Annotated in this window: 52 protein-coding genes (2 of these 52 only partly in view); 24 read left to right on the top strand and 28 right to left on the bottom strand. The window is 67.0% G+C overall.

What is annotated here, in order from left to right; translation table 11 throughout:
- The 4 genes from MJ607_RS14690 to MJ607_RS14675 form a co-directional block, all read right to left on the bottom strand.
- Positions 1-1,062, bottom strand: the 5' portion of a protein-coding gene (locus MJ607_RS14690; protein ID WP_243076356.1) for an ABC transporter substrate-binding protein. The gene continues 363 nt to the left of window position 1, outside the view; the window shows 1,062 of its 1,425 coding nt (coding positions 1-1,062); the start codon lies at positions 1,060-1,062; its stop codon lies off the left edge, out of view.
- 229 nt (positions 1,063-1,291) lie between these two features.
- Positions 1,292-2,197 (bottom strand): ABC transporter permease, encoded by a 906-nt coding sequence (locus MJ607_RS14685; RefSeq protein WP_243076355.1) that lies wholly within the window; start codon positions 2,195-2,197, stop codon positions 1,292-1,294.
- The gene (locus MJ607_RS14680) at positions 2,194-3,189 is read right to left on the bottom strand and encodes an ABC transporter permease (RefSeq protein ID WP_243076354.1); all 996 of its coding nucleotides are present in this window, start codon (positions 3,187-3,189) and stop codon (positions 2,194-2,196) included. The genes MJ607_RS14685 and MJ607_RS14680 overlap by 4 nt, the downstream gene beginning before the upstream one ends.
- 237 nt (positions 3,190-3,426) lie before the next feature.
- The gene (locus MJ607_RS14675; RefSeq protein ID WP_243076353.1) at positions 3,427-4,854 is read right to left on the bottom strand and encodes an MFS transporter; all 1,428 of its coding nucleotides are present in this window, start codon (positions 4,852-4,854) and stop codon (positions 3,427-3,429) included.
- A 506-nt stretch (positions 4,855-5,360) separates the two neighbouring features.
- Here MJ607_RS14675 and MJ607_RS14670 point away from each other — a divergent pair.
- On the top strand, positions 5,361-5,570 hold the full coding sequence (locus MJ607_RS14670; protein ID WP_243076352.1) for a hypothetical protein: 210 nt from the start codon (positions 5,361-5,363) through the stop codon (positions 5,568-5,570).
- Between the two features lies 1 nt (position 5,571).
- On the opposite strand, the gene MJ607_RS14665 is transcribed toward MJ607_RS14670, so the two are convergent.
- Both MJ607_RS14665 and MJ607_RS14660 read right to left on the bottom strand, forming a co-directional pair.
- Positions 5,572-5,877, bottom strand: a complete 306-nt coding sequence (locus tag MJ607_RS14665; RefSeq protein WP_243076351.1) for a DUF4286 family protein — start codon at positions 5,875-5,877, stop codon at positions 5,572-5,574.
- Positions 5,877-7,511 carry an NAD(P)/FAD-dependent oxidoreductase gene (locus MJ607_RS14660; protein WP_243076350.1) on the bottom strand — a complete coding sequence of 545 codons (1,635 nt, stop codon included), beginning with the start codon at positions 7,509-7,511 and terminating at the stop codon, positions 5,877-5,879. Before MJ607_RS14660 ends, MJ607_RS14665 begins: the two co-directional genes overlap by 1 nt.
- Before the next feature lie 171 nt (positions 7,512-7,682).
- Here MJ607_RS14660 and MJ607_RS14655 point away from each other — a divergent pair, with 171 nt between their 5' ends.
- The gene (locus tag MJ607_RS14655) at positions 7,683-8,618 is read left to right on the top strand and encodes an SDR family NAD(P)-dependent oxidoreductase (RefSeq protein WP_243076349.1); all 936 of its coding nucleotides are present in this window, start codon (positions 7,683-7,685) and stop codon (positions 8,616-8,618) included.
- Positions 8,619-8,643: 25 nt separating this feature from the next.
- On the opposite strand, the gene MJ607_RS14650 is transcribed toward MJ607_RS14655, so the two are convergent.
- From MJ607_RS14650 to MJ607_RS14635, 4 genes are read right to left on the bottom strand one after another with little or no spacing between them, the layout of a single operon-like run.
- A complete protein-coding gene (locus tag MJ607_RS14650; protein WP_243076348.1) occupies positions 8,644-9,354 on the bottom strand; it encodes a TetR/AcrR family transcriptional regulator in 711 nt (236 codons plus the stop codon).
- A 10-nt stretch (positions 9,355-9,364) separates the two neighbouring features.
- The gene (locus MJ607_RS14645; protein ID WP_243076347.1) at positions 9,365-9,838 is read right to left on the bottom strand and encodes an HtaA domain-containing protein; all 474 of its coding nucleotides are present in this window, start codon (positions 9,836-9,838) and stop codon (positions 9,365-9,367) included.
- Between the two features lie 2 nt (positions 9,839-9,840).
- Positions 9,841-10,464: a carboxymuconolactone decarboxylase family protein gene (locus tag MJ607_RS14640; protein WP_243076346.1), complete on the bottom strand. Its 624-nt coding sequence runs from the start codon at positions 10,462-10,464 to the stop codon at positions 9,841-9,843.
- A gap of 14 nt (positions 10,465-10,478) precedes the next feature.
- Complete coding sequence (locus MJ607_RS14635; protein WP_243076345.1) at positions 10,479-11,276, bottom strand: SDR family NAD(P)-dependent oxidoreductase; 798 nt, start codon at positions 11,274-11,276, stop codon at positions 10,479-10,481.
- 194 nt (positions 11,277-11,470) lie between these two features.
- Here MJ607_RS14635 and MJ607_RS14630 point away from each other — a divergent pair, with 194 nt between their 5' ends.
- From MJ607_RS14630 to MJ607_RS14610, 5 genes are all read left to right on the top strand, one after another.
- Positions 11,471-12,292 (top strand): IclR family transcriptional regulator, encoded by an 822-nt coding sequence (locus tag MJ607_RS14630; RefSeq protein ID WP_243076344.1) that lies wholly within the window; start codon positions 11,471-11,473, stop codon positions 12,290-12,292.
- A gap of 194 nt (positions 12,293-12,486) precedes the next feature.
- Positions 12,487-13,725, top strand: a complete 1,239-nt coding sequence (locus MJ607_RS14625; RefSeq protein ID WP_243076343.1) for an NAD(P)/FAD-dependent oxidoreductase — start codon at positions 12,487-12,489, stop codon at positions 13,723-13,725.
- Positions 13,726-13,753: 28 nt separating this feature from the next.
- Entirely contained in the window at positions 13,754-14,077 is a 324-nt protein-coding gene (fdxA, locus tag MJ607_RS14620; protein ID WP_243076342.1) for a ferredoxin, read from the top strand.
- Positions 14,078-14,080: 3 nt separating this feature from the next.
- On the top strand, positions 14,081-15,424 hold the full coding sequence (locus tag MJ607_RS14615) for an FAD-dependent oxidoreductase (protein WP_243076341.1): 1,344 nt from the start codon (positions 14,081-14,083) through the stop codon (positions 15,422-15,424).
- Positions 15,417-16,565, top strand: coding sequence for an Mrp/NBP35 family ATP-binding protein (locus MJ607_RS14610; protein WP_243076340.1), 1,149 nt, complete (start codon positions 15,417-15,419; stop codon positions 16,563-16,565). Before MJ607_RS14615 ends, MJ607_RS14610 begins: the two co-directional genes overlap by 8 nt.
- Positions 16,566-16,635: 70 nt before the next feature.
- Here the strand turns inward: MJ607_RS14610 and MJ607_RS14605 are convergent, their stop codons facing one another.
- The 8 genes from MJ607_RS14605 to fdxA (MJ607_RS14570) all read right to left on the bottom strand — a co-directional run bounded on the left by MJ607_RS14605 (position 16,636) and on the right by fdxA (MJ607_RS14570) (position 24,295).
- Positions 16,636-17,865: a CaiB/BaiF CoA-transferase family protein gene (locus tag MJ607_RS14605; RefSeq protein ID WP_243076339.1), complete on the bottom strand. Its 1,230-nt coding sequence runs from the start codon at positions 17,863-17,865 to the stop codon at positions 16,636-16,638.
- On the bottom strand, positions 17,862-19,007 hold the full coding sequence (locus MJ607_RS14600) for a thiolase family protein (protein ID WP_243076338.1): 1,146 nt from the start codon (positions 19,005-19,007) through the stop codon (positions 17,862-17,864). The genes MJ607_RS14605 and MJ607_RS14600 overlap by 4 nt, the downstream gene beginning before the upstream one ends.
- Positions 19,004-19,423: a Zn-ribbon domain-containing OB-fold protein gene (locus MJ607_RS14595; protein ID WP_243076337.1), complete on the bottom strand. Its 420-nt coding sequence runs from the start codon at positions 19,421-19,423 to the stop codon at positions 19,004-19,006. Before MJ607_RS14595 ends, MJ607_RS14600 begins: the two co-directional genes overlap by 4 nt.
- Positions 19,420-19,626: a ferredoxin gene (locus MJ607_RS14590; RefSeq protein ID WP_243076336.1), complete on the bottom strand. Its 207-nt coding sequence runs from the start codon at positions 19,624-19,626 to the stop codon at positions 19,420-19,422. The genes MJ607_RS14595 and MJ607_RS14590 overlap by 4 nt, the downstream gene beginning before the upstream one ends.
- Entirely contained in the window at positions 19,623-20,918 is a 1,296-nt protein-coding gene (locus MJ607_RS14585; protein ID WP_243076335.1) for a cytochrome P450, read from the bottom strand. The genes MJ607_RS14590 and MJ607_RS14585 overlap by 4 nt, the downstream gene beginning before the upstream one ends.
- Before the next feature lie 119 nt (positions 20,919-21,037).
- Positions 21,038-22,531 carry an aldehyde dehydrogenase gene (locus MJ607_RS14580; RefSeq protein ID WP_243076334.1) on the bottom strand — a complete coding sequence of 498 codons (1,494 nt, stop codon included), beginning with the start codon at positions 22,529-22,531 and terminating at the stop codon, positions 21,038-21,040.
- 120 nt (positions 22,532-22,651) lie between these two features.
- On the bottom strand, positions 22,652-23,533 hold the full coding sequence (locus tag MJ607_RS14575; RefSeq protein ID WP_243076333.1) for an SDR family oxidoreductase: 882 nt from the start codon (positions 23,531-23,533) through the stop codon (positions 22,652-22,654).
- 447 nt (positions 23,534-23,980) lie between these two features.
- Positions 23,981-24,295, bottom strand: coding sequence for a ferredoxin (fdxA, locus tag MJ607_RS14570; RefSeq protein ID WP_243076332.1), 315 nt, complete (start codon positions 24,293-24,295; stop codon positions 23,981-23,983).
- Positions 24,296-24,448: 153 nt separating this feature from the next.
- Here fdxA (MJ607_RS14570) and MJ607_RS14565 point away from each other — a divergent pair, with 153 nt between their 5' ends.
- From MJ607_RS14565 to MJ607_RS14530, 8 genes are all read left to right on the top strand, one after another.
- Positions 24,449-25,624, top strand: coding sequence for a cytochrome P450 (locus MJ607_RS14565; protein WP_243076331.1), 1,176 nt, complete (start codon positions 24,449-24,451; stop codon positions 25,622-25,624).
- A gap of 2 nt (positions 25,625-25,626) precedes the next feature.
- Positions 25,627-25,827: a ferredoxin gene (locus tag MJ607_RS14560; RefSeq protein WP_243076698.1), complete on the top strand. Its 201-nt coding sequence runs from the start codon at positions 25,627-25,629 to the stop codon at positions 25,825-25,827.
- 52 nt (positions 25,828-25,879) lie between these two features.
- Complete coding sequence (locus tag MJ607_RS14555) at positions 25,880-26,878, top strand: cyclase family protein (RefSeq protein ID WP_243076697.1); 999 nt, start codon at positions 25,880-25,882, stop codon at positions 26,876-26,878.
- A 71-nt stretch (positions 26,879-26,949) separates the two neighbouring features.
- Entirely contained in the window at positions 26,950-28,197 is a 1,248-nt protein-coding gene (locus MJ607_RS14550) for a flavin-dependent oxidoreductase (RefSeq protein WP_243076330.1), read from the top strand.
- A complete protein-coding gene (locus tag MJ607_RS14545) occupies positions 28,194-28,694 on the top strand; it encodes a MarR family winged helix-turn-helix transcriptional regulator (protein WP_243076329.1) in 501 nt (166 codons plus the stop codon). The genes MJ607_RS14550 and MJ607_RS14545 overlap by 4 nt, the downstream gene beginning before the upstream one ends.
- Positions 28,695-30,359, top strand: a complete 1,665-nt coding sequence (locus MJ607_RS14540; RefSeq protein WP_243076328.1) for a CocE/NonD family hydrolase — start codon at positions 28,695-28,697, stop codon at positions 30,357-30,359. It abuts the gene before it with no gap.
- Positions 30,356-30,817, top strand: coding sequence for a DUF3237 domain-containing protein (locus MJ607_RS14535; RefSeq protein WP_243076327.1), 462 nt, complete (start codon positions 30,356-30,358; stop codon positions 30,815-30,817). Before MJ607_RS14540 ends, MJ607_RS14535 begins: the two co-directional genes overlap by 4 nt.
- 634 nt (positions 30,818-31,451) lie before the next feature.
- A complete protein-coding gene (locus MJ607_RS14530; RefSeq protein ID WP_243076326.1) occupies positions 31,452-32,957 on the top strand; it encodes a carboxylesterase family protein in 1,506 nt (501 codons plus the stop codon).
- 166 nt (positions 32,958-33,123) lie between these two features.
- On the opposite strand, the gene MJ607_RS14525 is transcribed toward MJ607_RS14530, so the two are convergent.
- Genes MJ607_RS14525 through MJ607_RS14510 form a run of 4 tightly spaced genes read right to left on the bottom strand, consistent with a single transcriptional unit; the run spans position 33,124 to position 36,757 of the window.
- The gene (locus tag MJ607_RS14525; protein ID WP_243076325.1) at positions 33,124-33,927 is read right to left on the bottom strand and encodes an IclR family transcriptional regulator; all 804 of its coding nucleotides are present in this window, start codon (positions 33,925-33,927) and stop codon (positions 33,124-33,126) included.
- Positions 33,928-33,945: 18 nt separating this feature from the next.
- Positions 33,946-34,974, bottom strand: a complete 1,029-nt coding sequence (locus MJ607_RS14520) for a zinc-binding dehydrogenase (protein ID WP_243076324.1) — start codon at positions 34,972-34,974, stop codon at positions 33,946-33,948.
- Positions 34,974-35,846, bottom strand: a complete 873-nt coding sequence (locus MJ607_RS14515; RefSeq protein ID WP_243076323.1) for a fumarylacetoacetate hydrolase family protein — start codon at positions 35,844-35,846, stop codon at positions 34,974-34,976. The genes MJ607_RS14520 and MJ607_RS14515 overlap by 1 nt, the downstream gene beginning before the upstream one ends.
- A complete protein-coding gene (locus MJ607_RS14510) occupies positions 35,843-36,757 on the bottom strand; it encodes an SMP-30/gluconolactonase/LRE family protein (protein WP_243076322.1) in 915 nt (304 codons plus the stop codon). The genes MJ607_RS14515 and MJ607_RS14510 overlap by 4 nt, the downstream gene beginning before the upstream one ends.
- A gap of 88 nt (positions 36,758-36,845) precedes the next feature.
- On the opposite strand from MJ607_RS14510, the gene MJ607_RS14505 reads away from it, so the two are divergent.
- The 4 genes from MJ607_RS14505 to MJ607_RS20250 are packed head-to-tail and all read left to right on the top strand — an operon-like array spanning position 36,846 to position 42,248.
- Positions 36,846-38,564, top strand: a complete 1,719-nt coding sequence (locus MJ607_RS14505) for an IlvD/Edd family dehydratase (RefSeq protein WP_243076321.1) — start codon at positions 36,846-36,848, stop codon at positions 38,562-38,564.
- A complete protein-coding gene (locus MJ607_RS14500; protein WP_243076320.1) occupies positions 38,551-41,421 on the top strand; it encodes an FAD-binding and (Fe-S)-binding domain-containing protein in 2,871 nt (956 codons plus the stop codon). The genes MJ607_RS14505 and MJ607_RS14500 overlap by 14 nt, the downstream gene beginning before the upstream one ends.
- On the top strand, positions 41,418-42,092 hold the full coding sequence (locus tag MJ607_RS14495; protein ID WP_243076319.1) for an SDR family NAD(P)-dependent oxidoreductase: 675 nt from the start codon (positions 41,418-41,420) through the stop codon (positions 42,090-42,092). The genes MJ607_RS14500 and MJ607_RS14495 overlap by 4 nt, the downstream gene beginning before the upstream one ends.
- A gap of 12 nt (positions 42,093-42,104) precedes the next feature.
- On the top strand, positions 42,105-42,248 hold the full coding sequence (locus MJ607_RS20250) for a hypothetical protein (protein ID WP_308193843.1): 144 nt from the start codon (positions 42,105-42,107) through the stop codon (positions 42,246-42,248).
- A gap of 560 nt (positions 42,249-42,808) precedes the next feature.
- Here the strand turns inward: MJ607_RS20250 and MJ607_RS14485 are convergent.
- Entirely contained in the window at positions 42,809-43,687 is an 879-nt protein-coding gene (locus tag MJ607_RS14485; protein WP_243076318.1) for a 3-hydroxyacyl-CoA dehydrogenase family protein, read from the bottom strand.
- Between the two features lie 125 nt (positions 43,688-43,812).
- Here MJ607_RS14485 and MJ607_RS14480 point away from each other — a divergent pair, with 125 nt between their 5' ends.
- Together MJ607_RS14480 and MJ607_RS14475 are read left to right on the top strand one after the other, a co-directional pair.
- On the top strand, positions 43,813-44,181 hold the full coding sequence (locus MJ607_RS14480) for a fibronectin type III-like domain-contianing protein (RefSeq protein WP_243076317.1): 369 nt from the start codon (positions 43,813-43,815) through the stop codon (positions 44,179-44,181).
- Between the two features lie 68 nt (positions 44,182-44,249).
- Positions 44,250-45,026, top strand: a complete 777-nt coding sequence (locus MJ607_RS14475) for an IclR family transcriptional regulator (protein WP_243076316.1) — start codon at positions 44,250-44,252, stop codon at positions 45,024-45,026.
- A gap of 19 nt (positions 45,027-45,045) precedes the next feature.
- Here the strand turns inward: MJ607_RS14475 and MJ607_RS14470 are convergent, their stop codons facing one another.
- From MJ607_RS14470 to MJ607_RS14455, 4 genes are all read right to left on the bottom strand, one after another.
- Positions 45,046-47,478 carry a glycoside hydrolase family 2 TIM barrel-domain containing protein gene (locus MJ607_RS14470; protein WP_243076315.1) on the bottom strand — a complete coding sequence of 811 codons (2,433 nt, stop codon included), beginning with the start codon at positions 47,476-47,478 and terminating at the stop codon, positions 45,046-45,048.
- A gap of 140 nt (positions 47,479-47,618) precedes the next feature.
- Positions 47,619-48,890, bottom strand: a complete 1,272-nt coding sequence (locus tag MJ607_RS14465) for an ABC transporter substrate-binding protein (RefSeq protein WP_243076314.1) — start codon at positions 48,888-48,890, stop codon at positions 47,619-47,621.
- 87 nt (positions 48,891-48,977) lie between these two features.
- Positions 48,978-49,802, bottom strand: coding sequence for a carbohydrate ABC transporter permease (locus MJ607_RS14460; protein WP_243076313.1), 825 nt, complete (start codon positions 49,800-49,802; stop codon positions 48,978-48,980).
- Entirely contained in the window at positions 49,799-50,746 is a 948-nt protein-coding gene (locus MJ607_RS14455) for a carbohydrate ABC transporter permease (protein ID WP_243076312.1), read from the bottom strand. The genes MJ607_RS14460 and MJ607_RS14455 overlap by 4 nt, the downstream gene beginning before the upstream one ends.
- A gap of 216 nt (positions 50,747-50,962) precedes the next feature.
- Here MJ607_RS14455 and MJ607_RS14450 point away from each other — a divergent pair, with 216 nt between their 5' ends.
- Both MJ607_RS14450 and MJ607_RS14445 read left to right on the top strand, forming a co-directional pair.
- Positions 50,963-53,443 (top strand): glycoside hydrolase family 2 TIM barrel-domain containing protein, encoded by a 2,481-nt coding sequence (locus MJ607_RS14450; protein WP_243076311.1) that lies wholly within the window; start codon positions 50,963-50,965, stop codon positions 53,441-53,443.
- 157 nt (positions 53,444-53,600) lie between these two features.
- A complete protein-coding gene (locus MJ607_RS14445) occupies positions 53,601-54,866 on the top strand; it encodes a multidrug effflux MFS transporter (protein ID WP_243076310.1) in 1,266 nt (421 codons plus the stop codon).
- Positions 54,867-54,908: 42 nt separating this feature from the next.
- Here the strand turns inward: MJ607_RS14445 and MJ607_RS14440 are convergent, their stop codons facing one another.
- Positions 54,909-55,931 carry a LacI family DNA-binding transcriptional regulator gene (locus tag MJ607_RS14440; RefSeq protein WP_279234722.1) on the bottom strand — a complete coding sequence of 341 codons (1,023 nt, stop codon included), beginning with the start codon at positions 55,929-55,931 and terminating at the stop codon, positions 54,909-54,911.
- A 204-nt stretch (positions 55,932-56,135) separates the two neighbouring features.
- On the opposite strand from MJ607_RS14440, the gene MJ607_RS14435 reads away from it, so the two are divergent.
- A protein-coding gene (locus MJ607_RS14435; protein ID WP_243076308.1) for an alpha-L-rhamnosidase crosses the window boundary here: on the top strand, positions 56,136-57,145 show its start. It continues 1,558 nt past the right edge of the window; only the first 1,010 of its 2,568 coding nucleotides appear in the window; its start codon is at positions 56,136-56,138; its stop codon lies off the right edge, out of view.

The raw sequence follows: 57,145 nt of genomic DNA, 5'->3' as shown, positions 1-57,145 counted from the left end.
TCGCTGGTCCGCGGTGACGGTGACGTTCTCGTAGGTGCTCAGCTGGGCCTGCAGGGCGTCGAAGACCGTCTGACCCGGCCCGGGGAAGACCGTGTAGGCGAACTCGACCGGCGTTCCCTCGGCTGCGAGCTCGTCGAACAGCTTCTGCGCCTTCTTCGCGTCGTGGGTCTGCAGGGGGATGTCCGCGTAGAACGGCGAATCCTCGGTGAACAGCGTCTCGGGAACCGAGGGATACCCCTTGGTGACAGCATCCGACAGCTGCTCGAGATCCAATGCATAGGCGAGCGCGTTGCGCGCGCGGATGTCGTCGAACGGCGGCTTGGAGGTGTTGAGCATGAAGCCGATGCCACCATTGAAGGTGTAGTTGGTCTCGATGAACCCGGCGGCCGTGCCTTCGGCGAAGATCGATGCGTCGCTGTTCATGATGAGGTCGGCGCCGCCCGAGATCAGCGCGTTGAGACGCTGTGCGTTGTCGGGCACTCCCTGGATCTCGAGGGCGTCGAGATACGGGCGCGGGGCGTCGTAGTAGTCGGGGTTCTTCGTGAGCTTGACGACTCCGTTCGGGATCCAGCTGTCGAAGACGAATGGGCCGGCACCGATGGGGTTCTTGTTGAACTCCTCCGTCCCCTTCTCGAGCGCCGTCGGCGATGCGATCCACTGCAGCGCGTAGATCGGCATCAGGCCCATGAAGCCCGGGTTGGGCACGACCATGACGATCTTCGCAGTGCGTTCGTCGACGATCTCGATGTGGTCGATCTGGCTGGCGATGCCGGCGCTCGCGGATCCGTTCGCCGGGTCCTTGATGCGATCCCAGTTGTACTTGATCGCCTCGGCGTCGAAGGCTGTGCCGTCCGTGAAGGTCAGGCCTTCGCGGGTGACGACCTCCCAGGTCGCACCGCCGTCCTCGGTCGTGAACGACTCGCAGAGTCCGCATTCGTACACGCCCGTATCGGGGTCCGGCACGAGGAACTGACCGTACAGCGCGCTGTAGGTGACGGGCATGGAGGTGGAGCTGAAGACCTGGACCGGGTCGAAGCCTGTCGGCTGGGCCTGTTCCAGCACGCGGAGGGTGCCGCCGGGGGTGGGCTCTCCGCCGCCTTCCGGCGCAGCCGCCGGCGAGTCCTCTCCGCCACTGGCGCAGCCGGCCAGGGCAAGGATCGTCGCGGTTGCCGCCGCGACGATTGCGAATCTCTTCCTCGAAATCACAATGGGCCTTTCTTCTCTTGGTGGAACGACCTGCGGTGTGCGCGGATCGGTGGAGCGGCTCTCTGGAGGGGCGAGTGGAACGGGGTCAGTCCCGCATTGTGCGGTCGAACCGAAGTCTCAAGTGCTCCCCGGCCTGGTTCAGGGCGAAGACGGTGAGGAACAGCGTGGCTGCGGGCACAAAAACCATGTACGGAGAGGTCCGCAGGTCGGCCGCGCCGGCGCTGATCATTCCGCCCCAACTGGGAGTGGGCGGGGGGACGCCGAGCCCGAGGAAGCTCAGTGAGCCCTCCGCGACGATGAGGGCCGCGATGACCAGCGGAAGGTAGGCGGCGAGGGAAGGGATGACGTTCGGGAGGATCTCGCGCACGAGGATCCGCGTATTGCTGGCGCCCATGTTCCGCGCGGCGCGGACGAACTCCCGACTCGACCACGTCATCGTGTTGGCGCGCGCGAGCCGGATGAAGGTGGGCGTGCTGGCGAGGGCCAGCCCGATAAGCAGGACGGGGATGCTGGGAGAGAAGACCGCGGTGATGGCCATGAGCAGAACGAGCGCCGGGAACGAGAGGAGCACGTCCGCCACGAGCGAGATCACCCAATCGGCGCCCTTGCGGTAGAACCCCGCGAGCAGGCCGAGGAACGTGCCGGCCAGGACAGCGCCGACCGCGGATGCCGAGCCGACGACGAGCGAGACCTGTCCGCCGTAGATGATCCGCGAGAGCATCGATCGCCCGACCTGATCGGTGCCGAGAAGCAGGTCGACCGGTCCCCACTGCGGGGGCTGGCGCGGCGCTCCGACTACGGCGTCGTACGGCGCGATCGGGAGAAACGGGGCGAGGACGGCCAGCGCGACGACGAGGATCATCCAGAAGTAGGAGAACCACACCAGAACGGACCACTGCCGCTTGGCCGCCGCGATCTGCGGGGCGCCGGTGCGCGTCTCGCGGAACCGCTTGCTGCGGAGGGTTGAGAGGCTGGTCGTGGAGATCGTCACGCGGTCGCCACCTTCCGTGTAGAGGCGTGGGCGGGCTTCTTCGCCGTGGGCGCCTTGCGCACCCGCGGATCGATCAGGCCGTAGCCGATGTCGACCGTGGCGTTGATGACGACGAACGCGACGGCGATGAATGCGACGATGCCCTGCACAGTGATGACGTCCCGCTGCACGATGGAGGTCGCGAGGAGCTGCCCGAGCCCGGGCAGGACGAACAGCGTCTCGACGATGATCGTGCCGCCGATGAGGCGGGCAAGACTCAGGCCCGAGATCGTCAGCAGCGAGAACGACGAGGGTCGGAAGGCGTGCCGGAACATCACATATGACCCGCTCATGCCCTTTGCCCGTGCCGCGCCGACGAAGTCCTCGCGGAGCGTCCCGATCAGATCGCCGCGCAGCACGCGATGGAAGGCGGCGATCTCGACGAGTGCGGCCGCAAGGGCCGGCAGGAACGCCGACCGCAGGTTCGGACCGAGTCCGTCGCTGAGCGGAACCCAGCCCAGCGCGGGGAAGAGATTGAACGTCACGGCGAAGAAGAAGATGAGCACGGGTCCCGCGACGAAGGCGGGGACAGCGAGGAAGACAGAGGTGAGCGCGTTGATGCCCCGATCGAGCGCGCTGTCCGGAAGCGCCGCCGAGATCACCGCGAGCGGGACAGCGATGATGAGCGAGATGAGCAGCGCCAGCACGGCGAGCTCCAATGTGACCGGGAGTCGCTGCATGATCGCCTCGGTCACTGGGATGTGGGTGATCGGGGACACTCCGAGGTCACCTTGGATGGCGTGCAGGAGCCAGTCGAGGTACTGGACGATGACCGGCCGATCGAGGCCGAGCGACGCATTGAGGGCGGCGATACTCTCAGGCGTCGCTCCCTCGCCGAGGATGATCTCGGCGATCGAGCCCGGCGCAAGGCTCATCAGCACGCTGGTCATGAACGTCACCAGCAGGATCACCAGGAGCGCGTATCCGACGCGCCGCAGAACGTTAGGCAGCATCGCTCGACCTCGCATCGGTGAGTGCGGAAGCCGCACGGGCCCGGCGATGGGTGGGGTGTGCTGTGCGCACGGTGACTCCTTCGTCGTCGCGGTCGCGGAGAGTGCCCGAGTGCCGGAATCTCGCAGCCGCACCGGACGGGTGCACGCCTCGGGGCCGAATCAGCGCTCGGAATGGGTGGCGGGGGCCGTGCGCACCCGGATCGTGAGGATGCGCACGGACCTCGTCGTCGTGCTGGATCAGTGGACGAGGATGGGCGCCTCGATATCGTCGGCGGAAGCATCGTCGGCCTCATCTGCTGCGATGCTCGGCGTGCGCTTGAGGAAGAGCGAAGCCACGAGTGCGATGCCCGTCAGTACCGCAGTGACGGCGAAGATGATGATGTAGCCGATCTCGCTGCTGGGAGCGAAGTGCTCCGTGAGCTGCACCGCGAACACCCCGAGGATCGCCGCGGTGACGCTGGTGCCGATGCCGGAGGACGCGGTCTGGATGACCGTCGAGATGCCGGTTGCCTCACTCGTGTTCTTGGCCGCGGAGCCTTCGACCACGAGCAGCGGGATCGACGAGAGAAGGAACGCGGTCGAGATCGTCAGGATGACCTGGCTGAAGATGAACGCGGGGAACGAATCCCAGACCGTGGCCGACAGCGCAGTGAGGATCGCGGCGATGATGCCTGCGACCGCCGAGATGATGAACGACGTCTTCGCGCGACCGCCACGAGCGATCCGACCGGCCAGCGGCGAGAGCAGGAAGCCGAAGAGACCGATGCAGAACGAGGTCAGGCCAGCCGCGCCGGGCGCGACCCCGAAGCCGACAGGCGCCGCCGTCGGGTACTGCATGATGAGCTGACCGAGGTAGCCGGCTCCGCCGAGTCCGAAGCCGGTGAGCGCCGTGATCAGGTAGGTGAGTCCGAGGTTGCGCTGAGCGAAGTAGCGCACGTTCACCATCGGCGTCTTCTGTCGGTACTCCCAGATCGCCCAGAACGCGAGCAGTACGAGGCCGACGCCCATCATCGTCCACACGACGGGGGATGCCCAGCCGAGTCCAGTCGACACGTTGATTCCGAAGAGGATGAGACCGATGGCGGGGGCGAACAGGATGCCGCCCAGCCAGTCGATGCGGTCGCGTGCGCCAGTGCGGATCGATCCGGGCAGCCAGATCGCGAGGATGGTCGTGAGGAGCGTCAGCACGCCCGAGACGACGAATATCCAGTGCCATCCCGCGAACTCGACGATGTAGCCGGAGACGAGGTTGCCACCGGCGCCGGCCAGCATGGCCGCACCCGCGGTCACGGCGATCGCGATCGAGAGGTTCTTCTTGTTGACGTGCTCACGGATGATGCCGAACGCCAGCGGGATGATGCCGCCGGCCACGCCCTGGATCGCCCGTCCGAGGATCACGCCGCCGATGGTGGGGATGGCCAGGCTGATGACAGAGCCGAACACCGAGGCGATGAGCAGGACGAGCAGGACGCGCTTGCGCCCGAAGACGTCTCCCAGTCGTCCCGCGATCGCCGCGGATGCCGCCCCGACGAGCAGGAAGCCGGTGAGCACCCAACTCGCCGCGCTGATGTCGACGCCGAATCCCTCTTCGAGGCTCGGAAGCGCGGTGTACATCATCGTCGATTCGAACGAGCTCGTGACGGCGGCGAGGATGAGGACGGTCAAGATGTAGGCGAATGGCTTCGGGGCGGCGGATCGGACCGCCGCCGTGAAGGTCCCTGGTTCGGACGACATGGTTGCCCTTTCGGAGGTGCGTGCGACCGTCTCGTTCGACGGCGGGGTGGGTGGGCTTGCGTCTGTGCGCAGGATGACGCTGTCTGTCACGTGCGTGTTGCCCGGCTGGAACGCGGTGCTAGGGCCTCTTCGCCGGTTGCCTATGTTCCGTAATAGAGAACGATTGATCTCTACTACGAGACTGATTGTGCGGGATGCAATGGGTGGGTGTCAAGAGTCGATCGCGTAAATCTAGGTCGTAGTGCTCATAAACCTGCAGCTCATGCGATCACCCAGCCATGCGCACGCTTCGAGAGCAGTCTGGGCTCGACAGGTCGAATATCTCACGGTAATTAATCACTGCGACTTATTTCCATCGACGACGAGGGGGGCCCACGTACGCTCGACCCGGAGCCGGGATCTGTTGCCGAGGTCGATCGAGCGCCGAGGGTTTCGTCGTGGCGAACTTCTCGAAGCGACGATCCTCAGCGCGGTTCGTTGCGCCGTGGTGGCTCGCCACCCGAGACGAGCGCATCATCTTCTACGCAGGTGTCTCGGTTCTCTTCAGCGTGGTGCTGGCGGGAGCCAAGTTCTGGGGCGCGCCGATGAACCGGAGCCCCTCCACGACTCAGAGAGCGGTGAAGGGGCTCCGGTTCATCGAACTCTGAGCTAGGCGCCTTCGGGAGCCGCGTATGGCGCCACGATCATGGCGGACAGATCCATCGAGTCGCTCATGCCGAGGCCGGCCGTGAACATCAGGTTCCGGGCGTCTGCGGCCGAGCCCTCGACCTCATAAATCGTCGCGTAGCGGAAGGGCGCCGCGCCGCCGGGCTCCTCGGCAAGGCGCACGGGCCGCGCGGACACGAACCCCGGCAGCGCCAGCACCTCGGGGACGTGCGTCTCCCAGTACCAGGCGCGGAACTCGTCGTCGCGGCCCTCGACCGGGTTGACCAGTGTCAGAAGCAGCTCGGCCATCAGACGGCCACCCTTTCGTGCGAGGCGACCAGTGCGCCGTTGAAGTCGGTCGTCGACGTCATCTCGTCGAGGATCTCGTGCAGCTTCGCTCTGCCTCCTGGGTTGAGCAGGAACTTCTTCGGCTTGCCCTGCACGTTTGCGCCGTAGTAGTGGCTGTGCTCGGCGGAGAAGATCGACTGCGGCGCGAGTGTCTCGACCATCGTCATCCACCCCTCCTCCTGCTCGGCGGTCGGCTCGAAGCGATCGAAACCATGCTCACGGGCGTGGATGAGGGCATCCGCGATCCAGTCGATCTGATCCTGCGAATAGCGCGGGTAGTTGCCGCCGCCGGCGCCGTGGGGCCCACCGGGGAAGAAGAAGTTCGGCAGTCGGTGCGCAGCGAAGCCGGCGAAGTCGAAGGGGCCGTCCTCCCAGTCCGTGCTGAGGTCCAGCCCTTCGCGGCCCGTGATGCCCATGCGAGTCAGGGCGCCGGTGCCGAAGTCGAAGCCGGTCGCGTAGACGATGATGTCGTAGTCGCGGTGGCCTTCGGTCGTCTCGATCCCCGTCGCGTCGACGCGCACGATCGGCGTTTCGCGCAGCGCGACGAGCGACGCGTTCGGCTTGTTGAACGATTCGTAGTAGTCCGCGATGAATGGCGGGCGCTTGGCGCCGAAGAGGTGATCCTTCGGGATGAGGCGCTCGGCCGTCACCGGATCCTTCACGATGCTGCGGACCTTGCGGGCGAGGAAGTCGCAGAACTCGAGGTTGACCTCGCGGTTCGTCGTCATGTCGTAGTAGTTCGACGTGAGCTTGCCGAACCCGGGGGCCTTCCAGATCTCCTCGTAGAAGGCCTGGCGCTCTTCGGCGGAGTCCTCGGTCGAGAACTTGCCGGCGGGCGGGTGCATGAATCCGGTCGGGCTCTTGGTGAGTGTCCGCACGACCATCTCGAAGTTCTCGCTCAGCCACGCGCGCTTCTCGTCGCTCATCGGCGCGTTGTTGAGCGGAGTCGTCCAGGTGGGCGTCCGCTGGTAAAGGTCGACCTGCTCGACGATGTCGACGATCGCGGGCAGGATCTGCGCGCCACTGGGCCCATTGCCGATGATGGCCACGCGCTTGCCCGTGAAGTCGAGCTGCTCGTGCGGCCAGGCTCCCGTGTGGTGGCCCTCGCCCTGGAAGTCGTCGATGCCATCGATCTCGGGGTAGTGGGGCACCGAGAGGCCGCCGGTCGCTGAGATCACCCAGCGTGCGCGGATCGTCTCGCCCGCTTCGGTCGTGACCTGCCACAGGCTGTCGTCCTCGTTCCAGACCGCCGAGACGACGCGCTGCCCGGTGCGGATGTGCTGACGCAGCGCGAAGCGGTCGACGACGTGGTTCAGGTAGCGCTCGATCTCGGGCTGGGTCGCGAACTCCTCGTCCCACTTCCACTCGTCGAAGAGCTCCTTCGAGAAGATGTAGCCGTAGGTGTAGCTCTCGGAGTCGAACCGCGCCGCGGGATACCTGTTCCAGTACCAGACCCCTCCGATGCCGTCCCCCGCTTCGAGCGTCTGGGCGGTGAAGCCCGCCTCGATTGCCCGGTAGAGGGCGTAGATGCCGACCACGCCGGCTCCGATCACCAGTACCTCGACGTCGACGTCGTTGTCCGTCCTGCTCGTCATGCGGCTCGCTCCGATTCACGCTCTGGTCAAATGACCATCACCAAAAGATAAGCACACTCGCTCAAAAAAACCAATCGTTCGGCCGATCTGCGAGTAAGATTCCCGGTGGGGCTCATGGCCTCAACTCGGCACAGATGATGAAAACTGTGTACCTGACTTCAAAGGAGAATGATGAACGCAGCAACTGAGCTCCGCTTCGACGGACGCGTCGCGATCGTGACCGGCGCCGGTCGGGGTCTGGGCCGCGCGCACGCGCTCCTGCTCGCCTCGCGGGGTGCCAAGGTCGTTGTCAATGACTTCGGCGGCTCGAAGGAGGGCGTCGGGAACGACACCGGACCGGCCAACGACGTCGTGGCCGAGATCGTGGCCGCCGGCGGCGAGGCGATCGCGGACGCGAGCGACATTGGCATCGAGGCGAACTGCCACGCCCTCGTCGAGAAGGCGGTACGTGAGTTCGGCCGCGTCGACATTCTGGTGAACAACGCGGGCATCTCGCGCTGGGCGACCTTCCCGGAGGCGGATGCCGACAACCTCGAGCGCACGCTCGACGTGCACCTCCGCGGCACATGGCACACGACCCGGGCCGCGTGGCCGCACTTCGAGGCGCAGGGCTACGGCCGCGTCATCACCACCGTTTCGACGGGGATGCTGGGCCTCGCCGACAACCTCGCGTACGCGACGGCGAAGGGCGCGCTGATCGGCTTCACGCGGAGCCTCGCCGTCTCGGCGGCCCCGAAGGGCATCCTGGTCAACGCGATCGCTCCGAACGCGATCACGCGCCCGAGCGAGTCGGCAGTCAAGCCGAACATCGTGACGGCGTCGCCGGCGGATGCGGCCCGCGCCCAGGCGATGGAGACGGGCCTCGTGTCGCCCATGGTCGCGCTCCTCGCCCATGAGTCGTGCCCGGTCAACGGCGACATTCTCGTCGCGGGCGGCAAGCGGTTCTCGCGCTGGTTCCTCGGCATCACGCCGGGCTGGCTGTCCGACGGCACGCCCACCGTCGAGGAGGTCTCCGAGAACTGGGACGAGATCAACGAACAGGACGGCTACTACGTGCCGGCGAGCCTCAACGACTGGTCCTCGCGCTTCATGGCCCACCTGATCTGACGCGCGATCCCCGCGCGTCGCTGGATCAGTCTGTGATCGCGACGCGCGGGTCGCCCGTCACGAGCGGGGCGACGAGCCCGGCGCTGAGGTAGGCGATGAGGTCGACGATGAGCACGTCGAGCTTCGCGCGCTGGGCGCGCCGCAACTGCGCCGCCTGATATCTGGCGAGCGCGTGAACGGCGCTCGTGAGCGTCACGATCCAGCGTTCGTCGAGCACTTCCTCGGGAACGTCCGGCACGAGCCGCCCGAGCAGCGCCCGCAGTGAGATGACGGATGCTCCCGTGTGCACGTCGCCGCCCAGTCCTTCGTAGCCGCCCTGTTCGGTAATGAGCAGCGACAGGAAGGCGAGGTAGTGGTTGTCGGGTCCGAGGTGCACGGCGAGCGGCCGTACGAAGGCGCCCACGACGTCGGCTACGACGGGAACCGTGCCACCCGCCATGAGCCCGGTCACGATGTCGGTCCGTACCGATTCGCTCTCGGCGCCGCGAAACTCCATCAGCGCCTTGACGACGCCTTCTCGGTCACCGAAGTGGTATTGGACGGCCGCGTGGTTCTTCTGGCCCGCCTCGATCCCGATGTCTCTGAGCGGAACCGCTGAAATCCCGTGCTCGGCGAACAGGCGCTCTGCCGCGGCGAGGATCAGCTGCCGAGTGGCCTCGCCGCGCACGTTTCTGCGATCACCGGAGGACTTTCGAGCGGACGTGCGCGGAGCGCGATCCGCGACGGATTGAGACATGCTTAAGAATCTAGTGGCTCACCCGGATCGCGATCGGCGCCATGCCGGTCCCCGCGGGGTACGCCGTGCCGAAGAGATCGACGGCCGCCGAAGCGAGCTGCGTCGGCACCTCTGCCCATACCAGGGCATCGCCGTCGTCGGTCGGTGCGGCCTCGTCGAGGGCGACGAGTGCGAGGAGCTCGCCGTCCGGGGTGTGCGTCGCCAGGACCCCCCGCCCGGGTCCGACGACCAGCTCGGGATCCTTGATGAGGACGTCCATCAGTCCGTGGTGGGCTTCGAGCCGCACCGAGCCGCCGAACGACAGGCGCCAGTCCTCACCCTCCTGCACCGCAGCGCGGAGCGGGAAGGTGAAGATGCCGTCGTCGCCCTTCACCGCGTCCCCATCGACCGTGCACGTGCCACCGGCGATGACCGTCACGTACCGCAGAAGCGACTCCCGCACCGCCCAGCGCAGGCAGCTCTCCGCCTCGATCGCCGTTTGCATGATCATCGCCCCGCAGGCGGTCGGTGATCGGCGGGGAAGCCGGTCATGCCGTCCTCGAGTTCGAGGCCGAGGTTGCGGAACGCCGTGCAGTGCATGTCATAGGTGCCGACCATGAAGACGAAGTCGATGAGCTGCTGCCGTGTGAAATGCGCCTCGAGTTCGGCCCAGACCTCATCCGAGACGAGCTTGTCGCCCGTGACCATCTGGTCGACGGCGCGGACGACAACGGCATCGGCGGCCGACCACTCTGCGGCATCCGGTCCCTCTGAAAGGGCCGCGATCTCGGTCTCGGTGAGCACGCCTCCGGCGAGACTCATCCACACGTGCTGCGCCCACTCGTACTCGCCGTAGCCGAGCCACGTCGTCCGCAGGATCGCGATCTCGCGAAGGCGGTCCGACAGGGTCGAGTTGCGCAGATGGTTCGAGAACGGCATCCATCCGCGGATGAAGTCAGGGTGCCAGGCGTAGATGCCGAGGATGTTGGCCTTGGGGCGCTGGGCGGCTGGCGCGTCAACGCCCGCGGGGGCGTGTGCGCGGAGTACCGAGAACGCGTCGTCGACCTCGTCGGTCCAGTCCTCGGTGGGGCGCGGGGGAATGCGGGGTGCGGTCTTGGTGGTGTCGCTCATGTCGATCTCTCCGCTCAGCCGATGAAGGATCCGCCGTTGACGCTGATCGTCTGGCCGGTCACGTAGGAGGTGTCTTCGGAGGCGAGGTACGAGACGGCGCCGGCGATGTCGGCGCCCGTGCCCATACGCCCGACGGGGATGTACTTGGCCATGTCCTCGGCGGAGGGGATCTTGCCGTCCGCGCGCTTCTTCTCGACGCTCGGGGTGTCGATCGACGAGGGCACGACGGTGTTGACGGTGATCCCGGTGCGGGCGAACTCGACGGCGAGCGCCTTGGTGAGGGCGAGCTGGCCGCCCTTGGACGCCGCGTAATGCGCCATCTTCGGGGCTCCCCGCTGCGCGCTGGACGACGAGATCAGGATGACGCGTCCCCAGCCGGCCTCGACGAGGTCGGGGAGAGCCGACTGGACGGTGTTGAACGTGCCCGTCAGGTTGATCTCGATGATCGTGTTCCACTGCTCGAGGGTCATCTCGAGGAACGGCTGCTGCGGCGCGACCGCTGCGTTCGCGACGACGACCGCGACAGGGCCGAGATCCTCGCGGATCGCCGCGAGCGCGGCATCCACCTGCTCGCGATTCGCGACGTCGGCGTCGTAGCCCTTGGCCGCCCCGCCCGATTCGACGATCGCATCGGCGGCCGCCTGCGCGGTGCCCGGAGTGCGTCCGATGAGCGCGACCGCGAATCCGTCGCTCGCCAGGCGTTCGGCGATCGAGAGCCCGATGCCGGCCGCGGCGCCGGTGACGACGGCGACCCTCTGCGGCTGCTGAATGGCGGAGTCCCGTGCGGTGACGGGTGCCTCGGCGATCGACATGGGTGCTTCCTCTCCATCGAAGGCCCGCATCCTGCTGCCCGACTCATCGATGAGGGTCGCGGTTCCGGTGCGGGGCACTAGGTTTGTTCAACGGAACAAGTGTTCCACTGAACGACAGAGACAAGGATCACTTGCACCGTGGATGATTGTCAAGCCAGTGTTGGCGAGTACCTCGGACGATTGATGGGCGGGCGATGAGCATGGCGACGGATGCCGAAGAGACGGATGCCGCCGAGACGGGGCGTCGTCGTCAGCCGCTCGCGCGCGGCATCGAGCTGCTCACATACATGATCGAGAGCACGCAGGACTCCCACGGCGTCCGCGAGCTCGCGGGCAAGCTGGGTGTGAGCCCGAGCACCGCGCACCGCCTCATCACCGACCTCGAGAAGCTCGGACTCGTTCGTCGCGCCGGGAATGGCCAGTCGTACCGGCTCGGCCTCGAGTTCCTCCGCCTGGCGTGGCTCACGACGGGCCGCTACCCCTCGCAGGAACTCGCGCTCGGCGTGCTGCAGGACCTGGTCGAGAAGACCGGCGAGGGGGCCTTCTCGTCGCTGTACGACGAGCAGCGTCAGCAGATGATGTTCACATCGACGGTGGAGTCCTCGCATCCGCTGCGCTACACCCTTCCGCTCCAGCAGTGGATGCCGCTGCACGGCGGCGCGAGCGGGCTTGCAATCCTGGCGTTCCTCCCCGAGGCAGTGCAGCGCGACATCGTGAGCAAGCCGCTCGCCCAGCTCACGCCCCACACCGTGACCGACCCCGACGCTCTCATGGAGCGCCTCGCCGAGGTGCGACGTGATGGATATGCCATCACGCGGAGCGAGCGCATCGACGGCGCTGTCGCGATCGCCGCACCGGTCTTCGGTCTGATTCCGGGGGATGTGGCCGGCGCGGCCGGCATCTCGATCCCCGAGTCCCGCTTCGACGAGGCCCACGCCGCAGCCCTCGCCCTCATGGTGTGCGAGGCGGCCGCGCAGATCACTGCGAACATCAGCGGCCAGCGACTCAACTCCTGACGCGGGGCGGCCCCGGCCGCCGAAATCCCACCGCCGGTCGCGACCGGCGATGTCTGTCGACCCCTGGTACGCAGAGTGCGGCGTCGGTTGACATCGCGTTCTCTTGCGGCAATACTCGATGTTGCGTACAACCGATCAAGCGTTCGTTTGTACGAAACGCAATCACTCCGACAACGAAGTTGAGGATCAGCACCATGATCGAAGCCGGCGTCGACCGTCACGTCGTGATCGTCGGCGCGTCCCTGGCCGGGACGCGCACGGCGCAGAACCTGCGCACTCTGGGCCACACCGGTCCGATCACGCTCATCGGAGCCGAGTCCGAGATGCCGTACGACCGCCCGCCGCTGTCGAAGGATCTGCTCAGATCCGATTGGTCGACTGAAGCCGTCGAGAGCTTCCGCCTCCTCACTCCTGCGGAGCTCGATGAACTCGACCTGGACCTCCGACTGGGCATGGCGGCGACCGGCCTCGACACCGATACCCGCAGGGTCTCTCTCGCAGACGGCACGACCGTCGCGTACGACGTGCTGGTCATCGCGACCGGCGCCGCCGCGCGGCCCTCGCCGTGGTCGCCGCCGTCGGGGGTTCTGCAGCTGCGCACCCTCGACGACTCCCGTGCGATCGCCACCAGCCTCACGGCGGGCGAGCGCGTCGTTGTCGTCGGCGGGGGATTCATCGGCACCGAGATCGCCGCCGCCGCGATCGGCTTCGGCTGCGAGGTCACCGTCGTCGACCCCGTTCCCGAGCCCATGACCCGGATCGTCGGTTCGGAGATCGCCTCGAGCCTCGTGGATCTGCACCGCGAGAACGGCGCCCAGACGCGCTTCGGCGTCGGGGTCGTCGACATCCGTGGCGAGGCAGGGGACCTCACCGTCGTCCTCGACGACGGCACCGAGCTCGCCGCATCCGTCGCCGTCGTCGGAATCGGGTCGATCGCCGCGACCGACTGGCTCACCGGAGCGGGGCTCACCCTTGAGAATGGCGTCGTCACCGACGAGCGGCTCCGGGCCGTGGGTGCCGACGATGTCTACGCGATCGGCGACGTCGCCCGCTGGCCGCACGCCGGACGGGGACTCATCCGTGCCGAACACTGGACCAACGCGAGCGACCAGGCTCGCTTCGTCGCCGCCGCGATCGCCCAAGGCCAGGACGCCCCGTTCGCCTCCAGCGACTACGTCTGGTCCGACCAGTACGACTGGAAGATTCACACCGTCGGGTATCGCGACCCTGCGGGAACCTCGGTGATCGTGGGCGACCTCGCCGCCGAGGGGCGGATCGCCGTCGTGCACGCGGATGCCTCGGGTGAGGCCTGTGGGGCGGTCACGGTCAACTGGGTGCGCGCCCTCAACCAGATCCGCCGCCTGCTCCTGTCGGGCGGCGATGCGCAGTCCATCGCCGACCAGCTGGCCCAGCTGACTCAGCGCGCCGCCTGATCCGACGCCGCGAGAAGGAGACAGAACCATGGTCTACGTGGTCACCGAAGCCTGCGTCGACGTGCAGGACAAGAGCTGCATGCAGGAGTGCCCCGCCGACTGCATCTTCGAGGGTGGGCGGATGACGTACATCAATCCCGACCTCTGCATCGACTGCGGCGCGTGCGTCGCGGCGTGTCCGGTCGACGCCGTCTTCTACGAGGCGGAGCTTCCGGCCGACCAGGAGGCGTTCATCGAGCTCAACGAGCGGTTCTTCGCCGAGACTGACACACCCAAGAGCGGCCGCAAGGCCGGAAAGATCCCCTACGACGTCGACGTCATCGCGGGCCTGGCCCCGCGCAAGGAGGCCTGAGCCATGTCCGTCACCCGTATCGCCGTCGTCGGCTCGGGGCCCTCGGGCGCCTACACCGCGCAGCTGCTCACCGAGGAGTCCGAGTCTCCCATCGAGGTCGACGTGTTCGACCGGCTCCCCACTCCGTTCGGGCTGGTGCGTTACGGCGTCGCGCCCGATCACCCCCGGGTCAAGTCGATCACGACCTCGTTCACCGAGGTTTTCGAAGAGACTCCCGGGCTGCGCTTCCTCGGCAACGTGCAGATTGGGCGAGATGTGAAGCTCGAGGAGCTCCGCGCCCACTACGACGCCGTCGTCTTCGCGCACGGAGCCCCGCTCGACCGCAGCCTCGGCATCCCGGGCGAGCACCTACAGGGCGTCGAGGCGGTACGCGACTTCGTCTCGTGGTACCAGGGGCACCCCGACCAGCCCGGCGACGCCTTCGCGCTCGAAGGCGCCCGCCGTGCGGTCGTGATCGGGCTCGGAAACGTGGCGTTGGATGCCGCGCGCATGCTCGTCCGCGAGACCGACGACCTCCGCCGCACCGACATCCCCGAGCACATCGTCGAGGCGTTCGCCGCGAGCACGATCGACGAGGTCGTCGTCATCGGCCGCCGCGGTCCCGCCTTCGCGAAGTTCACGAACAAGGAATTCATCGAGCTGCTCGAGGTCGAGTCGACGGACGTGATCATCGATCCCGCCGACCTCGAGCTCGACGCCGAGCAGCGGGCTCACCTCGACGCCGATCCGGCCGCGCGCCGTCTCATGGCGACGTTCCAGAAGGCGGCGGACCGCGGTTCGCTCGGTCGCGCCAAGACGATCCGCTTCGTCTTCGACCGCACCCCGGTGGAGTTCTCCGGCGACACGTCGGTCACCGGCATCCGTCTCGTCCACACGAGCGAACCTTCGGTGAGTGAGACTCTCGAGGCGGATCTCGCGCTGCGCTCGGTCGGCTACCTCGGCAAGCCGCTCGACGGGCTTCCGTTCGACAAGCGCACCGGCACCGTGCCCTCGCGCGACTCGCGGGTCGTCGACGGCGACGATGTCGTCGCCGGTGTCTACGTCGCCGGCTGGATCAAGCGCGGCCCGAACGGGGTCGTCGGCACCAACCGCAAGTGCGCCCTCGAGACGGTGACCTCGGTGCTGGAAGACATCACGGCCGGGGAGTCCCGCGCGTCGAGCGCCGAAGCCATCGACGCCGTCCTCGCAGAACGAGGCGTCGACGTCGTCGACTGGAACGCGTGGCGCGCGATCGAGGCGGCTGAGATCGCCGCCGGCGCCGCGTCGGGCCGTGAGCGGGTCAAGCTGCACGTGCGCGAAGACATGCTGCGGATCGCGGCGGCCGCGAGAGTGCCCGCCCATGCCTGAATCCGCGCTCGCGGACGCAGTCCGCGCTGCGGTCGGCGCGGTCACCGACCCGGAGCTGCGCCGCCCCCTCGGCGAGCTTGAGATGATCCGAGAAGTCATCGTCGAGGAGGGCATCGCCACGGTGGGCATCCTGCTGACGATCGCGGGGTGCCCTATGGCGAAGCGCATCGAGCGCGACGTCGCCGAGGCTGCCGCCGGGGTGCCCGGCATCGAGAGTGCGATCGTCGAAGTCGGGGTCATGAGCGACGAACAGCGCGCGGCCCTGACCGAGCGCCTGCGCGGCGGGCGCCGGACCGCGGCGAACCCCTTCACAGCCGACTCGCTCACGCGCGTCATCGCAGTGACGAGCGGCAAAGGCGGCGTCGGCAAATCGACCGTCACGGCGAATCTCGCGATCGCCCTCGCCGAGCGAGGACTGCGCGTCGGCCTCATCGACGCGGATGTCCACGGCTTCTCGATCCCCGGTCTGCTCGGGCTCGTCGACGCAGACGGCCGCGCGCTGCGACCGACGCACGTCGACGATCTCGCACTGCCGCCCGTCGCATTCGGCGTCAAGACGATCTCGATCGGAATGTTCCTGCGCCCCGGCACCGAGGACTCCGTCGTCCCGTGGCGCGGGCCCATGCTCCATCGGACGCTCGAGCAGTTCCTCGCCGACGTCTTCTTCGGCGACCTCGACGTGCTGCTCATCGACATGCCGCCCGGCACGGGCGATGCCGCCATCTCGATCGGGCATCTGCTGCCGCATGCCGAAGTGCTCGTGGTCACGACCCCGCAGGCCGCGGCCGCGGATGTCGCGGTCCGCACCGGGCTCCTTGCTCGACAGCTCGGCCAGAGGGTGGTCGGCGTCGTCGAGACCATGGCGCCCGCGAGCCTGCCCGACGGCAGCACGTTCGCGCCGTTCGGCTCGGGCGGCGGCCGTGACGCCGCCGACCGGCTCTCCGTCCTCGGCGATGAGGTCCCCGCGATCGGCTCGATCCCGTTCAGCACGGCACTCCGACGGGGCGGGGATGCCGGCCGCCCCGTGGTCACAGAACACCCCGAGGATCCCGCTGCCCGCGCGTTCGCCGCACTCGCCGCTCGGCTCGCAGGCCGGACCCGCAGCCTCGCGCACGTGAAGCTGCCCGTCACACTCGCCTGACACGCGGCGTCGGGAACGACGAAGAGGGCCGGATGCTGAATCCGGCCCTCTTCGTCGTCTTTCGCAGTTCTCAGCCGACTGCGGCGTCGACCCTCGTCGCTCCGAGCACCCCGTCATCGACGAGCGCCTGCACATCGGCCGTGGAGAAGCCGAGCTCCTCGACGAGCAGCTCGAAGGTGTCTCCGCCGAGCGCCGGCGGGTAGGCCGCCTCGACCTCGGCCGTGCCGACGAACCGGATGGGCGTGGCGACGTTCTCGAACTCCGCGGAGTCGCCGCGCACGGTGATCAGCGAGCCGTCGTCGGCGTTCCGGGCGTCCTGGAGCGCCTCGAGGACGTTCCGCACCGGCGCGACCGGCACCGAGCCGGCTGCCAGCAGCGCGACCCATTCGGCTGCCGGCCGTGCGGCCACCCTCTCTTCGAGGATGGCCCACAAGGCCTCGCGATTGTGCAGGCGGGCCGCGGCATCCACGAAGCGGTCGTCGACGATCAGTTCAGGCACGTCGAGCGTGCGACAGAGTTCCTCCCACATGCGCGGAGTGTTCGCCGTCACGACGAATTCGCGACCGTCGCCGCCGCGGAACGACCGGTATGTCGCGATCGAGTCGTGCGCTGCCCCCTGCGGACCCGGCGCGGCGTCGTTCACCGACGCGTAGAGCGCCTGGTACGAGAGCATCGCGAGCTGTCCGCGCAGCATCGAGACGTCGATGATGCGTCCGGGGCCGGTCTCTCCGCGCGCATGCAGCGCCGACAGGATGCCGATCACGGCGTAGAGGCCCGCGACGACGTCGCCGGCCGGAATGCCGAGCCGCGCCGCGGGAGTGCCCGGGTGCCCGTTGATGCTCATGACACCGCTGAGGGCCTGCACGACCATGTCGTAGGCGGGTCGGTCGCGCAGCGGGCCCTCCTGTCCGAACCCGCTGATCGACGCCCAGATGAGCCGAGGATTCTCTGCCAGGGCCGACTCGGGCGAGAGCCCGAGCCGGGCGGTCACTCCCGGACGGAAGTTCTCGACTACGACATCCGCCCCGGCGATCAGCTGCTTGGCGACGTTCTGACCGCGAGGCGACTTCAAGTCGATCGCGATGCTGCGCTTGTTGCGGTTGTTAGCGAGGAAGTAGGCGCTGTCGCCGTCCACCTCCGGGCCCGCGATCGCGCGGCTCGAGTCGCCTTCGAGCGATTCGATCTTGATCACGTCGGCACCGAGGTCTCCCAGCAGCTGGGTCGCGGACGGCCCCGAGAGGAACGTCGTCAGATCGACGATCCGGACGCCTTCGAGCGGTGGCCGCAGCGCCGCGCTCATGCCGCCTCGAAGAGGTGGATGGTGCACGCGCCGTGGTCGAGGCCGGCGGTGCCGCCGCCCGTGACGTGAGTCATCGCCCAGCGTGCGTCGTCGATCTGACGGCCACCGGCGACGCCGGTGAGCTGCCAGAACGCCTCGACGATCTGGGCGACCCCGCTCGCGCCGACCGGGTGCCCCTTCGCGAGAAGTCCACCGCTCGGATTGACCACGACATCCCCGCCGAAGGTCGTGCGTCCGTCGCGGATCAGGTCGATCCCGCGGCCCCGCTCGGCGAGCCCGAATGTCTCGTAGTAGACGAGTTCGGCGATGGAGAACGCGTCGTGGAGCTCGATCATGTCGAGGTCTTCCGGGCCGATGCCGGCGATCTCGTAGGCGTCGCGTGCGGAGTGCGCGCTGATCTCGGGAGCCGTCATGTCGCGGAAGCCCTCGGCAACCTGACCGGAGTGCAGCACCGAGGCGGCGACGCGCATGCCGCGTGCCCCGAGCCGGGCCCGTGCCCGGTCGGAGGCGAGCACGACGACCGCGGCGCCGTCGCCGGTGGGGCAGCACATCAGCAGGGTCAGCGGGTCTGCGACCGGACGCGCATTGAGCACTTCTTCGACCGTGACCTCTTTGCGGTACTGGGCGAAGGGGTTCAGGGCGCCGTGCTTCCGGGCCTTGACGCTCACGAGCGCGAGGTCTTCGGGGGTCGCCTCGGTCTCGTAGAGGTAGCGGGTCGCGCGCATGGCGTAGACGGCCGGCATCACGATGCCCTGCTTGACCTCGCGATCCTCGGGCGAGAGCGGAAGGGTCCCGCCCCCGAACTGCGTGAGCTTCTCGACGCCGATGACGACGGCGACGTCGATGTCTCCTCGAGAGATCGTCTCCCACGCCTCGTGGACGGCGGTGGCGCCGCCCGAGCACGCGTTGTCGACGTTGACTGTGGGGACGGTTCCCAGGCCGATCTCCTTGCAGATCCGCTGACCGGTCATCATCCCGCCGTAGGAGTGGCCCACCCACACGGCGTCGACGTCGGACTTGTCGATTCCCGCGCTCCGCAGCGCCTCGATGAGGGGAGGCACGGCCAGCCCGACGTACGACGAGGACCGGTGCTTCCCGAACGGCACCATGGCCGCCGAGACCACATGCACGTTCTCGCTCACGAGTCGGTCTCCTTCTCTTCGGTCGTCGCCGGGGCGGCTGCGAACCACCAGTCATCGCCTTCGACATGAAGGCGGACACGGATGCCGGGCTCGAGCGGCCCCGTGTCCTCACGCAGATCGGTCAGGGTGCGCACGTCGCCCTCGAAGTCGACGTAGCCGAGTGCGCGCACGCCTTCGGCGCCGACGTGGAGGCGCGTGTAGGTGTAGAGGAGACCTGTCGTGGGAAGCGGAACACGCGTGACGTCGGTGCCCACGCAATCGCTGCAGACGATGCGTGTCCCGATCATCGTGCGCGAGCAGGCTCGGCACTGTGTGCCGACAAGACGCGGGCCTTCGGGGAACACTCCCAGGAGGCCGTCGGACTCGAGGTCGGCGACGGGCTGGGGGACGGCGACGGCTTCGGTCACGGTGCTCATGCGGCACCGCCCGCGAGAGCGCGGGCGATGGCTCGCGTCGGACACACGTCGATGGCCTGCTGGATCTTGTCGTCCGGGTCGCCGGTGTCGTCGGTCACGATCGCGATGCTGAGGTCGTCGAGATCGAACGTGCTCGGCGCGTAGAACGTGCACTGCCCGGAGCCCATGCAGCGGTCGCGATCGACGGTGAGAAGCTCGCTCATCTGCTGACCTCCGCCGAGTCGTACTGGAGGTAGAGGTGCTGGTGCCCCCGGAACTTGTAGCTCGTGATGAGGTCCCACTCACGGGCCTCGTCGCCGCCGTGACGGCTTTCGTCGATGCGGATGCTCGTCGTGCGCTCGAGGAAGCGCTGGATCGTGAAGACGGCCTCGGCCCGGGCGAGCGGCGCACCGGGGCAGGTGTGGATACCTCGGCCGAACGCGAGATGCTGACGGGCGTTGGGCCGCGTCTCATCGAACGTGGTCGGGTCGTCGAACACACGACCGTCGCGGCCGGCCGCGCCGTGCAGCAGCATGACGACCGTGCCGGGCGCGAGGTCGAGTCCTCCGAGTTCGGTCGGCCGCTTCGTCAGTCGGAACGAGCCCTTGATCGGTGCCTCGACGCGCAGCGACTCCTCGATGAACTTCGGGATGAGTGCGAAGTCCTGGCGGAGCCGCTCCTGCAGCTCGGCGTCGTCGGCGATCCGCTGCATGCAGATGCCCATCAGCTGGACGGTCGTCTCCTGGCCGGCGGCGAAGAGGTTCGATGCGATGCGGGCGACTTCGATCGGCTCGGGAACAGAGCCGTCCGGGAACGTCGCGAGCGCCATCCCGGTCAGCACGTCGTCTGCCGGCGCGGCGCGGCGCTCTTCGATGCGGGCGACGAAGTACTCGTAGAGCCGTTCGAGGGAGCTGTGGTGGTTCGCCTGGAGCTGGAGGTTGCCCAGCACCGGACCGGGCGCCGAGGCGAGCAGTTCGAGCAGCATCGGGTGGTCCTCGGTCGGCACGCCCAGTAGATCCGCGACGGCGAGGACCGTGTAGCCCTTGCAGAAGTCCCAGATGAACTCGCACTCGCCCTGGGGGAGGATCGCGTCGAGGAACCGGTCGCCGGTGTCCTTGAGGAACTGCTCGTTCTCCTTCAGGCGCTTCGGCGTGATCAGACCCATGAGGATGGCTCGGTGATCGGTGTGCACGGGCGGGTCGAACGTGACGATCTGGTCGTTGTTCGAGAAGTAGCTGCGGTGCTGCTCGAGGAGCTCCGAGATGTCGTCGCCGACCAGCTCGACCGGCAGGTCGACGACGGGGCCGCCCGTGCGGTTGATCGACGAGTACACCTCAGGCTGGTGGTAGACCTGCAGCGCCTCTTCGTAGCCGGTGACGATCACGACGCCGTACTTCGGCTCGCGGAACACCGGGTGGTTGGCGATCATGTAGTCGAACCAGGGCTCGGCTTTGGCGGCCACGTCGGGGTCGGTGAAGAAGTCGACGTCGGTCGGGTGGGATTCGACGGTGGTCATCCGTGTCTGCTTTCTCTGGGCGGGCCGTCGCGCTGTCAGGGATCACTGCTGCAGGTCGGACGTGCGCGGGGGATGGGGGCTCTGCCGGACGCGAGTGCGCGCCCGGCAGAGCCGATGTGTCAACGGAATCGAGCGGGGGCGGCGTCGAGCAGCACCGTCTTCGACTCCAGGTAGGGGGCGATGCCCTGGATGCCGCCTTCGCGGCCGACGCCGGACTGCTTGAAGCCGCCGAAGCCCATGCGGGTGTCGGTCTTGAAGCCGTTGTGTCCGACCGTGCCCGACCGCAGGCGACGGGCGATCTGGTAGGCGCGCTCGACGTCGTTGGTGAAGACGGCGTTGTTGAGGCCGTACTGCGTCGCGTTGGCGAGTTCGACGGCGTGCTCTTCGTTCTCGGCTGGGATGACCGAGAGGACGGGGCCGAACAGCTCCTCCTGCGCGAGCGTTGAGCTGTTGTCGACGTTGCCGAACACGGTCGGCTCGACGAAGTAGCCGCGCTCGAGGTGGGCGGGCCGCTTGCCGCCGACGGCGAGGCGGGCGCCATCGGCGATGCCCTGCTCGATGTACCCGAGCACGCTCTGCTGCTGCTTGGCGAGGGCCAGCGGTCCGAGCTGCGTCTGGGGGTCGAACGGGTCGCCGACAGCGACCGAGCCGAACGTCACCGCGAGGGCGTCGACGAGGTCGTCGTGGCGGTCTTTGGTCACGATGACGCGCGTGAGCGACATGCAGACCTGCCCGTTCAGGGAGCACTCCTGCTGCGAGATCGCCGCTGCGGCGGTGGCGAGGTCGTAGTCGTCGAGGACGACGGCCGCAGACTTGCCGCCGAGCTCGAGCGTGTAGCGCGCGAGTCGCCCACCTGCCGCCGCTGCGATCTGGCGCCCGACGTGGCTCGAGCCGGTGAAGGCGATCTTGTCCACCCGGGGGTCGCGCACGAGCTGGTCGGACACCTGCCGGTGCCCGTTGACGACGTTGAGCACGCCGGCCGGAAGGCCGATCTCCTCGGCGATCTCGGCGAGGATCCACAGTTCGCCGGGCGCCTCAGGCGGCGCCTTGAGCACGACGGTGCAGCCGGCCAGGAGCGCCGGGGCGATCTTGTAGGCCGCGAGCGACAGCGGAGTGTTCCAGGGGACGATTGCGCCGACCACACCGATCGGCTCGTTGACGACGGCCCCGAAGGCGGCGAACTCGGGGGAGTCCTGCACCGCCCAGGGGTAGGTGTCGGCGACGTCTGCGTAGTAGTCGAACAGGTTCGGGACGCGCGAGAGCGAGCCCACCGCCATCCGGAAGGTCGGTCCGGTCTGGCGGGTCCAGAACGTCGCGGCCTCTTCGGCCCGCTCGCGCAGACGCGCGGCGATCTTGCGCAGGTACTGGGCGCGCTCGCTCGGCTCGAGGAACGGCCAGGGCGAGTTGTCGAATGCTTCGCGCGCCGCCGCGATCGCCGCATCCATGTCGGTCGGCGTGGTCTCGGCGGTGCGGTAGAACGCCTCCTCCGTGGTCGCGTCGATGACCTCGAGGGTCGATCCTCCCGCAGGGAGGACCCATTCGCCGTTGATGTAGAGGCGCTCGGGGTGCTTGAGGGTGATCGTGGTGTCGCGGATCGTGAGCAGTTCAGTCACGTCGTTTCTCCTCACTTCTTCGTGTGTGCAGAACCGGCAGCGGGTGCCGCCGATCGGAGGGTGGTGCGTCTGGTGATCGCTGCGGCGAGGCATCACGATTCGGATGCCTCGTCATGGCGGTCAGGCTGCGGCGGCCTGTCGGGCCAGCACGCCGCGGAGTGTCCAGCTGAGACGGTCGGGCGAGAGCCCGGCGATCTCGAGGGCGTTCATTCCGTAGTCGACTGAGAGGTGCACCCCGGAGACGTAGCCGGCGAGGTCGCTTCCGAGGAAGGTCAGGACCCTCGCCATCTCGATGGACTCGGCGAGCCGTCCGGCTGGGCCGACCTCGGCCTCGACCTTCTCCTGGCCGCCCTTCATCTCGGCGAACTCGGGGAGCATGCCCGACACGGTCATGGCGGGCAGCACCGCGTTGATGCGGATCTTCCTGAGGTCAGCGAGGGGGGAGACCTGCTCGGCGATCCACAGGTTGAGCAGGCGCTTCGAGAGGATGTAGCCGAGCGAGCCGGGGATCGTGCCGAACTCGGCTTCGTACTCTTCGGAGATCCGCACGAGGTCGTCCCAGCCGCCGCCGCGGACGAAGGGCACGAGCTCCTCGCGCACCGTCGGGACCTCCCAGCGCACGCCGCCGTTCGACGTCACGAACGTGGCGGAGCCGTTCTCGACCAGGCGATCGGTCAGGTAGGTGTCGGTCACGTACTTGTTCGCGATGAAGTTCACCGTGAGGGTCTCGAGGAACGAGCTGTGCACCCCCGAGATGCCCGCGACGCCGAAGAACGCGTCGATCTGGGCGGGCAGCTGGGCGAAGGCCTGGTCGATCGACGCGCGCTCGCCGAGGTTCGCGATGACGACCTTCGCGAGGCCGGCCACCGGCGACTCGACGCGGTCGAGCGCGTACACGTCAGCGCCCAGGTCGACGAGCATCTCGCTGAGCGCACGGCCCATTCCCGATGCGGCGCCGGTGACGACGACGGTCTTACCGGCGTACCCGAAATAGTCGCTCATAGATGACTTCCTTGTCTTCCGCCTGTGTTCTGTAGAACCGAACACATGATCTTTTAAACGAAACGTAGCCTCACTATCTCAAGGAACAACCGGACTGTCAATCGCGCTCGGCATCGCCCGCGAGGAGTGGGGGGCCTCGACATCCACCAGTTCGCTAGTCGTGCTATGGTGTTCTCTTGTAAAGAACGCATGATCCTTACAACGAACGCCCGGACGGATTCGGCTGAGCGCTGTCGTGAATAAGTAAGACCTATGGCTCAATACGCCGCGCATTTGGCGTGCGTGCCCCCGCGTTGGGCGTCAGGATCCCGGGCGCGCGCGTGCGACGTGCACCGCCGGCGCTGCAGAGTCTCTCTGAGTCGCCAGCTGCCGGTGCTCCCGCGCATCACGACATGAAACGGCCCGCCGAGCATCGCTCAGCGGGCCGTCCAGTCGCTGCCGGGCGCGTCACGCGTCCGGCAGTTGGCTGACGAACTCCGCATCGTGGTCGATGAGTCCCATCTTCCGACCGCCCTTGGCGATGTCCAGGCCTTCGAAGAACTGCTCGTTGATCTGGACAAATATGGCGTCCTCGCCATCGAGCTCTTCGTCGTAGCGGATCGCCTGGGTGGGGCAGACAGCCTCGCAGGCGCCGCAGTTGATGCACAGATCCTGGTTGATGTACATCATGCGTCCGCCCTCGAAGAGGCAGTCGGCGGGGCACACCTGGATGCAGCTCTTGTCTTTGACATCGACGCATGCCTGCGTCACCACAAAGGCCATGTCATCTCTCCTTCTCGACGTCGTCGTTGATCGGATGTCGGCTGGACTCGCCCGCATCGGGCAGGTACACTTACGACACTTCTAAGCGTTATATTTCAAATCTAACACTCAGATGCCCAGTGACCAAGGCCGTTCACGACACAGGAGAACTCGATGACGACAGCAACCTTCTCGATGCAGCGCGTCGACCCGTACAGCCCGCCGACCGAGCACCTGCGCCTGCAGGAGGAGAACCCGATCAGCCAGGTGCAGCTGACGGATGGTCGCGTCATGTGGGCGATCACCAAGCACGCCGACGTCCGCGCGGTTCTCGGCGATGCTCGCTTCAGCTCCGATCGCGCCCTTCCCGGACATCCCATGAACCGCGGTGGGTACGGCGGTACCGCCGCGAAGCTGAAGCAGCTCATCGAGATGGATCCGCCGGAGCACACGCAGCAGCGCGTGCGGGTGATGGGGGAGTTCACGGTGAAGAAGATCGCCGCGATGCGGCCGCGCATCGTCGAGATCGTCGAGTCGACGATCGACGCGATGCTTGCGTCGGGCTCCGAGGCCGACCTCGTGACGGCACTCTCGCTGCCAGTGCCCTCCGTCGTGATCGCCGAGCTTCTCGGCGTGCCGTACGAGGACCACGACTTCTTCCAGGTCAACAGCGCGACCTTCGTCGAGATCGACGCGACGATGGAGCAGCGCATCGAGGCGATGGGCAACCTCAAGGCATACATCGGCGACCTCGTGGCCTCGCGTGTCGAGAACCCGGGCGACGACATCCTGAGTCGCCAGCTGGCCGCCGGCGCGGGCGTCGAAGAGCTCACGGGCCTCGGCTTCCTGCTGCTCATCGCAGGGCACGAGACGACGGCGAACATGATCTCGCTCTCTGTCGCCACACTGCTCGATCGGCCCGACCTGCTGCAGCAGCTGCGCGACGATCCCTCGCTCGTCCCCGGCGCGGTCGAAGAGCTCCTGCGCTACTTCACGATCGCCGAGGTCGGTCACCAGCGCCTCGCCACCGCCGATATCGAGGTAGGCGGAACCCTGATCCGCGAAGGTGAGGCGGTGTACGGGTTCGCCAACGTCGCGAACCGCGATCCCGAGGTCTTCCCCGAGCCAGACAAGATCGACTTCACCCGCGGCGCCCGCAACCACGTCGCGTTCGGGTTCGGCCCGCATCAGTGCCTCGGACAGAACCTCGCCCGCCTCGAACTCGAGATCGTGCTCGAGGCCGTGGTCCGTCGCATACCGACCCTGCGGCTCGCCGTGCCCTTCCGCGAGATCCCCTTCAAGGAGCACGGCCCCAACTACGGCGTCTACGCACTCCCGGTCGCGTGGTGACCATGCAGATCAACGCCAACCGCGTCACCTGCATCGGAGCGGGCCAGTGCGTGTTCGCCGACCCCGACGCCTTCGACCAGGACGACGCCGGAATCGTTCTCGTCCTCCGCGCTGAACCGGGTTCGCCCGACGAGATCGCCCGCGCACGTGAAGCCGTGCAGGTCTGCCCGAGCCGATCCCTGACCCTCTCCGAGACCGCGTGAGCCGGGCCATACCCGACGATCACAGCCTGACTCAAAGGACCATCCCGTGACGATGCAGCAGACCGCCCCCGAACTCGCCGGGCCCGACCCTCTCACCCCCTGGCTTCGTGAGATCGCCGACCGCCACGAGGCCGCGCGACACCTGCCGGGCATCCAGTGCCGCGGATCTGTGGCGCTCATCGACGAGGCCGCGCGCCTGCGCGGCATCGCCGAGGTGCGTCTCGGCCGTGCGATCTCCCTCGAGCGCGAGGTCGAGACTCGCCCCGATCGGCTCGCCTCCGGTCGCGCGATCGCCGATGCCGAGAAGGCGCAGTGGCGGGCCCTCGGCAACGCCGACCTGCCCGACGGCCACGGTTCGGTCGACCTCAAGGTGACCGTCGGTCTGCATGGCCGCCATGTACACGGCGGCGACGTCATCTCCTATGACGCCCACGGCGTGCACAACACGCACCTGGACGGGCTTGCGCACATCGGAGCGGATGCCTCGTGGCATGGCCCGATTCCGGCATCCGCGTCCGAGACCGACGAAGACACGATGGTCCACTGGGCGCAGCACGGCATCGCCACGCGTGCCGTGGTGCTCGACATCCCTTCCGTCCGCGGCACCGATTGGGTCGCCGCGGGTGAGCCCGTGACGGCTGCGGAACTGGATGCCGCGCTCGCCGCCGCAGGCGGGCGGTTCCAGCCTGGCGATGGGCTCGTGATCTACCAGGGCCGCGATCGCTATGAGGCGGAGGGCAACGTCTACCCGAGCGGGGCTGCGGCGGTGACCCGTCCCGGCATCGGACAGGACGGTGCTGCGTGGATCGCCGCGAAGGAGCCGGGCCTCGTGCTGTGGGACTTCCACGACGCCCGCGACAATCAGGGCGGCTCGCTCGAAGTGCACAACCTCATCTACGCGATCGGCCTCTGCCTGGTCGACAACTGCCTGCTGGGGCCGGCGGTCGCCGAGCTCAAGCGCGCGGGCGTCTCCACAGGGTTCATCGTGGCCGCGCCGACGGCGATCCACCGCTCGACCGGCGTGCTGATCAATCCGCTGCTGCTCTTCTGACGTCGGGTCATTCCGCGAGCTGATGGTTTATGTTTGTGACAAAACAATCGGATCACGGACATCGGAGTCTCATGAGGATCGTCATCGTCGGCGCCGGCATCGGCGGTCTCGCCACCGCGCTCAGCCTGCACGCCGCCGGGTTCCGCGACGTCGTCCTCCACGAGCGCGTCGACGAGCTGCGCGCACTCGGTGTGGGCATCAACGTGCTTCCGCACGCGATCCGCGAACTGGCCGAGCTGGGTCTCGCCGACGAGATCGCCGCGCTCGGCGTCCTCCCGTCGACGCTGTCGTACTGGAACCGTTTCGGGCAGCCGATCTGGAGCGAGCCGCGGGGCCGCGAGGCGGGGTACCTGTGGCCGCAGGTCTCGATCCACCGCGGCGAGCTGCAGCTCGCGCTCGTCCGGGCCGTGCGCGAGCGCCTCGGCGCCGATGCGATCCGGCTCCGCCATGCGCTCCTGCGCATCGAGCACGGGGCGGATGCCGACACCGCCGTCTTCGCGACGGCTGCGGGTGAGGTGTCCGTCGGCGCCGACGTCATCGTCGCGGCAGACGGCATCCATTCCGCCTTCCGTCGTCAGGCGTACCCGCTCGAGGGGCGGCCCGTGTGGAACGGGCTGACGCTGTGGCGGGGAACCGCGCGCGTGCCGACGTTCCTCGACGGGCGGTCGATGATCATGGCGGGCGACGGTGAGCAGAAGTTCGTCGCCTACCCCTTAAGGGCTCGGGATGGCGCCGGCCTCGCCGTCGTCAACTTCATCGCCGAGCGGCGCGGCGTGGGCGATGAGACCGTCGACTGGAACCACGCCGTCGACCCTGTGCCGATCGTGGAGATGTTCCGGGACTGGCGCTTCGACTGGCTCGACGTGCCGGGCGTCATCGGGGCTGCCGACGAGATCCTCGAGTACCCGATGGTCGACCGCGATCCGATCCCCCAGTGGACGTTCGGTCGCACGACCCTGCTCGGCGATGCCGCGCATGCGATGTACCCGAACGGGTCGAACGGCGCGTCGCAGGCGATCCTCGACGCCCGCACGCTGGCATTCCACCTCGCGACCGCCGCCGATGCCCCGGCTGCGCTCGCTGCCTACGAGGACGCGCGGCGCCCCGCGACCACCGCCCTCGTGCTGAGCAACCGGCAGCAAGGGCCGGAGAGAGTCATGCTGCTCGCCCGCGAACGCGCACCCGAAGGTTTCGACGCCATCGAGGACGTCATCCCCGAGGCCGAGCTGACCGAGATCGCTGCCGGCTACAAGCGCGCAGCCGGGTTCCTCCCCGAGATCCTCAACGCCCGCCCCTCGCTCACCCCGCCCGCCCGATGATGGACGCGCCCGAGATCGATCCCGCCCGGCTCGCCGCGGTGATCTCTCCGCTGCGTCGCACCCTGCTCTCGGCCGCGCGCGCGTCGGCGCACCTGCCTGAGATCCCCGACGCGCAGGTCGAGATCCTCCGCGCTCTCCCCCGCGGGGTCGTGCGGTCGCCGGGCGAGCTCGCCGAGAGCCTCGGCCTTGGACGCTCCACCGTGAGCAACCTGCTGACGGCGATGCAGGAGCGAGGGCTTGTGTTGCGCCGCGCCGTGTCCGGTGACGGACGCCGGGTCGAGGTCACGGCGACGCCGAAGGCCCTGCGCCTCTTCGAGCGGTTCGACGATTCGAGCGCGGCACTCATCGCCGCAGCATCCGCAGAGCTGAATTCCGATGATCGCGCCGCGCTCGCCGCCGCCCTGCCGGTGCTCGAGCGCCTGCGCGACGCGCTCGACGAGCAGCGGCGGGACACGGCATCCCGAATCACCACCCACTCACCACGCAAGGAGGCGTAAATGAGCGCGACCGACCAGCTCCAGAACGACACGAAACGTGCGCGCGCACGCGCACGGAAGCACGGGTTCATCGAGCAGCGCGACGTGCGCGTGCCGATGGACGACGGCGTCGAGCTGGTGGGTAGCCTGTACCTGCCTCTCGAGCCGGATCCGACGTTGCCGACGATCGTGATCCGCGGCCCGTACGGCCGCCGCGGCCCGGTCGCGGGTGGGGCGCACCGGCTCGCGAAGCAGGGGTTCACCGTCTTCTTCCAGAGCTGCCGCGGCACCTGGGGGTCTCCGGGCGTCTTCACGCCGCAGATCGACGAGCAGCGCGACGGCATCGCGACCCACCGCTGGGTGCGGCAGCAGCCGTGGTTCACGGGCCGCGTGGCAACCTTCGGCGAGAGCTACATGGGCTACACGCAGTGGGCCGTCGCCGGCCGCATGCAGCAGGAAGAGCCCGAGAACGCGCCCGACGCGCTCGTGCTCAACATCACGATGCCCGACTTCGGCGCGATCACATGGGACAACGGCGCGTACTCGCTGCGCAACGCGCTCGGCTGGTCGCGCATGATGGGGCGGATGGCGAAGGGCGGTCTGGCCCTGCTAGGCATGCTGTTCCCTGACCCCAAGCTCACGCGCGCGTTCGACGTGCTGCCGCTGAGCGCGGGCGACACGGCTGCGACCGGGCAGCCGATCCACTGGTACCAGGACTGGGTGAAGCACGAGCGCCTGACCGACAAGTACTGGACGCAGCAGTCGCACACGGCGTCGGTCTCCGACGTGACAGCGCCTGTCTTCATGATCAGCGGCTGGTACGACATCTTCCTGCCGTGGCAGCTGCGCACCTACGCGCAGCTCGTCGCGGCCGGCAACCCCCCGAGCCTCACGGCGGGACCGTGGGGTCACGTCACACCCGGCCTGCAGGATGCCGTCGGGCCCGAGTCCGAGGCGTTCCTGCGCGAGACCTTCGCCGGTGAAGCGTGGGACCGGCCCGCGCCGGTGCGCGCCTTCCAGACCGGCGCCGAGGTATGGCACGACCTCGCGGCGTGGCCGCCTGCCGGCTCGTCCGTCGAGTCCTGGTTCCTGCGCGAGGACGGGGGAGTGGGTCGGGATGCCGTACCCGGCGGCGTCACGCGCTACACGTACGACCCCGATGCGCCGACGCCGGCCGTCGGCGGGCCGAGCCTCAAGCGCAACACGCTGCCGACCGACAACCGCACGCACGAGAAGCGCAGCGACGTCGCGGTCTTCCGCTCCGCGCCGCTCGGCGACGGGGTCGAGGTCGCAGGCGAGCCGGTCGCGCGCATCCGATTCCGCTCGAGCGCTCCGAGCTTCGACGTCTTCGTCCGCCTCACCGATGTGCACCCCGACGGCAGGTCCATGACCGTTTGCGACGGCATCCGCCGCATCGGCTCGGTGGGCACGGCGGCGACCGATCCCGAGCCAGACGCTGAGGGCTTCCGCGAGGTCGACGTGACGCTGTGGCCGACGTTCCACCGCTTCGCGCCGGGACACCGCATCGGCATTCAGGTGAGCTCGGGCGCGCATCCCCGCTACGCTCGGAACCCCGGAACCGGCGAGCCCGCGTTCGACGCGCAGGCCACGGTCGTCGCGCACCAGGAGATATCGCACGCCGGGCCGACGGCATCCCGTCTCGACCTGCCGGTGTGGCGCCGATGAGCATGCCGCCGCCGGTGCCGGGGCTCGAGCCGGCTTTTGAGGTGGAGGTTGCGCTCGGCGCCCTCGAAGACCACGGCATGACGCGCGCGGGGCATCGTCGGGTCGTGCCGATAGTCGGGGGCTCCGTGCGCGGTGCGTTCGAGGGGGAGATTCTCGCCGGCGGCGCGGACTGGCAGATCGTCCGGTCCGACGGGTCGATCGAGATCGACGGGCGCTACACGGCAAGGGCCGTTGACGGGTCTCTCGTCTACCTGCACGCCGTCGGGGTCCGCAGCGGATCACGCGACGTGCTCGCCGCGCTCCTGCGCGGCGAGCACGTCGAACCAGCTGACTACTATTTCCGCACGGTGGTCACGATCGAGTCATCGTCGCATCCCGAGTTCGAGCGCTCGCTCTACGTGGCATCCTGCGTACGCGACGCAGACCGGGTGCGGTACGTCGGCTATCGCGTGACCTGAACGTGCGAACTCAGCGCGAACCGGGCTTTGCTGTTGATGCGGTGTTTGGAGTGCGAGGCGCGCGCAAGAGGTGCCAGATTGCGGCTGTGATGGGCGAAATGACGCCCTGCTAAGGTGGAGTCCCCTCACGGGGACCGAGGGTTCAAATCCCTCCGTCTCCGCGAGAAAACCCCAGTTAAATTGGGGTTTTTCTAGTTTCGCGCGATGGGCAATCCCACGCTCCGCGTCGGCCCAAGTGACCCCCAAGTGTCCCCGCGGGGGTCACCTGGGGGACACTTGGGGGTCGGCGCCACCACTCGCTCTCGCACATATGAGCGCGTTTGGCGCGTGATTCCGGGGGAGTCGCCTGGCGGAAGGGCGATGGGGACATCACCCCGCGAGGGTGTTGCACTCTGGCGAACGGAGTTCCTATGACGGTCGCATCCGAAGCTTCCGCAACGGGGCCCCTCGGGTGCTTCATGCATTTGTGCGAGTGGGTGAAGCGGGCGGCGCCGGCATCCTCAACGAGGAATGATGCTGGACCGTCTCCGCCGCGGTCCCGGCCGAAAGGACCCATTGCGCAATCAGCCCCGTCGATGGATCGGCAGGTGAGAATATCGAAATGGTGCCAACGGCACGGAGGTGAGGGCGCACGATGACCGACGGAGTCGTGGAAATCCGCCAGGGGCAGATCGGATCAGTGCCCGCCAGACACCCGAGCGTGGAAGTGTTTTTCGACGTTCCTTTCGCAGTCCCTCTCCGGTTTCGTCCCCCGAGGAACGCGCCGACGTGGTCTGGGGTTCGGCGTCGCGCTCGTCCTGGCCCTGCAGCACCTCAGCCGGTAGTCGAAGGCGTCACGCTCCTCAGCCCTTCCGCCACGATGGCGGAGGAATTGTGCCTTAACGCTACGATCTGGCGGCCCCGATCACCAGCCAATGGTCTACCTGTACTCGTCTTCGTGCACGGCGGAGCAAACCAATACGGCTCCCACGCCGGCGCGGTGACGGATGGTTCCCGACTTGCGGCCCACGGTCTCGTGGTGATCTCGGTCCAGTACCGGCTGGGCGCGCTCGGCTTCCTGGCTCTTGATCGCGCAATAGACGCGCGGTTCACCGAGAGCGGAGCCGTCGCCGTCCATGACCTCGTCGCCGGCCTCTCGTGGGTGAAGAAGAATGTTGAGCAGTTTGGCGGAGACCCGGGCCGAGTGACTCTCTTCGGGCAGTCCGCGGGTGCGGCGTTGGCGGCTACCGTCGCAGCTTCACCGCTTGCCGAAGGTCTACTTCATCGTGTTGTCATGTCGAGCGGCACGGCTGAGCGTGCACTCACTAGCGATGACGCTCATTCCGTGACCGAGTCGTTCCTCAGAGCGGCGCGGGTGAGCGATCCAGAGGACCTGCTCTGTTTGAGTCTTGAGCGCATCCTGGACGCGCAGACAACGGTCACTGCGCAGAGAACCCCTTCCGTGCCGACGCTGTCCATGCCATTCCAGCCGGTTCTCGGCACACGCGCAGTCCCGATCAGGCCGCTGGACTCGTGGAGATCGGAAGCGCTCGCACCGATCTCGTTGCTTGCCGGGACAAACCTGACTGAGGCGGCCGGAAGCGCAGACACCCTCTCTGCACATCAGCGAAAGACTGCGATCGATGCCCTGGCTGCGGGCGCGTTGGAGGGATGCGGCGAGGCATATTCAGCGGCAATCGCGGGGCTGCTAGGACGCCCTGCCAACGAGCACGATGTGCTGGATCACCTTCTCACTGACATGCGCTATCGGCGTCCGACTGATCGGCTTCTTCGGGCCCGACGTCCCTCACGCAACACATACGGATACGTCTTCGTCGGCGGACCGCGAGCGGGAGACCCCGCCGCGTCAGCTCACGCCAGCGAGCTTCCCTATTTCTTCGACAATCTGGATGTGGCGATCGCAGACGGTGTGGCCATCCCCGATGAAGCACAGACGTTAGCCGAGCACATGTCGAGGGCTCTGGTCAGCTTCGTTCGATCGGGCACGCCACTCGCCGGGAACGTGAAATGGGACGACATCGGCTCGGAACTTCCCCAGCTCCACGTGCTCAGCGCTCCGGGCGCGGACCGGGATCCTCTTCGCGACGGAGACCCGTGGCGCATCCTCAGACAAACCTGGTCATCCTCAGCCGCCAGATGACCCGCTCAGCCGCATGCGAGCGGAATCACAGCGCGGTGATTGGTCCGTCGTCGGGCGGCCTTTGTCGGCCCGCGATTGTACGCGGCAGGAGTTGTCGATCGATCGCCTCGAATGCGAGCGGCCTTCGAGCAGAGCATTCGTGCTCTTCGGCACGAGGCGGCGTTCGTCAGCGGAGGGCGTTGGCGCCGAGACGTTGCCCGATGGTCTCGCGGATCGCAGGGACCGCATCCACCAGACTTTCGAGCGGTGTTCTGAATCTGACGGCACTGACGCTGATCGCGCCTGCTGGAGTGGCAGAACCGTCGAGGTAGATCGAAACAGCAACGCAGTTGATGCCCACCTCGTTCTCCTGATCGTCGATCGCGAATCCGCGGGCGCGGGTGGCCTCGAATTCAGCGAGGAGCGCTTCGGGTGTGATGAGGGTGTGCGGTGTCTTCTGCTCTAGCGGAAACGCACCGAACCACTCCCTTACATCCTTGATGTTGAGCAGTCGACTGCTCAACAGGGCCTTGCCGACGGCGGTGCGGTACGCGGGGTTGCGTCCGCCGATCACGGAGGTGAGGCGGACGGCACCCTGCGGGGGGTCCATCTTGGCCCGGTAGACGATGTCCTTGCCGGACAGCACCGCATAGTGCGCCGTCTCGCCGAGATGCGTGGCGAGATCCTCGAGAAGCGGTTGGATGCGGGCGGTCTCGGGCCGGCCGTCGAGATTGCGAAAGGCAAGCCGCAGATACTCATCCCCCAGGATGTAGACCCCGCGCCCGGTCATGTCGGCAAGGCCTGCCCGGCGCAGCGTCGCCAGCGCGCGATGAACGGTCGGCTTCGAGCTCTGGAGCTTTCCCGCAAGCTCATCGAGCGTGACACCCAGGGGGTGGTCGGCGAGTTCCGTCAGTACTGCGATCACCCGGTCAGCACCGACGAGCTTCTCGTCCGGGGGAACGACGTCGCGCAATGATTCCGAACGGCTCATGGTGGTCTCCATTTTCGACTAGGTCTGCAGTCGTGGGTCGACATGGACCTTCGGGCCTGGTCCTGCGCTCGGTCCACGACTGCCCTCGAGGCGTGCGGGGACATCCTCAAGTGCCACAACCTCGCTCACGATCGGATCCGGCACGACAGATCCGTCGGCGAAGTGCTCGATCGCACCTGCGAGGCCGGGCGAGGCAGAGAGGATGCCGACGGCGGTGATGTCCTTGAGAGCGATGTCGCGCGAGTCGACGAGGCTCGGACCAGATGACAGTCCGATATAGACGACACGCCCCGCAGGCTTCGCGAGTCGGACCGACAGGGCCGGCATCGCCTCGTTGCTGGTGGCCTCGATGACCGCGTCGAACTGATCCGACGGTGAGTCGGCGAGATCAGACAGCTGCCGAGTGTGCGGTACACCGAGCGACCGGGCCAGCGCGAGCGACCCTTCGCGAACGCCCCCGACGTGCACCTCTGCGCCCGCTGCCAACGCGAACTGGGCGGCGAGCAGGCCGATCGTGCCGGAGCCCAGCACCAGCACCCGGTCGCCGGGCATGATGTCCGCGGCGCGGACGGCACGCAGCGAGTTGCCGCCAGGCTCGACAAGAGCCGCGGCGGTCACACTGACGTGCTCGGGGATCTCATACGCGAAGCGGGTCGGCACCAGTGTCTTCTCGGCGAGGGCGCCTGCCCAGCCGTCGCGGATGCCGACCTCGAACCGGTTGGGACACACGTGGTGGACCCCGGCGAGGCAGTACTCGCAGCGGCCGCATCCGAGCATCGTGTCGCCTGTGACTCGCTTGCCCAGCCATCCGTCATCCGCGGAATCCCCGACCTCGACGACCCGGCCGGTCCACTCGTGGCCCAGCCGGATCGGAAAGTGCGTGTGCCCCTGATCGATGTAGGCCATCTCGCCCGTGTACAGCTCGACATCGGTGCCGCAGATGCCCACCCGCTCGACGTCGACGAGGAGCTCGCCTGCCGCCGGCACCGGGTCGGGTACCTCGAGCACCGCAGCCTGACGCGGCGCGGTGACGACGAGAGCCCGCATCAGCGGACGGCGCTCGGATCGGGAATGACGTGCTGGGTCTGCGTGCCGAGCCGCGTGATGCTGAGCGTCATGGTCTCGCCGCCCCGCAGGAACACCTGCGGCGACTGACCCATGCCGACACCCGGCGGTGTGCCGGTGTTGATGAGGTCGCCGGGTTCGAGCGCGAGGAACTGGCTCAGATAGTGCACGATGAACGCCGGGCTGAAGATCATGGTCGAGGTCGACCCATTCTGGCGCACGGTGCCGTCGATCTCGAGCCGCATGTCGAGGGCGAGCACGTCGCCGATCTCGTCGGGGGTCACCAGGTACGGGCCGGCCGGGTTGAACGTCGGCGCCGACTTGCCCTTGGACCACTGTCCGTTGCGCTCGATCTGCCACGCACGCTCGCTGACGTCGTTGACGAGCACATAACCGGCGATGGATGCCGCCGCCTCGGCCTCGTCGGCGAGGTACGACGAGCGCCGGCCGATCACGATGCCCAGCTCGACCTCCCAGTCGGTCTTCTGGGAACCGCGGGGGATCAGTACATCGTCATTCGGGCCGATCAGCGTGTTTGGGGACTTCGTGAACAGAATCGGCTCGTCGGGGACCGCCTGACCTGTTTCGGCGGCGTGGTCGCTGTAGTTGAGCCCGATGCAGAGGATCTGGTGCGGCCGAGCGAACGGTGCGCCGAAGCGACGGTCGCCGACAGGTTCGGTGCGGCCCGCCGCGACGCGCTCGTCGACGACGGCAGCAAGGGTAGCGAGTTCCCCGGAGCCGAAGAATCTCTCATCGAATTCGCCGACCACATCGGAGAGGTCGACGAACGTGTCGTCATCGACGAGCGCCCCGGGGGTTTCGGAGCCCGCGGGTCCGAGTCGGACAAGTCTCATGCGTGGGTTTCCTTCTCTGTGTGCCAGGAGGGGGAAGTCGTGCTGCCGCGCCAGCGCGGTACCGGGAGGCCGGTGGCGCCGACGGAGGCGAGGAAGATCGCGCCGGACGCGTCGGACCAGTCCTCGAGGCCCTCTTGCGCGGTCGTGATCGCAAGAGTGTTGAGGTCCGGTCCGATGAATGCCGGGCACGAGGCTTGGGTCGCGAAGACGTTGATCACATCGAGGAGTTCGCCCGAGGTGGCGTGGTGACGGATGCTTGACCCGCCCCACTGTGCGACCCAGAGGCTGCCGTCGCGGCTGACAGCGAGCCCGTCGGGATAGTGCGGGAGGTCTGTCAGAACGGGTGCCCATGGCTCGTCGAGATCGAAGGCACCTGGGCCGTACGAGTGGCTGGACACCATGTTCGCGAGCGTGTCCACGTGATAGATCGTGCGCCCATCAGGCGAGAAGGCGATGCCGTTGGAGAGGCGGATGCCGGTCCTGAGCGTTTCGACCGCGCCTCCAGGGGACACGCGGAGCAGAACTTCGGCGCCGGTCTCGTCGCCGACTGCCAGGGTGCCGACGATGAAGCGCCCCTGCGGGTCGACGGACCCATCGTTCAGGCGTACGTCTCCGCGATCCCCGAGAAGGTCCGGACCATAGGAGATCGTGCCATCCGGCGCGATTACCGCGAGACCTCGTGCGGCGGCGACAAGCAGGCCTCCGTCTTCGGCCACAGCGACCGCGCCCGCGGTCTGGCCGATCTCAATGCTGTCGACATCGACGATCAGCCGCTTGTTCAGTCGCCCGGAGAGTACGCGCCCCTTCCAGATGTCCACCCAGCGCACAAGGTTCGCGCGGTCATCCCAGACGATGCCCTCGGCCAGCTCGTATTCGGCGCGTGTGGCGGCGGCTGCAGTGATGACGGTCATGGTTTCCAACGTTTTGAAGAACGGCTAGCGTGTAGCATAATTCAGAATGTTAGCGGATCATTCAACATGTTGGAAACGAGGTTCGACGGTGAATCATCTCCGCAGTGCCGATTGGTACGAGGGAAGCGACCGCAACGCGTACATCCATCGCGCGTGGATGCGCCGCGGGAACCCGGAGGACGCGCTCGACGGCACCAAGCCGCAGATCGCTATCGCCAACACCGCCTCCGACCTCACACCGTGCAATATGCACCTCAACGAGGTCGCGGAAAGCGTGAAGCAGGGCGTCTGGGCGGCGGGCGGTGTGCCGTACAACCTGCCCGTCGTGTCGCTGGGGGAGACGCAGGTGAAGCCCACCGCGATGCTATGGCGCAACATGGCGGCGATGGCGATGGAGGAGATGTTCCGCGCAAATCCGATCGACGGCCTGGTGCTGCTGGGCGGCTGCGACAAGACCATTCCTGCGCTGCTGATGGCCGCGGCATCCGTCGACATCCCGGCGATCGTCGTCCCAGGCGGCCCGATGCTGACCGGTCACTTCCTCGGTCAGGCGCTGGGCTGCGGCACGGACGTCTGGCGGCTGAGCGAAGAAGCCCGTGCCGGGACGATCTCGAACGCGCAGTTCATAAAGTCCGAGCAGTCCATGATCCGTAGCAAGGGACACTGCAACACGATGGGCACCGCGTCGACGATGGCCGTCGTCGCCGAGGCGCTGGGCATGACCATCCCCGGCTTCGCGGGGACGCCCGCCGCCGACGCGCGGCTGCTCTCGCTGTCGCACGACACGGGCCGGCTCATCGTGGACATGATCGCGGCCGGCCGCAAGCCCAGCGACATCATGACGAAGGATGCGTTCCTCAACGCGATCATCGCCGTCGCGGCGGTTGGCGGCTCGACCAACTCCGTCATGCACCTGCTGGCGATCGCCGGACGGCTGGGCGTCCACCTGACGTTGGAGGACTTCGACGCGGCCGGCAGCGGAGTCCCAGTGCTGGCGAACCTGCAGCCGAGCGGCACGTTCCTGATGGACGACCTCTATCGTGCCGGGGGGCTTCTCGCGCTCCTGACGCAGGTGAAGGACATGTTCTACCCGCAGGCCATCACCGTGACCGGGAAGCCGCTCGTCGACTACCTCGTCGATCATCCGGTGTTCGACGACACGGTCATCTTCCCGCGCGACGCCCCGCTGATGGACGATGCCGGCATCGCGGTGCTGCGGGGCAACCTCGCGCCGCGCGGCGCGATCGTGAAACCCGCCGCGGCCACGCCGGCGCTGCTGCAGCACGTGGGACCGGCCGTCGTCTTCGACAGCGTCGAAGACATGCGGGCGCGCATCGATGAGCCCGGCCTCGACGTGACCGCCGACTCGGTGCTCGTGCTGCGCGGCTGCGGCCCGCGCGGCTATCCGGGCATGCCGGAGGTCGGCAATATGCCTCTGCCGCAGAAACTCCTCGCGCAGGGCGTGCGCGACATGGTGCGGATCAGCGACGCTCGCATGAGCGGAACCGCATACGGCACGGTCATCCTGCACGTCGCACCGGAGGCCGCCGCCGGGGGGCCGCTCGCATTCATCCGCACCGGCGACATCGTCACCGTCGACGTCGAAAACCGCATCCTGAGCTTCGACGTGACCGACGAAGAACTGCAGTCCCGCAGCCAGAGCCCCACGAGCGAAGCGGCGTACGCGTCACCGGTGCGCGGCTGGGCGAAGCTCTACGTCGACCACGTCATGCAGGCCGACACCGGCGCCGACCTCGACTTCCTCGTCGGGTCCAGCGGCGACAAGGTCAGCCGTGAGTCGCACTGACACGGCGTCGCGGGCCGATCTCGACGATCAGACCGCGCTGGGCCGAAGTATCGCCGGTGTGCTCGCGCGCGAAGGCGCGGTTTCTGTCCGCGCGTTCGACCGCGTGGTGGCGGCCGTCGATGCCTCGCACTACCTGTTGACGCCGCGAGCTGTCGTCACACCCACGGGCATCGACGAGGTCGCCGTTCTGCTGGCGTATGCGAATGCGGCGGCGGAGCCTGTCACCTTCCGCTCAGGTGGCACCAGCCTGTCGGGCCAGGCATCGACGGGGCACATCCTGGTCGACACGCGCAAGCACTTCCGGTCCATCGAGGTGATCGACAAGGGCGAGTGTGTGCGCGTGGGACCGGGCGCGACGGTGCGTCAGGTGAACGCCCGGCTCGCGCGCCACGGTCGTAAGCTCGGCCCCGACCCGGCGAGCGAGACCGCCTGCACGATCGGCGGGGTCGTCGCGAACAACTCCAGCGGGATGGCGTGCGGCACCGCGCAGAATACGTACCGCACGCTCGAATCCGCCGTCATCGTGCTGTCCAGCGGGACGATCGTCGACTCGGCGGCGCCCGACGCGGACGAACGGCTCCGCGCGGCTGAGCCGATGCTCTGGGAGTCGCTCGGCGCGTTGCGAACTCGTCTGCTCGCCGACCCGACGATGCGCGACGAGGTCGAGCGCCAATTCTCGATCAAGAACACCATGGGCTATAGCCTCAACGCCCTGATCGACCACGAGACCCCGGTGCAGATCCTCACGCACCTCATGATCGGCAGCGAGGGCACTCTCGGCTTCGTAGCCGAAGCCACCTTCCGCACCGTTCCGCTCCACACGCACGCGGCGACCACCCTGCTCGTCTTCCCGACACTCCACGACGCGACGGACGCCCTCGTCGCCATCGTCGACTCTGGCGCCGCCACGGTCGAACTGATGGATGCCGCCTCCCTGCGCGCCGCGCGAATCGACCCGGAATCGGCATCCACCCTCCCTGCTTTCGAGATCGGGGACCACTGCGCGCTGCTGGTCGAATACCAGGCAGCAACCGCTGAAGAACTTCTCGCGCTCACCGAGCCTGCCGAACTCCTCTTCGCCACCCTCCCACTCGTCGAACCGCCCGTGCTCTCCACGAATCCCGTTCTCCGCGCAGCGCTCTGGCATATCCGCAAAGGTCTCTACGCCACGATCGCCGGCGCCCGCCCATCCGGGACAACGGCGCTGCTCGAGGACATCGCGGTGCCCGTCGCACGGCTCTCCGACACGTGCGCCGGTCTCCAGCGGCTGTTCGAGATCCACGGGTACGGCGATGCCGTGATCTTCGGCCACGCCAAGGACGGCAACATCCACTTCCTCATCACAGAGGACTTCGACGACCCGGCGAGCGTGGTGCGCTACCGGGCGTTCACCGAAGACCTGGTCGACCTCGTGCTCGCGGCCGGCGGCACGCTCAAAGCCGAGCACGGCACAGGCAAGATCATGGCGCCCTTCGTCGCGCGGCAGTACGGCCCCGACCTGTACGCGATGATGCGCGAGGTCAAGCGCGCTTTCGACCCGGCCGGCATCCTGAACCCGGACACGCTGCTGACCGACGACCCTGACCTGCACCTGCGTAACCTCAAGTCGACGCCGACGGTCGAATCCGAGGTCGACCGCTGCGTGGAGTGCGGCTATTGCGAGCCGGTGTGCCCGAGCAAGGACCTCACGACGACGCCCCGTCAGCGAATAGTCGTGCGCCGCGCGATCGCCGAGGCGCACACCCGCGGCGACGTCGCCCTCACCAGGGAGCTGACTCAGGCGCAGGAGTACGAGGTCCTCGACACCTGTGCGGTCGACGGCATGTGTCAGACCGCGTGTCCGGTGCTGATAAACACCGGTGACCTCGTCCGGCGTCTGCGCTCGGAGACCGTCGGGACTGTCGAGAGCGCGGTGTGGAACACGGCAGGTAGGGGTTGGGCGGCGACGACCCGCCTCGCATCGATCGCGCTGAGCGCAGCATCCGCCATTCCCGCGCCCGTGATCCAAGTGCCAAACAGGGTCGCGCGCAGCGCACTGGGTCACGACGCGCTTCCGCTGTGGTCGGCAGACCTGCCCAAGGGTGGCGCGCGTCGTGCCGCCGGGCGAAGCGGATCCGCTACGACGTCGGTGGCTGCTGTCTACTTTCAAGCCTGCGTCGGCACCATGTTCGGACCTGCCGAAGGCGGACCGGGGGTGGCGGTCGCGTTCGAGTCGCTCGCGGCCAAAGCCGGCATCGCGCTGGTGCGACCCGACGAGATCGGCGGACTCTGCTGTGGAACGCCGTGGAAGTCGAAAGGCATCCTCACCGGCTACGCCGACATGGTCACCCGCACGATGGACGCACTCTGGAAGGCATCCGACCACGGCGCTCTGCCGATCGTGTGCGACAACTCGTCGTGCTCGGAGGGACTCGTCCTGGCGCTCGAGAAGGCGACCGTCGCGCACCCGGAGTATCACGTCATGACGCTCGTGGACGCCGTCGACTTCGCCGTCGAGCAGATCCTGCCCCATATCTCGGTGGCCGACTCACTCGAGAGCATCGTCGTCCACCCGACCTGCTCCAGCACGCGCGCGGGCTCGAATGCTCACCTGCTCGAGCTGAGCTCTGCCGTGGCCAAGACAGTCACTGTCCCCGAAGACTGGGGATGCTGCGCATTCGCCGGCGACCGCGGGATGCTGCACCCCGAGCTCACCCGGAGCGCGACGGACCGCGAGGGGGCTGATGTCGCCCGGTCGGAATTCGACGCCTACGTCTCGTGCAACAGGACGTGCGAGATCGGCATGAGCCGCGCGACCGGCCACCCTTACCAACACGTCCTCGAAATACTCGACCAGCACTCAAGGAGTTCCCGATGAAGCGCGCCATCATCACCGGCGGGGAGAGCGGCCTGGGCGCCGCATGCGCCGATCGTCTGCGAGCCGACGGCATGGAGGTCATCACGTTCGACGTGTCACCCGACGCGGACTGCCGGGTCGACGTCACCGATCCGGCGTCGATCGCGGCCGCCGTGGCGGCAACGGGGCCGGTGGATATTCTGATCAACAGCGCCGGGATCGTCGGCCCCAACAGGCCCTTGATCGACACGGATGCGGCGGGATGGGAGCGCACGTTCGACGTCAACGTGCACGGCACGTTCCGGGTCATTCAGGCAGTGGTCCCCGGCATGGTGGAGCGCGGCTGGGGTCGCATCGTCAACATCGCGAGCATGGCGGGCAAAGACGGCAACCCGAACCTCAGCGCCTACTCCGCTTCCAAGGCGGCGGTCATCGGACTCACCAAATCCCTGGGTAAGGAGCTTGCCAAAACCGGGGTGCTCGTCAATGTGATCGCCCCGGCCGTGATCGATACTCCGATGAACGCCACGACCTCTCCGGCGGTGCTGCAACACATCACTTCCCTCATCCCGATGGGCCGGGTGGGCCGGGCCGAAGAGGTGGCGGCGCTGGTCGCATGGCTCAGTTCCGAAGAGTGCAGCTTCTCGACGGGGGCCGTGTACGACATCAGCGGTGGCCGGGCCACCTACTAGGGAGGAGCGGACGTGACCGAATTCGACGGAGCCTTCGCGATCGTCACCGGAGGAGCGAGCGGGATCGGCGCAGCAACAGCGATGCCTCTCTCCCGTCGCGGCGCCTGGGTGGCCGTGCTGGAACGCGACGTGACGGGGTGCCGCGAACGTACTTGAGCGTGCTGTGCGACGTCACGGACACGGCACAGGTGAACACGCCGTCGCCGCCGTGGTCGGTCAGTTCGGAGCGCTCGACATCGTGATCAACAACGCCGGCATCGCCGCAGGTGGCGACGGGTCGCGAACGGCAACGAGGAGTGGCGTCGCGTGCTCGATGCGAGCGTCGTCGGCATTGCCCGTGTCGCGCGCGGCGCTCTTCCGCACCTGCCGCCTCCACCCGCGCAGCCGTCGTCAAAACCGCGTCCGCCGTAACTGGCGTCGGCGTGCCGAATCGGGCGCTGTACTCGGCGAGCAAGGGCGCCGTCTCGGCCCTGACGTTCGCGATGGCGCCGACCACGTCGGCGACGGTTCCAGGCGCGATCGTCTACTTGGCTTCGCCGCTCTCGGCGTCGACGTCAGGACCCTCTCCTCTCCATCGACGGGGGCATGGCAGGTCTGAGGCTGCCGTCTCTGCCGCCGTCAGCGGCAATGGACTGAGCTGCACGAGTCGGGTCCCAGACAGCACGGCAATGGTGTTGACGGCGGGATAACGACTTTGGCCACCCGCGAGACCGCTTTCAGCCGGAGGAGGGGCGACCAGACGTCGTCGCCCCGATCTTGAAAATGCGCGCCATCGTGGCGAATCTCGCCGCGTCCAGCTCCGAGTCGTGCGCATAGAAGCCGTGGCCGGTCTTGGCGCCGAGCATGCCGGAGCGCACGAGGGCGCTGAGCTGCGCGCTCGGCTGAGCGCTGTTACTCAGTGCCGGGAAGAGTTCGGCGCACACTTTCTCCCAGATGTCTAGGCCGCCGAGGTCGGCCACGCCGATCGGTCCGGCCGCCGCCCACCGCGGCGCGAGCCCAGACGCCACGATGTCGTCGATGGCGGCCGGTGATGCGATGCCGTCGTCGACCAGTGAAAGGGCTTCGCGCAGGATTGCCGCCTGCAGCCGATTCGCGACGAATCCGGGGCACTCCTTCCGCAGCAGAACGGGGTGCCGCCCCATACCGCGGAGGAGATCCACGATCTGACCTGTTACTGACGTTGCGGTCGCAGGCCCGGGAACGATCTCGACCAATGGCACCAGGTGCGGGGGATTGAAGAAGTGCGTGACGAGGAATCGCTCGGCATTGCGCACCGAGGGTGCGAGGACACTTGGCATGAACGTGGAGGTGTTGGAGGCGACGATGCCTTCCGTGTAGGACGACATCTCGGCCAGGACGGGACGTTTCACATCCACGTCTTCGGCAACCGCCTCGACAGCGACATCGACATCTCGGACGCATTCCGCGATGCTCGACGAGCGCGAGAAGTTGCTCTGTCCCGGCCAGCCCTGCCAGTCGGGCGCGACCCCGTCTCGCCGAGAGTCGAAGCCCCGTACCTCGCAACCCTGCGACGCGAACAGCTGCGCCAGAGCGAGGCCCATCGTTCCCAGACCCACGATCCCTATCACGGTCATGCGAGGACCCCGAGGGATGCCGGGAGAGAGGCGGGGCAAGTCGTGCGGAGATCGCCGCCAGCCTGGCGGCCCGAGCCTGTCCACACCTCAACCGCCACAGAGTTCACCGCATAGCCTTTCATCAAATGAAATATGCTTCCAAATGTAAGAATACTCCAAGAGGCTCGATCAATCAAACGAAGCCACGGGGCGGCTTCCAGCGCGTGGATATCGAGCCTGGGGAGACTGTCGACGTCTCGTTCGGCGTGTCGATGAGTCAGCTCGCCTTTCTCGATGCGGAACTGCGCTGGCGAGTGGAAGCGGGTGAAGTGGACATCCTGATCGGCGCGTCCTCGGCCGATCTGCGTCTGGCCGACGTGGTCACCGTCACTTCGGATGCCCTGGTCGATGGTGCGTCCCGGGCGCTTTTCGCCTCCGCGAGCGTTATCCGAGGCGTAAGAGTACCTGCCCCCGCCCGCCACTCACGAGAGGGTGCCGCGAGCCCGATAGCCTGAGAACACAGGAATCGAGCACATCGAGTGACACTGCTCGCGGTATCGATATCCGTGAGCAGGGGGAACGCATGACAGCTCCGGGTGCGGACGAACGGCTCGTCGGCGCCGACAGGGTTCTCGCGGTGATGGTCGCCCTGGCCGATTATCCGACCGGTGCAACTCTCGAGGAGGTTGCACAGCATGTGGGGGCCACCAAGTCCACCGTTCATCGAGCTCTTGCAACGCTTCGGCGGGCGGGGCTCGCGATGCAGCTCGGACGAGGTGTCTACATTCTCGGGGATGAGTTCTATCGGCTCGCTTTCAGCAGCTACGCCGCCCGCCCAGAGCGAGCGCTGATCCAGCCGGCGATCGAAGAACTCGCTCGGAGATTCGGTGAGACCGTGCATTACGCGGTCCTGGATGGTCAAGAAGTTGTTTACAGGGCGAAAGTGGATCCGCCAATCGGGGCGATCCGACTGACGTCGGTCATCGGCGGCCGCAACCCCGCATACGCCACGGGCGTCGGCAAGGTGCTCCTGGCGGAGGCGGTCGGCTCAGAACACGAACTTCGAGCACTGCTCGGCGATGACTATCCGCAGCGCACACCCCAGACGATCAGCACCGCGAAGGATCTCTGGGCCGACCTCATCCGCACTCGCGATCGGGGCTACGGCATAGACAACCAAGAGAGCGAGATCGGGATCAACTGTGTCGCGCTGCCTGTCAGGCTGGATCCGAACGCGCCCGCGATCGGTGCAGTGAGCGTCAGCGCGCTTGCGTTCCGCCTCCCGCTTCCGCAACTCGTCGAGCGGGTGGAAGAAATTCGATCTGTCATCTCCGCCTTCCGCGGGACATCCACGGATTAGCGGCCGCGGGACAGCTGCCTCACATCGGGACAGCTGTTCCTGCGGCCACAGCATCCATCTCCACGTCCACGGGACCGAGTTCGTCGCCGGACACCGTGAGGACGATGGGACCTTCGCCGATCGGCCGCACGATCGCCAGCGCCCGTCCCTCGAACGTCGTGTGCGTCCCTGTCCGGTAGCCCTCGGTTGTCGAAGGGCGTGCGCTGCCGAACCCCTGCAGAACTCCTGACCCCCGCACCTCCGCGGTCAGTACGCGATCGTCGCTCGTGACAAGTGTTCCGGCCGCATCACGCAACTCCACGGTGACGAAGACGAGGTCCCGATGATCAGCCGTCACGCGCCGGCGATCGGGTGACACTCGGAGAATCGTGTCCCCGCTAGCGGATCGCAGCGTGCTTCGAGCCTGCTCGTGCCCGTGCGAGTATGCCACCGCGACCAGCTCACCGTGGGCGTATGGCACATCGAAAGCGCTCCGGAATGCCACGGAGCGCCCAGCGTCCTTCCTGCCGAGCGAGACGCCGTTGAGCAGCAGCTCGACCTCGTCAGCGTCGGCGTAGACCTCGACGGACAGGACCGTTCCGGCTTCGACGTCCCAGGTCCAGCTGCTCGTCGAGTCCGTCCATGCCCACTGCGTCGCCTGCGCCACCCGTTCGCGTCGGCTGGGACGGAGAACGGCGATGTATGGCCCTGCCGCGAGCCCGAAGACGATCTCGCGATAGTACGACTGCGGTCTGCGATAGCCGGTGAGGTCGAGGTCGCCGCACCACGCCGCGACCCACGGATAGGCGCCGAGGAACGTGTCCTTATCATCGGCGAATGCGTGGCGCCCGAGGCCGACTTCGCCGAGATAGTCGAATCCGGTCCATGTGAAGTCGCCGATCACATGCGGTAGGCGTTCCACGAGATCCCAGCCGAGCGCGATCTGCGCCGTGAAGGTCTCACTGCCGACGATGACGCGGTTGGGGAAGAGTTCTCGATCGAGCTCGTATCGCGCCTCGCCGTAGTTCATGCCCGCGACGTCGAGGACGGAGAAGGACTCCTCGGTGCGCCGTGTGACGAACTCTGCCGCGTTCATGGGATTGGCCACGCCGGTGTCATCGGCCAGCACGTCATTCACACCGTCGGCGGACTCGCGGCTCGTCGCCGCAAGCACCTCTTCGAGCGTGGAGACGATGCCGTTGATGCCGTTCGTGACGTAGCGGGTCGCGTCGAGCGAGCGCACCTTCTCTGCGATTCGCCGACCGAGCGCCGAACCGTGCGGGTCGCCGGTCTCGGGAATCTCATTTCCGATGGAGTACATGATCACGCTGGGGTGGTTGCGGTCTTTCGCGACCATGGCCTCGATGTCGCGTTCCCACCAATCCGTGAAGTTCAGCGAATAGTCGAACGCGGACTTTCCCTGCGCCCACATATCGAATGCTTCGTCGATGACCAGCATTCCGATCCGGTCACAGGCGTCCAGCATTGACGAACTGGCGGGGTAGTGCGAGCTGCGGATCGCGTTGAAGCCGGCTGCTTTGAGCAGCTCGATCCGCCGCTCCTCTGCCCGGCCGATCGTTGCCGCGCCCAGGATGCCGTTGTCATGGTGGATGCATGCGCCGCGCAGGGTCACGACTTCTCCGTTCAGGCGAAGACCGTTCATCGGGTCGAGCTGAAGTCTGCGGATGCCGAAGACGACGGTTCTCTCGTCGATGACGGCATCCTCGCGCTTCGCGGTGACCACAGCGCGATACAGCTGCGGATGGTCCACTCCCCAGAGCGCGGGCGAGCGTACGTACAACCGCAGTCGTGTCACGGCGCCGTCCGCGGCGAGAATGGTGATGGGTGCGGTTGCCTGGGCGCACACGATACCGTCCGGTCCCACCAGCTGGACGTCGACCCTGACGCTGTCGGTGGCGGTGCTGTCGTTGCGTATCGTGACGGCAACTTCGACTGCGGTCACATCCCGCGCCACATCCGGGGTGGTCACCACGACGCCGTCCTCGGCCATGTGGACAAGGTCCGAGACGACGAGGTGCGTGTCGCGAAAGATCCCTCCGCCGCTGTACCAACGGGAGTCGTTGTGTACGCGGGCGTCGACGCGGATCGTATTGGTCTGGCCGTACCGCAGGAAGGGGTCGAGGGTGACCGTGAAGGAGGAGTACCCGTATGGTCGTTGGCCCGCGAGCGCGGAATTGACGAAGACCATCGCGTCGCGATAGATCCCCTCGAAGACGATCGACACTCGCTTGTCCCGCCATTCGACGGGCACCTCGATGGTCTTCGAGTACTCGAACGCGCCCCCCGGGAAGTATGCATGCTCCGGCTCGTTCGTCGGGTCGCGATCGAGGTCGAGGACGGCGTCGTGGGGGAGCGTGACGGGGAGGGCCGGAGGGCGGCTGCCGCCAAGAGCGGCGAAGATGCTCGCCCAAGGCCGCACACTCCAACCCTCGTTGAATGAAGTTTTCGTCATCTCGTTCCTTCACGTTCGATGGGTGATCGCCCGGCGACTTGGCAGAACGGCCCCGGTCCGAGGACCGGGGCCGTTGCTCGCGCGGGTGTCAGCGGTAACCGAGCACGGTCATCGTGACATCGCCCGGGCGGCCGGGATAGCTACTGCTTGTAGGCGGATTGCATGCTTTCGGCCACGCCTTCAGGAGTGGTGTTGCCGAGGAACATCGCCTGCAGTTGCTGGTTCATCGTCGCCTGCACTTCGGTTTGCAGGGTGGGCAGCGACACGCCCTTGTTCTCCGCGATGAGGGCTGCGAACGCTTCGAGCTCTGCCGGCGGCGTGTACTGATCGTTAGGGAGAACCGGAACCGACTTGAAGCCGTCCGCGTAGATCGCCGAGGCCTCAGGGGAACCCAAGAACTCCATGAACGCCTGGGCGGCCGAGGGGTTTTTCGCCTTCGCATTGATGGTGTTCACGAAGCCCGGCAATGCCGTCACGAATGTCTCGCCGTCGTTGTTCGCCGGAACGGGCGCCACCACGTAGGAGTTGTCGGGCCCGGCGGCAGACAGGGTGGCCAGGACGGCGCCGACATCCACGATTCCCAGGGCTTGACCGGCGGCCACGGCGTTGCCGCCCTGCTCGCGGGATCGTCCGAGCGCGCCCTCGCCGAAGCATCCGGCGTCCCAGAGGTCCTGCTGAATCTCGAAGATGTCGACCCACGGGGAATCCTGGTACGTGATATCTCCGCTCGCCAGCTGCTCGTCGAAGTCGGGCATCTCCTGCTCGAGCAGCGTTGCAGTCTGCGCGAACGGGAACATCTGCGGTCCGGCGGCGGCCTCGCCGAGTCCCTGTGCGTAGGCGTACACGCCGGCATCGGTCGCGTCCGCGCAGAGCTGGAGCACCTCGTCGAGTGTGGTGGGGATGGACAGCCCGAGTTCATCCATCTTGGTCTGGTTGTAAATGCCGGCCAACGGCTGCAGCGCACCCGGATAGGCGTAGACCTCACCGTCGTACGTGAAGTCGTTCGCCCACGCCTCCGGCAGGTCGCCCGCCCACGTCACCTCCAGGGGGAGGATCAGTCCGTTGGCGGCCAACGGCGCCACGTTGTCGGCGTTGTCCTTCGGGTCTCCGCCGGGGAACGAGGTGAGGATGTCGGGTGCGGTGCCGCCCTGCAGCTGGGTCATCACGAGTTGCGCGATGTCCCCGCCCTGGTAGTCGAAGTCAACTGTGACATCGGGGTACTTCTCGGAGAAGGCTGCTGCGATCTCCTCGTATGTGTCCTGGAAGATGGAGGAGAACACTCCGGTCAGCGTGCCACTGACTTCGCCATCCGACGGAGCTGGCGGGGTGTCTCCTCCGCCCGAGCAGCCCGTGAGCACGAGTGCCGTGATTGCGACGACGGAAGTTGTCGCGGCTAGATTGCGGATCTTCATCGACCTAGTTCCTTATCTGTGAGTGCAGTTCTTGGTGGTGGATCCGGCTGGGTGCCGGACGTCTTGTTGCGGTCAGCATCGGGTCGCTTAGCCCTTGAGCCCGCCCGCGAATCCCCGGATGACGTAGCGCTGGAAGATCAGATAGAGCGCCAGGATTGGGATCATCGAGATGATCAGCGCCGCGAAGATGAGCGGCCAATTCGTCGTGTACTGGCCGACGAAGCTGTAGATGGCCAGGGGGATGGTGGACTGTCCGCTGCCGGCCAGGTAGATGAGGGGCGTGAAGAAGTCGTTCCAGATGCCTACGCCATTGAGGATGAACACCGTACCGATCGCGGGTCGAAGCAGTGGCAGAACGACGTGCCAGAAGGTGCGCACGTGGCCGCAGCCGTCGATGTGGGCGGCCTCCTCGAACTCGATGGGGACGCTCGAACGGAGGAAAGTCGTCAGAAGGAAGATCGAGAAGGGCATGAAGGCGCCGGAATAGATGAATACGAGCGCCCAGATCGTTCCCAGAAGCCCGAGATCGCGCATCTGGATGTAGAGCGGGATCATGGCGAGCTGGAACGGCAGGAGCAGGCCGATGAGGAAGGCGTAGAACGTGACGGTCGACCACCGCGACGTCGAACGAGCGAGGGGATACGCAGCCATCGTCGCGAACGCCAGCAAGACGAGGGATGCCAGTACGGTCACCAGGATGCTCATGAAAATCGACTGCGGCAGTGTAGAGCCGTTCCATGCCTGAATGAAGTTGTCCAGGGTCGGCCGAGAACTGGGGAGCAGCCCGGCTGATAGATCGTCCGCGGGCTTGAACGCCAGATTGATGAGGATATATACCGGGACGAGGAAGATCAGCGTCGTGATGTAAGCGGTGCTGTTCGCGGCGATGCGTCCCGTTAGCGAGGTCTTCACGAGTTGCGCTCCTGCCTCCGCAGAACGCGGAACTGTATGAGGGAAAGGATGGCGACGCCGATTGTGAGCACGACTGCGAGTGCGGCAGCGCGGCCGTACTCACCGAAGCTCGAGAAGATCTGGTAGATCAGCGTGGAGATGGTCTGTGTCTGGTTGCCGGGCCCCCCGTTGGTCAGGGAGATGATCTGATCGAAAATCTTCAGCCCGCCGATCAGGCCGATCATCAGGTTGATCGTGATGGCGGGTGCGAGAAGCGGTCGAGTGATATACCAGAAGCGCTTCCAGTAGCCGGCACCATCCAGCGCTGCGGCTTCGTCGAGTTCCTGGGGCACGCCTTGCAGGCCGGCGAGATAGATGATCATCGTGCCCCCGGTGTACTGCCAGATCACCGTGACGATAATGATCCACAAAGCCGTTGTCGGGTTGCCGAGGAAGTCGACCTGCGGCAGACCGACGGCCGCAAGAAGTGCGTTGGCGGCGCCGATGCCGGGCGGGCCGAAGATGTACTTGAAGAGGTAGCCGACGACCAGCGCAGACACCACCATCGGCGCGAAAATGATCGTGCGAAGGACGTTCCGCCCGAACACCGCACCGTGCAGCAGCAGGGCCAGCCCGAGCCCCAGAACGTTCTGCGCGATCACGACGACGATCGCCATGAAGAGGGTGCGGATAGCAGCCGGGCCGGCCTCGCCCTGGAATGCTCTGACGAAATTGTCGAGCCCGACGAAGTCCGGCGGGGAGTTGAGGAACGACCAGTTGGTGAACGAAGAGAACATGCCCACCACAGACGGGACGATGACAACGTAGGCGTAAACCACGATGGCGGGCAGCGCAAACCACCAGAGTCCGCGGCCCACGGTGCTGGACCGCCTCCGGCGACTCCCTTTCAGGCTGTCCCTGGTGGATTCGGGCGCCATGCGCACTGGGGGAGTAGTAGTGGTCACCGTTGACTTCTCTTCTATCAGTTGGAATGTATTTCCATGTGACGACAGGTTACTCCGAGGCTATCCCTCGGGGCAACCCGCGCAAACGTTGTTGCGCAAATACCCATCTCGCGCTGCTTCGGCTTCGGCTCCGACGTTTCCGGCGCGTGCCGCAGGGTCCGGACTCGGCCATTGCGCAACTTCTTGTCGCGGAACCTGGGCATTGACACAGTTGGGGTGGCGCGGACGACCGTGCCGGCCGCCGAGGGAGTCACCATGCCGCGTTCGTCTTTCAACAGCGACTGGACGATCAAGTCGAAGGTGAGCATCTTCACCGAGCTGAACGACAATCCAGACGACCGAAGGGCCGTGACGCTGCCGCACGACGCGATGCTGGCGCTCGAGCGGTCGCCCGAATACGGACAGGGATCCGGCTACTTCGCCGGCGGCGCGGTCGAGTACCGCAAGGTCTTCCAGGCGCCGTTGGACTGGCGCGACCGCCGCGTGACGCTACAGCTTCAAGGCGTCTACCGAGACGCCGTCGTTCTCGTCAACGGAGCCTTCGCTGCGCAGCGGCCGAACGGCTACTCTGTCTTCTCGGTTCCGCTCGATCCATTCCTCCACTATGGCGCGGAGAACTCCGTCGTGGTCGAGGCTCGAGCGCACCAGGACTCCCGGTGGTACTCCGGCCTGGGCATCCACCGCGACACGGTTTTGTCCGTGACTGGACTCGCCCACCTCGCCACCGACGGCGTCCGGATCAGCACGCCCGAAATCGACGAAGACAAGGCGGTCGTGGCGATCAGCGCCAGGATCGTGAACGAGGACGTCGTCACGCGGACCCTCTCGGTGCACTGGAGAATTCTCGACGCCTTGGGTTCAGAGGTGACGACGACCTCATCGCCGCTCACAGTGAGGGCGGGGGAGTGCGCCGTCGTCCGCCAGCGCGCGTATGTCCCCTCACCGCGACTGTGGAGCGTGGCGAATCCGAACCTGTATCGTGCCGTGACCGAGGTCTGGGATCGCGATGAGCGGATCGACGACCTCGAGACCTCCTTCGGCATTCGGAGCCTCTCGCTCGATCCGATCGACGGACTCCGGATCAACGGCGAGGTCGTCAAGCTGCGTGGGGCTTGCATTCATCACGACAACGGCGTCCTAGGGGCCGCAGCCATCGGCCGCGCCGAGGAGCGACGCATCGAGATCCTGAAGCTAGCGGGTTTCAACGCGGTCCGCGCATCGCACAACCCGCTGAGCATCGCGATGATCGAGGCCTGCGATCGTCTCGGGATGCTCGTCATCGACGAGACGTTCGACATGTGGACGACCGCGAAGAACTCCTTCGACTACTCCCTCTCGTTCCCGGAGTGGTGGGAACGGGATGTCGAGTCACTCGTCGCGAAGGACTTCAACCACCCCAGCGTCATCGTCTACTCGATCGGCAACGAGGTTCTCGACGCCGGAAATCCCCACGGAGCGCGCTGGGGTCGTCGGCTGGTTGAGAAGGTTCGCGCGCTGGATCCGACACGCTACACGACGAACGCGGTCAGCGGGTTCGTCGGTACAATCACCGCGCTCCTCCCTGATCTCAAGAAGAGGGCCGGCGAGCTGCGCGGGAAGGTCGGCGTGAACGATCTGTTGGGCGAGTTGCACCACCTCTTCGACGAGCTCAGCCTTTCCGACCGAGTCACCGATATGACGGAGGAGACACATTCCGTGGTCGATGTCGTCGGACACAACTACGCCCCCAGCCGCTACACCGGTGACCTCGAGCGGTTCCCCCAGCGGGTCGTCCTGGGCTCTGAGACGCTTCCTAGAGACATCGACGAGCTGTGGAGCTTGGTCATCGAGCACCCGCACGTGATCGGGGACTTCACCTGGACGGGTTGGGACTACCTCGGCGAGGCCGGCCTCGGCAGTACCCGGTTCGACGACGAAGAGTTCGCTCCCTACCCCTGGCTCACGGCGTGGTGTGGTGACATCGACATCACCGGTCACCGTCGCCCGGCGTCGTACTATCGGGAGATCGTTTTCGGCCTTCGAGCCGAGCCGTACATCGCGGTGGACCGACCCCGGGGCACCGGCCGCGCGGCGCACGGTCTGGGCTGGGCGTGGACGGACTCACTTTCGTCGTGGGACCTGATGTTGGATGCCGGCGCTCCCGTGCACCTGGAGGTGTACAGCGCGGCGGAGGAGGTCGAGCTCATACTGAACGGCCGCTCGGTGGGCACTGCGCCCACCGGTCCCGCCCACCGCTTCCGTGCGGCATTCGATCTCCCCTACGAAGCGGGAGAGCTCGTCGCCATCGCCCGAAGCGGAGGCCGGGAGACAACGCGCACGATGCTCCGCTCCATCTCCGGGCCGATCGTCCTTCGCGCCACCGCAGATCGGTCCGCCATCCGCGCTGACGACCACGATCTTGCCTACGTGAGCATCGAGCTGCTCGACGCCGACGACACCATGGCCACATCCAGCGATATGACGGTGAATGTGACTGTCGACGGTTCCGGCATCCTGCAGGGGCTGGGAAGCGCCCGCCCCGACACGGAGGAGTCATTCCTCGCCGCTTCGACCACGACATTCGAGGGACGGGCCCTCGCGATCGTGCGACCCACCGGAGCGGGTGAGATCACCGTTACCGTGTCGGCCCCGGGCTTCGAGGACGTGCTCGTCACCGTCCGGGCTCATGAGAGCGACCCCGCTTTCGAAGTCCGCTGATGGTTGGAGCGCATGCTCGCCGCCTGAGCGCTTTTGCGCAAGCAGTCGCCGTCCACGGTGCGCTCCGTTTTGATAGGAGGGCACTGTCCACCCAGTTCACGCGTTGGGCGCCGCGCGCGATCCCCTCGGTGATGCTTCGTCATCATGGAGAAGCCGAATGCCCGCACTCGCTGTCTCGCACCGCAGCCACACCTCGACCGCGTCGATCCTCACCATCGCTGCCGGCCGGCCGCTGCACCCGGTCGTATTCATCATGGTTCTCGGCGGTCTCACCGCCCTCGGCCCGTTCACGATGGACCTCTACCTGCCGGCGTTTCCACTGATCGAGACAGACCTGCACACCACGACGACGATGGTGCAGATCACGCTCACCGCGACGGCGATCGGCTTGGGAGTGGGCCAGCTCGTCGTCGGACCCTGGAGCGACTCGATCGGCCGAAAGGTTCCCGTGGCCTTGGCGACGGGTTTGCACGTCGTGTCCAGCCTTGTGATCGCAATCGCTCCGACCATCGAGATCGTCGCGTTCGCGCGGTTCGGCCAAGGCTTCGGCGCCGCCGCAGGCGCGGTGGTGGCCGCGGCGATGATTCGAGACCTGTTCGGTGGCAAACGGCTGGTGCGGATGGCGGCGCGCATCGCCCTGATCAGCGGCCTCGCGCCGATCGTGGCACCGATCATCGGCTCTCAGCTCCTGCTCTTCACCGACTGGCGCGGGGTCTTCTGGCTGCTGGCGGGGTTCGGCGTCCTGGTGTTCACGGCCGTCACGATTGTGCTGCCCGAGACCTTGCCGCACACCGTGCGCGTCGGTTCGCAACGCCGATGGACCGACCGCGTCGCCGTACTCGCACGCGACCGGGTCTACATCGGCGCGGTGCTCGTCGGCGCGATGGTCTTCGCAGCGATCGTGAGCTACCTGTCCGCGTCTCCCTTCATCTTCCAGGACCGCTACGGCTTCTCCGAGCAGACCTTTGGGCTCGTCTTCGCTTTGAACGCCGTCGGGCTGCTCGTGGCGACGCAGGTCTCGGCGCGGCTCATGCGACGGTTCCGGCCCGCCAGCCTGCTGTGCGTTGCCCTCCCGGCCCTGGTTCTGAGCGGAGCGGGCTTCGTGGCGGTGGGCATTCTCGACGGCGGATGGTGGTGGGCCCTCGGGGCGTCGTCACTCTTGGTCGCGATTCACGGCTTCTGCGGCCCGTGCCTGAACGTCCTCATCCTCGCGCGCCACCAGCAGCAGAGCGGAACTGCCGTTGCCCTCGCCGGTTTCGTGAACTCCGTGGTGGGCGGCGTCCTTTCGCTGATGCCCGCGCTCCTCGGCGGGGTGAGTGTCCTCTCCCTCGGCGTGGTCGTCGCAGGCAGCGCCGTTCTCGGGCTGGTCGCACTGCTGATCGTCGTGCGTCCCTCATCCGTGCCGGAGCTGACGGCCGACTGATAGCAGGCTTGGGTCGTGCCCCAGCCCACACGTCCGCTCGAGTCAAGGAACCGATCGGGTCGACGATCGGACGATCAGATCAGTTGCCAGCTCGACACGCTCGTACGGCGGAGCATCGTGGTACCGCAGCTCTCGCACGAGTTCCACGGCGCGCGCGGCCATGGCCGTCAGCGGTTGGTTGACGGATGACAGGGGCGGAGATGCAGCGGCCGCCCGTGCCTCGTTGTTGAATCCCACTACGCCGATGTCGTCGGGGATTTTCCGCCCGAGCATGAATGCGACGCGGTACACAGCGAGAGCGATCTCGTCGTTGCAGGCGAACACTCCGATGGGTGAGGGGTCCGTTGCGAAGGGGCGAACCAACGCTTCGGTGAGAGGCGCTTGACTCCATTCCGAGTTCACGTGAGCAACCGTCGCACCCGGCCGATGCTCTTCGATGGCCGCTCGGAAGCCCTCCTCCCGCGCCCGTCCGAAGCGATACTGCGGCGTGCCCGTGACCACCGCGAAGCGGTCGTAGGCGCACTGCGCCAGATGAACGCCGGCGTCGTAGCCGCCCTGCCAGTCCGTCGTGCCGACACTCGGGAGCGCACCGCCCGGATCGGATCGGGGGTCGAGCAGCACCACGGGGATTCTCAGCCCCTGCAATTCAGCGAGTTGGCGCGCGGTCGGGGTGATGATGCCGATGATCACGCCCGATGGGCGGCGGGTGGCGACCCGAGTGGGCCAATCGTCACTGGGATCGGGACGTTCCAGGGTGAGCACCAGATCGAAGCCGGCCGCGAATGCCGCTTCTCGTGCCCCTCCGGTCATGGCATCCGTCCACGCGTCGTCAAAGCTGCCCAACACGAACTCGATGAGCCGCGGGTCGAGCGTCGTGGGACGCCCCCGACCGCCTCCCGCGCGTTCATACCCGAGGCGTTCCGCGGCGGCGACCACCCGACCCCGAGTCTCGCGCGATAGATCGCCTCGACCGGACAGCGCGCGAGAGGCGGACGCGACCGAAACGCCAGCGGCTTCCGCGACATCGCGGAGTGTCGGAGGCGCGTCGGCAGGCAACCTGGGCATAGGTCCTCCTTATTGCGCAAGCAGTCTAGACGTCGAGTCGATTATCTCCAGCGCATTCATTGTCCACTGGGACAGCGCGTTTGCGCAAAAAGATTGCTGCGCGTTGTCGCTTTGTGGCTGCGGACATAGTCTCCTTCATCAGACCCCGCCGCTACGTGCAGTGGCGGGCCACGTCGGTCCCGTCCGGCCAGGAGAGACCCATAAATGCCTTCGCATGCGCTACCGACCGCCGTCCGCTTCGAACACTTCGACGGCGACCGCGACGTACTCGGCATCGGCACTTCTCGGCCACGCCTGTCCTGGCAGATGCCGATGGCGGCCGCAGGCTTCGTCCAGGTGTCGTACGAGATCGAGATCGATCGTTCCGGCGCCATCGACACGTTCGCGGTCGAGTCGGCGGATCAGGTGCTCGTGCCGTGGCCGGCCGCTTCCCTGAAATCACGGGAGCAGGTCGGTGTACGCGTGCGTGTGCGCGGCCAGTCCGGTAATTGGAGTGGCTGGAGCAAACAGGTTCGCGCCGAGGCCGGACTTTTCGATCGCGGGGACTGGACGGCTCGGTTCGTCTCCCCACGCGACATCGGCGGTCTGGATCAGCCCGCTCCCGTCGTGTCGACGCAATTCGATGTGCCCGAGGGCGTGATGTCGGTCCGGCTGTATTCGACGGCGCACGGAATCTACGTAGCCGACCTCAACGGTGGGCGCGTATCGGAAGATCAATTCGCACCCGGCTGGACCGCCTATGACGCGCGGCTTCGCTACCAGGTGTACGACGTCACTGCTCTGGTGGCTCCCGGACGCAACACACTGACCGCCGTGCTCGGAAACGGCTGGTATCGCGGCCGACTCGGATACCTCGGCGACCGAGGGGTGTACGGCGATCGACTCGCCTTTCTTGCCCAGCTCGAGATCACGATGGCGTCCGGCGACGTGATCACGATCGCCACCGACGGCCGCTGGCGCAGCGCCGAGAGCGGCATCCTCGCGGACGACTTCTACAACGGCCAGACCACCGACCTGCGGCACCCGTTCACCGACATTGCCACGCACGACGTCGACGTCATCGAAACCGACCACTCTCTCCTGGTCGCCGCCGAAGGGCCGCCCGTCCGGACGACACAGGTGCTTCCCGCCCGAAGGGTGTGGCGGTCGCCGTCTGGGCGCACGCTGGTGGACTTCGGTCAGAACGCCGTCGGTCGGGTGCGGTTGCACGTCGG

It is taken from the genome of Microbacterium sp. SS28 (assembly GCF_022761035.1).
Classification (GTDB): domain Bacteria; phylum Actinomycetota; class Actinomycetes; order Actinomycetales; family Microbacteriaceae; genus Microbacterium.
Note: the sequence above shows the minus strand (reverse complement) of the source record. Positions and strands in the feature narration are given on the sequence as shown.

Bases quoted from the DNA above. Each gene is read 5' to 3' on its own strand.
- MJ607_RS14680 (WP_243076354.1), bottom strand. From the start codon at position 3,189: ATGCTGCCTAACGTTCTGCGGCGCGTCGGATACGCGCTCCTGGTGATC.
- MJ607_RS14550 (WP_243076330.1), top strand. From the start codon at position 26,950: ATGAGGATCGTCATCGTCGGCGCCGGCATCGGCGGTCTCGCCACCGCG.
- MJ607_RS14540 (WP_243076328.1), top strand. From the start codon at position 28,695: ATGAGCGCGACCGACCAGCTCCAGAACGACACGAAACGTGCGCGCGCA.
- MJ607_RS14485 (WP_243076318.1), bottom strand. From the start codon at position 43,687: ATGACCGTGATAGGGATCGTGGGTCTGGGAACGATGGGCCTCGCTCTG.
- MJ607_RS14650 (WP_243076348.1), bottom strand. From the start codon at position 9,354: ATGTCTCAATCCGTCGCGGATCGCGCTCCGCGCACGTCCGCTCGAAAG.
- MJ607_RS14495 (WP_243076319.1), top strand. From the start codon at position 41,418: ATGAAGCGCGCCATCATCACCGGCGGGGAGAGCGGCCTGGGCGCCGCA.
- MJ607_RS14665 (WP_243076351.1), bottom strand. From the start codon at position 5,877: ATGGCCGAGCTGCTTCTGACACTGGTCAACCCGGTCGAGGGCCGCGAC.
- MJ607_RS14510 (WP_243076322.1), bottom strand. From the start codon at position 36,757: ATGACCGTCATCACTGCAGCCGCCGCCACACGCGCCGAATACGAGCTG.
- MJ607_RS14525 (WP_243076325.1), bottom strand. From the start codon at position 33,927: ATGAGCCGTTCGGAATCATTGCGCGACGTCGTTCCCCCGGACGAGAAG.
- MJ607_RS14555 (WP_243076697.1), top strand. From the start codon at position 25,880: ATGCAGCAGACCGCCCCCGAACTCGCCGGGCCCGACCCTCTCACCCCC.
- MJ607_RS14520 (WP_243076324.1), bottom strand. From the start codon at position 34,974: ATGCGGGCTCTCGTCGTCACCGCGCCGCGTCAGGCTGCGGTGCTCGAG.
- MJ607_RS14630 (WP_243076344.1), top strand. From the start codon at position 11,471: ATGAGCATGGCGACGGATGCCGAAGAGACGGATGCCGCCGAGACGGGG.
- MJ607_RS14660 (WP_243076350.1), bottom strand. From the start codon at position 7,511: ATGACGAGCAGGACGGACAACGACGTCGACGTCGAGGTACTGGTGATC.
- MJ607_RS14595 (WP_243076337.1), bottom strand. From the start codon at position 19,423: ATGAGCACCGTGACCGAAGCCGTCGCCGTCCCCCAGCCCGTCGCCGAC.
- MJ607_RS14635 (WP_243076345.1), bottom strand. From the start codon at position 11,276: ATGTCGATCGCCGAGGCACCCGTCACCGCACGGGACTCCGCCATTCAG.
- MJ607_RS14535 (WP_243076327.1), top strand. From the start codon at position 30,356: ATGAGCATGCCGCCGCCGGTGCCGGGGCTCGAGCCGGCTTTTGAGGTG.
- MJ607_RS14465 (WP_243076314.1), bottom strand. From the start codon at position 48,890: ATGAAGATCCGCAATCTAGCCGCGACAACTTCCGTCGTCGCAATCACG.
- MJ607_RS14640 (WP_243076346.1), bottom strand. From the start codon at position 10,464: ATGAGCGACACCACCAAGACCGCACCCCGCATTCCCCCGCGCCCCACC.
- MJ607_RS14480 (WP_243076317.1), top strand. From the start codon at position 43,813: ATGAAATATGCTTCCAAATGTAAGAATACTCCAAGAGGCTCGATCAAT.
- MJ607_RS14515 (WP_243076323.1), bottom strand. From the start codon at position 35,846: ATGAGACTTGTCCGACTCGGACCCGCGGGCTCCGAAACCCCCGGGGCG.
- MJ607_RS14585 (WP_243076335.1), bottom strand. From the start codon at position 20,918: ATGACCACCGTCGAATCCCACCCGACCGACGTCGACTTCTTCACCGAC.
- MJ607_RS14605 (WP_243076339.1), bottom strand. From the start codon at position 17,865: ATGAGCGCGGCGCTGCGGCCACCGCTCGAAGGCGTCCGGATCGTCGAT.
- MJ607_RS14590 (WP_243076336.1), bottom strand. From the start codon at position 19,626: ATGAGCGAGCTTCTCACCGTCGATCGCGACCGCTGCATGGGCTCCGGG.
- fdxA (WP_243076342.1), top strand. From the start codon at position 13,754: ATGGTCTACGTGGTCACCGAAGCCTGCGTCGACGTGCAGGACAAGAGC.
- MJ607_RS14445 (WP_243076310.1), top strand. From the start codon at position 53,601: ATGCCCGCACTCGCTGTCTCGCACCGCAGCCACACCTCGACCGCGTCG.
- MJ607_RS14475 (WP_243076316.1), top strand. From the start codon at position 44,250: ATGACAGCTCCGGGTGCGGACGAACGGCTCGTCGGCGCCGACAGGGTT.
- MJ607_RS14625 (WP_243076343.1), top strand. From the start codon at position 12,487: ATGATCGAAGCCGGCGTCGACCGTCACGTCGTGATCGTCGGCGCGTCC.
- fdxA (WP_243076332.1), bottom strand. From the start codon at position 24,295: ATGGCCTTTGTGGTGACGCAGGCATGCGTCGATGTCAAAGACAAGAGC.
- MJ607_RS14560 (WP_243076698.1), top strand. From the start codon at position 25,627: ATGCAGATCAACGCCAACCGCGTCACCTGCATCGGAGCGGGCCAGTGC.
- MJ607_RS14655 (WP_243076349.1), top strand. From the start codon at position 7,683: ATGAACGCAGCAACTGAGCTCCGCTTCGACGGACGCGTCGCGATCGTG.
- MJ607_RS14545 (WP_243076329.1), top strand. From the start codon at position 28,194: ATGATGGACGCGCCCGAGATCGATCCCGCCCGGCTCGCCGCGGTGATC.
- MJ607_RS14645 (WP_243076347.1), bottom strand. From the start codon at position 9,838: ATGCAAACGGCGATCGAGGCGGAGAGCTGCCTGCGCTGGGCGGTGCGG.
- MJ607_RS14575 (WP_243076333.1), bottom strand. From the start codon at position 23,533: ATGAGCGACTATTTCGGGTACGCCGGTAAGACCGTCGTCGTCACCGGC.
- MJ607_RS14615 (WP_243076341.1), top strand. From the start codon at position 14,081: ATGTCCGTCACCCGTATCGCCGTCGTCGGCTCGGGGCCCTCGGGCGCC.
- MJ607_RS14565 (WP_243076331.1), top strand. From the start codon at position 24,449: ATGACGACAGCAACCTTCTCGATGCAGCGCGTCGACCCGTACAGCCCG.
- MJ607_RS14470 (WP_243076315.1), bottom strand. From the start codon at position 47,478: ATGACGAAAACTTCATTCAACGAGGGTTGGAGTGTGCGGCCTTGGGCG.
- MJ607_RS14610 (WP_243076340.1), top strand. From the start codon at position 15,417: ATGCCTGAATCCGCGCTCGCGGACGCAGTCCGCGCTGCGGTCGGCGCG.
- MJ607_RS14440 (WP_279234722.1), bottom strand. From the start codon at position 55,931: ATGCCCAGGTTGCCTGCCGACGCGCCTCCGACACTCCGCGATGTCGCG.
- MJ607_RS14530 (WP_243076326.1), top strand. From the start codon at position 31,452: ATGACCGACGGAGTCGTGGAAATCCGCCAGGGGCAGATCGGATCAGTG.